The sequence below is a fragment of the Mesorhizobium sp. B2-7-1 genome (assembly GCF_006440735.1).
Taxonomy (GTDB): Bacteria; Pseudomonadota; Alphaproteobacteria; order Rhizobiales; family Rhizobiaceae; genus Mesorhizobium.
On record NZ_VFUA01000027.1, the window covers coordinates 1 to 57,671 of the forward strand.

The window sequence follows — 57,671 nt, forward strand, 5'->3', positions numbered from 1 at the left end:
TCTCGGTGCCGGTCTTCTTGTTCCAGTCGGCGACCTCGGGCATGTCCTCGGTGATCAGGTACATATGCTCCATCGCGAGCACCGGCAGCTCCAGCCCGACCATGCGGCCGACCTCGCGCGCCCACAGGCCACCGGCATTGACGACATGCTCGGTCACCACTTCGCCCTTGTTGGTGATGACGCGCCACAGCCCGTCGGGCCGGCGCACGATGTCCTCGACCTTGGTGAAGCGCTCGACTTCGGCGCCCAGTTTGCGCGCCGCCTTGGCATAGGCATGCGTCACGCCAGATGGATCGAGGTGGCCGTCCTCCTTGTTGCGCACCGCGCCGACGAACTGGCTGGGATCGATGAGCGGCATCAATTCCGCCGCTTCCTTGGCCGAGATCACTTCGAGATCGATGCCGAGATAGCGCCCCTTCGACACCACGCCGCGCAGCCAGTCGAGCCGCGCCTCGGTCGCCGCCAGCAGCACGCCGCCGGTGAGATGCACGCCGGTCGCCTGTCCCGAGAGTTCCTCGATCTCCTTGTAGAGCGAGATCGTGTATTTCTGCAGCTTGGCGACGTTGGGATCGCCATTGATCGTGTGCATGCCGCCGGCCGCATGCCAGGTCGAGCCCGACGTCAGCTCGTCGCGCTCCAGCAGCACGACATCGGTCCAGCCATGGCGAGCAAGATGGAACAGCACCGAGCATCCGACGACACCGCCGCCGATGACCACGACCTTTGCATGCGACTTCATGGGTTTTCTCGTTGGTTCAGTGAGTTGAGAGGTTGAAATGAATCAATATGGGAAGCTGGTCCCTCACGGCTCGCCTTGCCCGATCGTTTCCTTGCGGCGGGCCATATAGGCTTCGAGCGCCTCGCGCACGGCAGGCTCCATGGCCGGCTGGACATACTCCTCCAGCGCTTTCTTCCAGAGCCGCGTCGCGCGCGCCGTCGTGTCGAGCGCCCCCGCCTCCTGCCAGGCCTCGTAATTCTGCCAGTTGGACAGCATCGGCTGATAGAAGGCGGTGGCATAGCGCTCCAGCGTGTGCGGCTCGCCGAAGAAATGGCCGCCGGTCGGCACAGCGCCCAGCGCCTCGACCGCGAGCTCCGGCTCGTCGACCACGATCGGCCGCAGGAATTCCATCATGTGCTGGATCATCTCGACATCGATGATGAGCTTTTCGAACGAGGCCGTCAGCCCGCCCTCCTGCCAGCCGGCGGCATGATAGACGAGATTGCCGTGGCCCAGCACCGCGCCCCACAAAGCCATCAGCGTCTCATAGGCGCCCTGCGCATCGGCTGCATTGGAGGCCGAGCCCGGCGTGGTGCGGTACGGCAAGTTGTAGCGCCGCGCCAGCTGTCCGGAAGCGATATTGGCCTTGGTGTTCTCCGGCGTGCCGAAGGCTGGCGCGCCCGACTTCATGTCGACATTGGAGGTGAAGGCGCCATACATCACCGGCGCTCCGGGGCGCACCAGTTGCGTCAGCACGATGCCGAACAGCGCTTCGGCGTTCTGCTGCGCCAGCGCGCCGGCCAGCGTCACCGGGCTCATCGCGCCCATCAGCGTGAACGGCGTCACCGCCACCGACTGGCCGTATTCGGCCATGGTCATCAGCCCTTCGGCCATCATCTCGTCGAAGCGGCGCGGCGAGTTGACCGAAATGATGGTGGTGATGCCGGGGTCCTGCGCCAACTGCTCCAGCGTCAGCTCTCGCGCGATCGCCATCATCTCGATGCCGTCCAGCGCCCTGCCCCGGCCGATCGCCGAGACATGGAAGCATTTGTCGGTCAGCGTCAGATTGGCGAAATAGGTGTCCATATGCCTAGTGTTCGCCGGCAGCTCGATCGGCGCGCAAACCTGGTTGCCGAGCATGTGGATGCAGTTGAAATGCTGCGCCAGCCGGACGAGATCCGAGTAGTCGGCGAGATTGCCGGCGCGGCGGCCGCGCTCCATGTCATGCACGTTGGGCGGGCCGGCGACGAGCGTGAAGTTGATGGTGCTGCCGCCGATATGGATGGCGTGCGCCGGATTGCGTGGAGTAAGCGTGTAATTGCTGCGCGTCGACTTCAGCGCCGCCTCGACCATGCCGCGATCGACGCGCACATTCATCGAGCCGCGATCGACCTTGGCGCCGGCGCGCTCGAACAGCGACAGCGCCCGCGGGCTCATCACCTCGATGCCGAAATTCTCCAGTATATGCATCGATGCCTGGTGGATGGCCTCGATCTGGTCGGCCGACAGCAACGCCATCGGCGGATAGGGATTCTCCACCCGCCGCCGCGGCAGTTGTGGAATGGCCGCGGGGCCACGGTTGCTGGTGCGCTCGGCGCCGCGCTTGCGTCTTGGTTCGCTCATGCACGCATCAGAGCGCCGGCATCACATGCGAGCTGTCAGGAATTCGCCATTTGCCGGCGTGATTTTAGCCAAGGCGGCATTTTTCAAAATCGGCGAAAAGAATAACGACACAGGCAGTCGCGATATCGATACCCGGCTTTTTTGCGCCCCCGCGCCGGCGTTAAGGAACCGCGCAAGACTCCTTTTATGATTTCGGCCTATTCGTCTTCCAATGCGTAGGTCGAGTTTTAGTAAAATTGTAGCTGTTTCCGTGCTGCTGGCGCTTTCGGCCTGCGCGACGGCGCCCAGCCACATCAACAATGTCTGCGCCGTCTTCGACCAGAATGACGGCTGGTTCGACAACTGGCAGTCGGCCGCCGAGCGGACCGAGCAGAAATACGGCATTCCCGTTCCCGTGCTGATGGCGACGGTGCGCAAGGAATCCGGCTTCAAGAGCAATGCCCGCCCGCCGCGCACCAAGCTGCTCGGCTTCATCCCGTGGAAGCATGTCTCGAGCGCCACCGGCTACTCGCAGGCGCTCGACGGCACCTGGTCGCAATATCAGCGGGAGACCGGCAACTGGGCGGCACGCCGGACGCGCTTTACCGACGCCGTCGATTTTGTCGGCTGGTATCATTCCAAGACGGCGGACACGTTCGGCGTCGCCCGCAACGACACCTACAATCTTTACCTCGCCTATTACCTCGGCTGGACCGCCTATGGCCGCGGCAATCGCGGCGACGCCGGCGTTCAAAGCTACGCGCGCGCCACCGATCAGATGGCGCGCGATTATCAGGCGCAGCTACGGCAATGCGGAAACTAGCTGCTTCCGGGACTAGTGCCGCCTCGTCCTGTCTTTTGGCCCTTTGACACCGGTTTCGGAAGTCTCGTCGCGCACTTTGTTGCGACGACCTCGCATTCCGGCCTGGTCCTGCTCCACGGCGTCGCCGATCTCGTCCGCTTCCGCGGTCGAGGATTTGCCACGCGGTCTGTTGGGCGCCGCGCCTGTCGACCCCGGCCCGGTGCCGTGCGCATCTTCCGGCACGCCTTCATGCGCGGCATGTTCCTTGTCGAACTTGATGACCGGCTCCATCTTGGTCAGCACGTCGTCCGAAAGCCAGCACAGGCTCGTATGGCCGCCGCCGAGATCCTTCACCGGCGGCACCTTCGTCTCGCACAGATTGTCCGGCACCAGCTTCTTGTAGCCGCAGCGCGTCTGGAACGGGCAGCCGGTCGGCGGGTTCATCGCCGACGGGATGTCGCCTTCGAGCACGATGTGCTTCTTGACCACGCTGGTGTCGGCGATCGGGATCGCCGAGAGCAACGCCTCGGTGTAGGGATGGTAAGGCGGCGAGAAGATCTGGTCCGTCGTCCCCTGCTCGACGATATAGCCCAGATACATGACGACGACGCGGTCGGCGATGTAGCGCACCACCGACAGGTCGTGGCTGATGAACAGCATCGTCGTCTTGTTCTTGCGCTGGATATCCATCAAGAGCTCGGTCACCGCCGCCTGCACCGAGACATCGAGCGCCGAGACCGGCTCGTCGGCCACCACCACCTTGGCATCGCCGGCAAAGGCGCGCGCGACGCCGATGCGCTGCTTCTGGCCGCCCGACAGCTGGCGCGGCTTGCGGGTCTCGAAGGCGCGCGGCAGCTTCACCAGGTCGAGCAGCTCCAGCATGCGCTGGCGCCGCTCGGCGACATTCTTGCCGACATTGAACTTTTCCAGTGTGCGGATGATCTGCGATCCGACGCTGTGGCTGGGGTTCAGCGTATCGAACGGGTTCTGGAACACCATCTGGATCGACGAGACGGTATCGACGCCGCGGTTCTCGATGCCCGTCGACTGGATCTCCTTGTTGGCCAGGGTCACCGTGCCGGAGCTGGCGGTCTCCAGGCCGAGCAGCACCTTGGCCAGCGTCGACTTTCCGCAGCCGGACTCGCCGACGATAGCCACCGTCTCGGATTCGCGCGCGGTGAACGAGATCGTCTCGTTGGCCTTGACGACCCGGCCTTCGCTGGAGCCGAACACCTCGCTGCCGCCGACCCTGTAGTATTTCTTGAGGTCCTGGATCTTCAGCACCGGCGCGCCGGGCTCGACCTTTTCGCTGACCTTCTTGGCGCCAGGCGGCAGCGCCTCCCAGTCGATCTCGTTGAAGCGCACGCAGCGCGAGAAATGCCCCTCATGGCCCTCGACCGGGATCATCGGGATTTCCGCGGCGTTGCAGACGCCCTCGACGAAATGGTGGCAGCGCGGACCGAAATTGCAGCCCTTCGGCCGCTCATGCGGCAGCGGCAACTGTCCAGGAATGGAGATCAGCGGCCGTGAATTCTTGTCGGCGCCGGGCAGCGGGATCGAACGGAACAGCCCTTGCGTATAGGGATGGCGCATCCGGTCGAACACGTCCTCGATCTTGCCGGTCTCGACCGCCTCGCCGGAATACATCACCGTGATCTTGTTGCAGGTCTCGAGGATGAGGCCCAGATTGTGCGACACGAAGATCATTGAGGTGCCGAACTTCTCGCCGAGCCCCTTGACCAGCTCGACGATGCCGGCCTCGACGGTGACGTCGAGCGCGGTGGTCGGCTCGTCGAGCAGAAGCAGCGCCGGCTTGGACAACAGCGCCATGGCGATGACGATGCGCTGCTGCTGGCCGCCGGAAAGCTGGTGCGGATAGGAACGCATCATGCGCTCCGGATCGGGCAGCTTCACCGCCCGCACCATCTCCAGCGCTCTGGTGTAGGCCTCCTCCTTCGACACCTTGTCGTGGATCAGCGGCACTTCCATCAATTGCTGGCCGATCTTCATCGCCGGATTGAGGCTCGCCATCGGCTCCTGGTAGATCATGGCGATCTTGTTGCCGCGGATGGCGCGCAGCTCCTCCTCGGAGAGCTCGCCCATATCCTTGCCCTGGAACTTGATCTTGCCGCCGACGATCTTCCCGATGTTGGAGAGGTCGCGCATGATGCCGAGCGACACAGTCGACTTGCCACAGCCGGACTCGCCGACGATGCCCATCGCCTCGCCGGGCATCACCGTGCAGGAAAAATCCATCACGGCCGGGATCTCGCCCTTGCGGGTGAAGAAGGAGATCGAGAGATTCTCGATCTCGATGATCGGCTGACCGGTCGCCTTGGCTGGATCTCGAACTGCCTCGTTCATGGGTCGCTCCAATCCTTGGTTCTTGGCAAGTAGGGCCTAAGACCCCGCCATCAATCCTTCATCGACTGTTCGCGCAGTGAGTCCGCCAAAAGGTTCAGCCCCAGCACGAACGACATCAGGGCGATCGTCGGCGGCAGCGCCGGGTGTATGAAGGAACGCAGCAGCCGGCTGGCGTCCTTGATCGCGGTGCCCCAGTCGGGGCTTTCCGGCGCCAGGCCCAGGCCGAAATAGCCGAGCGTTCCGAGCAGGATCGTCGTGTAGCCGATGCGCAGGCAGGCATCGACGATCAGCGGACCGCGCGCATTGGGCAGGATCTCCCACAGCATGATGTACCAGGGCGATTCACCGCGCGTCTGCGCCGCCGCCACATAGTCGCGCGTCTTGATGTCCATGGTCAGCCCGCGCACGATGCGGAACACGCCGGGGCTGGAGGCGAACACCACCGCCACGAAGATGTTGAGCTGGTTGGGATCGATGTGGACGATCTTGAGCGGATCCTTGTCGAAGACCAGGCCGGTATAGATCCAGCCGCCGACGACCAGCGTTATGCCGAGCAGGATATAGAGCCGGTCCGGCCGGTTCTTGTAGCGGGTCCAGAACAGCACGCAGAAGAAGATGATCGGGAACAGGAAGAACAGTCCCGCCATCGCATAGGGGATCGGCGTGTCCATGATGCCCGGCGTCACCAGCAGGTAGAACAAGAGGATAACCGGGAAGGCCAGCACCAGGTTGGCAAGGAACGACAGCAGCGTGTCGATCTTGCCGCCATAGTAACCGGCCGGCAGGCCGAGCGTGATGCCGACCATCAGCGCGAAACCGGTGGCGGCCGGCGCGATGATCAGCACGATCTGGCTGCCATAGACCATGCGCGAGAACACGTCGCGGGCAAGCTTGTCGCCGCCGAAATAATAGACGAGCTTCGACGCCGGCTCGATCGCGCCGGGCAGCGTGTCCTTCATCACCGAGACCTGCGCCAGCGGATCGAAGGGCGAGATGGTCGAGGCGAAGATCGCCGTGAACAGCCAGAACAGGCAGATGAAGACGCCGGCAATGCCGACGCCGCTGTCGAAGAGCTGGCCGTAGAGTCCCAGCCGCTTCTTGTAGGTAAAGCTGGCGCCCATCACCAGGATGAGGGCGACCCACACCGGCCAGAACCGCCAGAGCACGCCGAGAACCACGTCGAAGGCGCTGATATATTCGGTTTGCATCGGCCCTGCCCTCTACTGAACCCGGATACGCGGATTGAGAAACGCGTAGCCGACATCGGAAATGAGCTGCGTGATCAGCACGATGAACACCGAGACCAGCGAGCAGCCGAGCAGCAGGTCGATGTCGTTGTTGCCGGCGGCTTCGACCAGCGTGTAGCCGAAACCCTGGTAGCGGAACATCACCTCGACGATGACAACGCCGGTGAGCAGCCACGGGAACTGCAGCATGATGACGGTGAATGGCGCGATCAGCGCGTTGCGCAAGGCGTGCTTGATCACCACGCTGCTGAAGGACAGGCCCTTCAGCCGGGCGGTGCGGATATATTGCTGCGTCATCACCTCGACCATCGAGGCGCGTGTCATGCGCGCGATGTAACCGATGCCGTAGATCGCCAGCGTGATCACCGGCAGGGTGAAATTGTAGAAGGTGATGCCCTGGCTGGCGGACGCGGCCGAGCCGTTCAGCCAGCCGAGCCAGGATGCGAAGATGACGGTAAAGATGACGCCGGACACATATTCGGGCGTCGCCGTCGAAGCGATCGAGGCGACGGACAATGTCCGGTCCGTGCGTGAGCCTTCGCGCATGCCGGCAAGAATGCCGATGAGCAGCGAGATCGGCACCATCACCGCCAGCACCCAGAACATCAGCAATCCGGTAGCGCCGAGGGCCGGGAAGAGTTTCGCGGCGACGGTCGTCTTGAATTTGGTCGAGCAGCCGAAGTCACCCTGCAGCACACCGGAGAATTTCGGCTCCGTCGGATCGTTGCAGAAGGAGAAGCGCTGCGTCGTCTTGCCGGTCGCCGGATCGGTGATCGGGTGCTTTGGCACGACGCCAAGCCACTGGCCGTAACGCACGAAGAAGTTCTGCCGGTAGCCATGATTGACCAGCCAGCTTTCAAGCTGGTCGGCGGGCGTGTGCATCTCGGTCTGGCTGATCGCCAGCTTCTTCAGATTGGGCTCGAGATTGACGAGGAAGAAGACGACCAGCGTCAGGCACAGCATCGTAAGCAGTATCGTTCCGATGCGTCTGGCGATGAATGAGAACATGCGCACCCCCTGCCGGCCGGGTTGGGGTCAGATACGTTCAACCCTGTTTCGTAATGCGGATGACGCCCCGCCACCGCTGCAGGATATGCAACGGCGACGAAGCTGCAAATACGAGGGGCGGCTGCCCCTCGTATTCATCGCGCCATGGATCACGCCTGGTCGAGCCAGACCTTGCCGAAGTCGTGCTCGTAGGTGGGGTGCATCGAGTGGTTCTTCACCTCGGGCTTGATGTTGATGTAGAGCTTGCGCCAGTAAGGCTGGATGATGATGCCGGAATCCTGCAGGGTCTGCTCGATATCCTTCATCACAACCTTGCGCTTCTCCGCATCGGCGATGCCGAGCGCCTCGTTCACCTTCTTGTCGAAGTCCGGATTGGCATAGGCCGTCTCGTTCCACGCTTCACCGGTGCGGTAAGCGATGGCGATCACCTGGATGCCCAGCGGGCGCATGTTCCAGTTGGTCTCCGAGAAGGGATACTTGGTCCAGTCGTTCCAGAAGGTCGAGCTCGGCAGCACCGTGCGCTTCACCTTGATGCCGGCTTCGCGCAGCTGGGCCGCGATCGCGTCCGTGGTGTTCTTGTGGTAGTCCTCGTCGTTGCTGATCAGCTCGTGCTCGAAATCGATCGCGCCGGCTTCCGTCAGCATCTGCTTGGCCTTGGCGATGTCGCGCTTGACCTCGGGCAGCTTGACATATTCCGGATGGATCGGCGCGACATGGTGGTTTTCGGCCGGCGTGCCGGCATTGCCGTAGCCGAGCTGCAGCACGGTGGCGTTGTCGACGGCGAGCAGCATCGCCTGACGAACCTTCTGGTCGTCATAGGGCTTTTTGCCGACGTTGAAGCGCGACACAACCGTGGCGGCCGTCACGACTTCCGAAACCGGCGCGCCGACATCCGCGATGATCTTGATGTAGTCGGCGGTGGTTTCGTGGTTGGTCTGGACTTCGCCCGACTCGAAAGCCGAGACGGTCGCCGCCGGATCGGTGCCGTAGTCGATGAACTCGACGCCGTCGAGGAAGGCCTCGCCCTGCCACCACTTGCCGGTCGTGCGGCGCTTGTAGACCACTTTCTGACCGACGTCGTAGGAGACCAGCTCGAACGGACCGGTGCCGATCGGGCAGTTCTTGAAGTTGGCGCCCTTCTCGTCGAAGGTCTTGTGCACGACCAGCGCCGGGTAGTCGCACAGGTTCGGGATGATGGCGATGTCGGGCTTGGTCAGCTTGAGCTTGACCGTCATGTCGTCGACCTTGACGACGGAGCCCTCGCGCAGCTTCTTGGACGTCTCGTCGACCAGGCTGCCGAGGCGGCCAGGCATCGAGTTGCCTTCCGCGCCCTTGTCGGCCCAACGGGTGAAATTGTAGATCACGTCGTCGGCGGTGAACTTGTCGCCATTGTTCCATTCGACGCCCGGTCGCACATGCAGCGTGTATTCGGTGGCGTCGTCATTGATGTCCCAGCTTGCCAGCAGGTACGGCGCGAAGGTGTATTCCTTGGTGTATTTCACCAGCGGCTCGAGCGCCTGGCGCTCGGCATTGGAGATTTCGGACCAGTCGGCGGTGCGCGGATCCTTCGGGTCCTTGATGGACATCGCGACCTTGATCACGCCGCCCTTCTTGCCCTGCACATCCTCGGCCCTGGCCGGGGTCGGATCGGCGAGGCCGAGCATGCCATAGGCCATTGCCGTCGATGCGCCGAAGACGCTGGCCAATGCCAGGAATTCTCGACGGTCCACATTGCTGCCCGTCTTGGCTTCTTCGGCCATTTTCAGGATGTGATCCGGAACACGATCACCGTTGCTCTTATAGATTGCCATGACTTACTCCCATTGTTGGCTTTCCGCCTTTTAACATTCCGCATCCAGACCGCGTTGTCAAAAGACGGTGTGGAGCAGGAACATGCTAGGGAATGTGCATCTTTGGTGGCAACCCGGTTCGCGCGATAGCGACAGTCTTGACGCAAATTTGTTATCGCGACGCGGATTTCCCAAAAAATCGCCGCGACCGATTAAATCAATACATTTTATGCGGATAAAGGCCCCGCGCCCGTGGCGCGCAGGCAGGGAAACGGCGGCGCGGCCTCAATATTCGCGTTCGTAGAAGACGCCGCCCTTTGCTTCGCCGGCATCATTGGCCTCGCCGCGCAGCTTCACGCCGCGACCGACATTGAGGTCGATCGTGGCCTTGCCGGAGCCCGGCTTGTCGCCCTTCTGTATGGTCACATAGGTGCGGTCGTTGAGGTACTTGCCGGCCGAAACCGCGGTGCCGCCCTTCTCGTCCGTCGTCACGTCGAGATCGTCGACGCCGATGGCGCTTTGCAAATTCTCGAGCAACGAGGTCGAGCCGCCGACGCCGGCCAGCTGCGCGGCCGCGCTTGCAAGTTGCGCGATCTGCAGCGGCGACAGTTTGGACATGGATTGACCGAAGATGAGCTGCGCAAGCACCTCGTCCTGGGGCAGCGCCGGCACGGAGGAGAAGGTGAATTTCGGATTGGTCGCCTCGCCCGACACGAGGATCGTGACCGTGGCGCTGCTCGTCGTGGTGGTCGCCGTCATGTTGAGATAGGGCACCAGCGAACCCTGGAACCCGATCGTGCCCTCGGTGAAGGTCAGCCGCTTGGAGAGGATGATCAGCCGTCCGCGCTGCAGGGTGAAAGTGCCGACCGCCTGCGGCGCCGAAGCCGGCCCTGTCAGCTTCAGCGAGCCCCCGAGCTCGGCGTCGACGCCCCTGCCCTGGATGAAGATCTGGTTCGGCGCGTTGACCGTCACATCGAGCGTCAGGCCGCTGCCGCTGTTGCTGCTGCCGCTGGACGTCGCCGGACGCAGCGCCTTGTCCTGCGCCCGCACCGAAGCCGGCGCATTCTTGTGCTTGACGTCCAGCGCCGACAGCGAGCCCGGCAGCTTCTCGGGAACGGTGATGACCGTCCTCGCCAGGTTGACGGTACCCGCGATCACCGGCGCCGAGACGAGCGGCCCCTTGACGGTCAGGTCGCCGCCGAGATTGGCGGTCACCACCCGGCCGTCGGTGTAGCGGCCGTCGGTGAGCTTGATCGACAGGTCGGCCGGGAAGCCTTGCGCCGGCGTGATGCCGACCGTGCCGCTGGCCGAAAGATTGCCTTTTGTCGAAAGCGTGCCGGTGAGCCGATTGATCCTGGCCACGCCGCTCCCGATTGAAACGTCGGCGGCGATGTCGTTCACCGCCAGGCCGGAGCGGGCATCGACCAGGCGGGCGCCGGAGGTGCTCACCGTTCCGCCGATCACCGGCGACGACGCCGGACCACGCACCTGCACGTTGACATTGGCGATTCCGGTCAGCCCCAGCCCTTGCGCGGCGAGCTTCGAGGCAAGGAAGGAGAACGGCACCTTGCCGTTGAAGTCGAGAACCAGGGCCGGCGTGCCCGCCGTCGTCACCGAGCCGCCGCCCTTGAGGCCGAGGCCGGCGCCATCGCTGATATTGGCGTCGAAGGCGAGCTTGTTGCCGGCAAAGGTTCCCGACGACGACACATTCATGCCGCCGAGCCCGGCGCCGCGCGTCTGCGAGGTCTGCACGCCGGAAGCGTCGATGTTGAAGGCGACCGAGGGGGCCGCCGGCACGCCGGTGACCTTGACCGTGCCCGAGATCGAGCCGGCCGCTTCGAGGCCCGGCGAAAAACTGTTGGCGAGCGAGATCGGCACCCTGGCCAGATTGGCGTTGATGTCCAGCGCCTGCGCGACCTTGCCCGTCACCGTCGCCGTGCCGCCGCCAAGGTTGAGCACCAGCCGGTCGAGCGTCGTCACGCCGTTGGCGATGGTGACCGTCGAGGTCTGCGCGATCGCGGCCTTGATGCCCTGCACCGTCGCCTGCCCCGATGCGAGCTCGATGGTCGTCGTGCCGTTGGCGACCTTCACCCGGCCGGCCGCCTTCGCCGGGATGTTCTTGACGGTGGCCCCGCCCGAGAAGCCGGTCCAGTCGCCGTCGCGCTTGAGATCGACATCGATGCCGGTGATGGCGGTGCCGCCGGACGTCACGCTCTCGGCGCGCACAGTGCCCGCGATGACGGGTGCTGCCATATAGTTCGCGATCTGCGCGTCGATGGCGACATTCCTGGCCGAGAGGTCGCCGCGCTTGATCTCCGAGGTGTTCGCCTTGATCGCGACATTCGGCCCGTTGGCCGCCTTGGTGAAGGCGATCGTGCCGCGCACATTGCCCTCGGCCTTTTCCAGCGCCAGCGCCGCGAGCGGCCCGATATCGGGCAGGTCGAGCGACACTGTGCCGACCGGCACGAAGGCGTCGTCAAGGGCGAGATCGCCGGAAATCTTGTTCGGACCGAGCGACAACAGAAGCCCGTTGATCGCGCGGCTGCCATCGGTCGTGGCGAGCACCGCGGTGCCTTGCAGGTTCTGGCCGGCGACATTGCCGGTGAGCTGCACATTGGCCGCCGGATTGGCGGCATCGGCCTTGCCGCTGGCCGTCAGCTTCAGCCCGGTGATCTCGCGCGCCGCCACCGAAAGGCGGTCGCTGCTCACCGTCATCGACAGGTCCGGCGCGGTGACCGGGCCTTGCGCATTCAAGGCAAAGGCAATGGCGCCCTTGGCGTCCTTCGACAGCCCCGAAACATCGCTCAACGCACCTCTGATCCCAGCCGCCAGCTTGCCGTCGGCAAGGCCTGCCTGCCCGTCGGCGCTGAGCGCGCCCGAATTCAGCTTCAGCCCGTCGACATTGACATTGCCTTTGGCATCGCGCTTCAGCGCGGCGCTCAACTGCGCGGTCTCGCCAAGCATGCCGCGCACCGCAGCCGGCAAGGCGGAAGAAGCGACGTCGGCCTTCATATTGAGGTCGACCACGCCGTCGCCCAGCGATATACGGCCCGCGACCTGGCTGTTGAGCGCATCGCTCGTCAAGGACCCGCTGTTGACGGCGACGGAATCGGTTGCCAGGCGGCCGTTGACCTTGGCCGTGACCTTGCCGGCGATGAGCGGCGCGATCAACTGATTGTCGAGGCCGATCCTGTCCACCGACACCATGCCGGAAACTTGGCCTGCCCGTCCCCTGAGGTCGAAAGCGTCCGAATGCAGCGCGAGCGTCAGGCCGTCCACCTTGGTCTGGCTGGCCACGATGGACGGCAGGATTGCGGACACATCGAGCCGCGCTTGCGTGCTCTCGCCCACCATCTTCGCCGACAAGGACTGGACCGCGATTTTGACCGGGCTCTCGGCGCTGCCGACCGTCAGCGGCAGGCTGGGTCCGGACGACGTAAGGTCGAGGGAGAAATCGCTGGCGCCGTTGGGGTTGAGGGTACCGGTGGCCTTGCCCGAAATCCCCTGGCCCGAAAGCGTGGCGTGATCCAGGGCCACGCCGTCCGCCAGCGTGTAGCTGCCGGCAGCGTCCAGATCCAGCGGCCCGAGCCCCGCCTGCCGGGTCTGGCTGGTCTGCGCGCCCGCCACCTTCGCGTTGAACTGCACGTCGGGGTTGGACGATGGGCCGGTGACATGTGCCGTGCCTTCCACCGTTCCAGCCCCATCGAGGCCGGGCACGAAATCATTGGCGAGCGCCACCGGGAGGTTGGCAAGATTGGCCGTCAGGTCGAGGGTCTGACCGGCGCTGCCGGAAACCGTCGCCGAGCCGCCGCCGAGATTGAGCGCGAGCTTCTCGATCGTAGCCACGCCATTGGCGATGGAAAGGCTGGACGGCTCGGCTATGGCCGCCTTGATGCCGCGCACCGTCGCCTCGCCGGAAGCGATTTCCACGCTCGTCGTGCCGTTGGCGATCTTCACCCGCCCGGTGGCGGTGGCCGGAATGCCGGACGCCGTGGCGCCGCCGGTGAAGTTGGTCCAGTCGCCGTCGCGCTTCAAATCGATGCCGATGCCGCTGATGACCGTGCTGCCGGACGTCACGCTGTCAGCCTTGATCGTGCCCGAGATCGCAGGCCCCTTGAGATAGTTGGCGATCAACGCGTTGACGGTGATCGTCTTTGCCGCCAGATCGCCGCGCGCGATCGACGTGGCGGCGGCATTGATGGTGACGGTCGGCGCCTCGCCCTCCTTGGCGAAGGCGATCGTGCCATTGATATCGCCGGTCGCGGTCTGATTGGCGAGCGCCGCGAGCGGCCCGATGTCGGGCACGGCAAGCGTCAGCGTGCCGAGCGGCAGGAACTTGTCGTCGAGCGCGAGATCGCCCGAGACCTTGTTGTCGCCGAGCGCAAGGCTGAGCCCCTTGATCGAGCGCTTGCCGTCGGCGGTCACCAGCGACGCCTCGATATCGAGCGCCTGCCCCTCGGCGTTGCCGGTCAGCGAGACGTTGGCGGTCGGATTGGCGATGTCGGCCTTGCCCTTGGCCGAGAGCTTGATGTCCTTCACCGTGCGGCCGGCCGCCGTCAGGCTAGCGCTGTCGGCGGACACCGTGAAATCCGGCGCCAGGCGCGGACCGGTTGCGCTCAGCGCGAAATTGACCCCGCCGGCAAGCGGCGTGCCGGCGAGCGACGACAGCGACGAGACGTCGCCCAGCGTGCCTTTCACATCGGCCTGGATGTCCGAGCCTTGCGCGCTGGCGGTGCCGCTGGCGCTGAGCGAACCCGAGGTGAGCTCCAGCGAATTGGCGGCGAACGCGCCCTGCGGATCGCGGGTCGCGGTCGCCGAAAACTTCACGCGCTCGCCGAGCAGCGAGCTGATCTGCGGCGGCAATGCCTTCGAGACGGCGTCGGCATTCATCTTCAGCGTCATCGACAGGTCGGCGAGCGAGATGCCTGCCGTCAGCGCGGCATTGAGCGCATCGCTGCGCAAGGTGCCCTTGTCGATGGTCACGGTCTCGCGGCTGATCGTGCCGGAAAGATCGGCGGCAAGCTTGCCGGTCACCAGCGGCGCCAGTGTCGCCACGTCCGTCTTCAGTCCGGCGGCGGCGAGATTGATGCTGACCGGGCCGCTGAGGGTGACGATGTCGAAGCCGTCGGAATGGATCTGGCCCGTAATGTTGTTGAGCTGCGTGCCGCCGACGGCCACCGAGGTAAGCGACGTGCCGATATCGACCATCGGCGCCTTGCCGTCGCCGAAGGCGCGCACGGTCGCCTTCTCGACCGCGACCAGGATGGGAACCGCGCTGTTGCCGACATCGATGGTGACCGGCTTGCCCTTGGCGGAGAGCTCGACCGCGAGGTCGCTGGCGCCCTTCGGATCGACATTGCCGGTCGCGGCGCCGTGCACCGCATCGCTCTCGATGGTCGCGCGCTCGATATCGACCCCGCCCGACGTGGTCGCCGTTCCGGCAAGGTCGAAGCTCGTCTTGCCGGCAAACAGCGCCTTTATCTTTTCCGGCAGGAAGCCTTCGAACTCGCCGTCGCCCTTGGCTTCGATACGATGGCCCTTGTCGGTCAGCTGGTGCCGGCCGGTCAGCTGGCTGACGATCCGGCCATCGACCATGAAGGTGCCGACGCCGCTCCAGTTGGCCAAAGGCCCGCTGCCGGAAACGACGATGTTGACGGGCGGCGCATCCGGCAGCTTGAGCAGATTGGCGATGATGCCGCCGGCCGGCTCCGACGCCTTGAGATCGAGGTCGAGCTTGTTGTCGGCCGGCGCAAAGTGGATCTTGGCGTCGACATTGCCCTGCTTGCCGTCATGGCGGGAGACGTTGAGCACACTCTCGATCGCCAGCGGCGACGGATCGGCCTTGAGCGAGCCCTTGGCGGCCAACTCGGCAATGCCGGAGCCAGCCAGTTCCTGTCCCAGAGCGATCTCCGGCAGGTCGATCTGCTTGACGTCGATCGAAACCGGCAGGCTCGTCGAGCCGCCGCCCTGCGACGGCTGCTGGCTCGGCTGCGGCAGCCGCGCCACCTCTATGCGCTCGGCGGCGAAGCGGTCGGCAGTGAAATTCCGGGAGAGCAGCGCCGTCGGCGACCAGTCGAGCGCTACCTTACGCGCCACCATCCAAGGGCCGGCGCGGTCTTCCAGCACGACGTGGTCCACCCTCAGCGCACCCGTCCAGATGCCTTCTATGCCGGCGACCGTGACCTTGCGGTCCTCGTTCGAAGCCATCTTCGAAATCAGGCTGGCGAGATTCTGGCGGCCGCCCTCGGTGCCGGTAAGCACGACCAGCGCGCCGATCGCCACCACCAGCAAGACGAGCAGCGCGTAGAGGCATATGCGGAGAATGCGCCAGAAAATCTTCATCGTCAGAACGCCTGACCGATGCCGGCATAGATGCCGAAATGCGGATCGCCCGGATCGCGGTTGAGCGGCACGGCGGCGTCGATGCGCAGCGGACCGAACGGCGTGATATAGCGCAGGCCGACGCCGGCGCCGACCTTCACATCCGAGAAATCGGGGAAGGATTTGATCGAGACCGTGCCGGCGTCGACGAACGGCACGATGCCGATCGTGTCGGTGACGCCGATGCGCATCTCGACCGAGGTTTCGAAGAAGGAGAGACCGCCGATCGGTTGGCCGTCAATGTCCTTCGGGCCGATGCCCTGGTAGGAATAGCCGCGCACCGAGCCGCCGCCGCCGGAATAGAAGCGCCGGTCGGCGGGCACGTTCTGCAGCCCGGTGCCGACGATCGAGCCCAGCGTCGCGCGTTCGGCGAGCACGAACCGGCTTGCCGTGTCCAGCGACTGGTAGGTGTAGCCCTCGCCCTTCAGCTTCAGGAAGGTCGCGCCATTCAAGATGTCGTAGCTCGGCTCGGCATAGGCGAGGAAGCGGAACCCCCTGGTCGGATTCAGCTTGTTGTCGCGGTTGTCATAGACATATTGCAGCGGCACGCTGGCGATCAGATAGGTATGCTTGCCGAAGGCGTCGGTGATCCGCGAATAATCGAGGTCGAATTCGGCCGAGACGCGCTGCTTCTTGTCGAGGTCGTAGGAAACGCCCACGTCGCCCTTGACCGAGAAATGGTCATAGGCATCGGGATGTTCGAACACCGTCTTGACGCCAGTGAAGAATTTCGACGTCGGCCCGAGCACGCCCGGCTTCTCGAACATCACGCCGGCATTGTAGTTGAGCGCCGAAAGGCTGTTGCTGCCGATGCCGCTGATCGAGCCGTCGATGCGCAGCTTCTCGGCCTGGCCGAACAGGTTGCGGTGTCCCCAATAGCCTTCGAGCCCGAGCCCTTCCGTGTTCGAGAAGGTGCCGCCGATGCCGAAATAGCGCGGCTTGCGCTCGCTCACCTGGACATCGATCGGGATGTTGCCGTTGGCGTCGAGGCTGTCGGCTTCCTTGATCGTCACGCTGTTGAAGACTTCGAGCCCGAGCAGTCGGTCGCGGGCATCGTCGATTTCCTGCGGCGAATATTGCTGGCCCCGCTTCAGCCCGGTCATGTATTCGGTGAAGTCGCGATCGACCTTTTCCGTGCCCTCGACCGTCGTATCGCCATAGCTGGCGACCGGGCCGGCCGCCACCGTCAGCGTGACGTCCAGCGTCGAGCTGGCATGCTCGGCGACGATTTCGCGGTCCGTCACCTTGGCCAGCGGCCTGCCCTCTTCCTTCAGCGCCCGCACGATCAGCGCTTCGGCCTTGAGCACGGCGCCGGAGCCGGCGTCGCCACCGGCGATCAGCCCGAAATCGGCGCTCGCCAGCCCGGCGGCATCGCCCTTCAGCCGGATGTTGCCCAGCGTGAATTTCGCCCCCGGGACGACGCTGACGACGACCGGAATGGGCTGCGGCCCCTTGAATTCGGCGTCCGGCGGCAATTCGTCGATCGATTTGCCGTCGATCGTGATGGTGACCACGCCCTCGTAGCGGGCATCGGCATAGAGCGCGGCGACGAGCTGTTCGCGGTCGCCGCGCGCCTTGGCCATCAGGCCGAGCGATCCGGACACCGGATGGTCCTCGTCGTTTTTCAGCGCCGAGGCGTTTTCGAGCTTCTTGACCAGATCCTTGTCCGCATCCGGGGCGTCGATCGTCACCGAATAGCGCAGCGGATCGACGATCTCGGCATCCTCGTCCTTGGACGAACCCCAAAGCTTGATGCCGAAAATCTCGAAAGCCGCCGCCTGCCGCACCTCCGTGGCCAGCACGGTCGAGCAGACGAGCGCGAAAAACAGGGCGCGCGAAAGCCCGCGCCCTGGCGCGAACCCTCCTGACATCTGCGTTTCATGCGCCGGCATTAAGACAACCTAGTCGACAAAACTAAAATTGGAATGAAGTTCCGCAACGTTCGTAAAGGAGCCACAATCCAATTGTCTGAAATAGAGCGGGCTTGGAATTCACACCTTTTGCGATTCCGCAAGAAAGTGTGATCCGTCTCACAGAGGTTCTGTCGAAATACCGGCCTTTGGCCGGCATGGAAACCGTTTGCGGGTGATAAACCTGCGGCGCTCCGGCGTTGACAAGCCTGCACGAAGCTTGATCATACCTGGACGCTGGCGATGTCTGGAGGGTGGTATGGCAATGCGCGCGGCTCGTGGTCTCTCTTTCCTTCTTCTCATCTTTTTCGCCCTGGGCGGGGCGGCCTTTGCGGCCGAAGCCCGGCGAATCGTGACGACCGACAATTCCGACTATTTCGGTTTCGACCTTCGGTCGGAGCAGAATGTCAGCCTCGACCAGTGCAAGACCACATGCCTCGGCGACTCGGCCTGCCGTGCCTTCACCTACAACACCAAGGCCAAATGGTGTTTTCTCAAATCCGACTATAACCAGCTGAAATCCTTCACCGGCGCCGTTGCCGGCAAGGTCGCGAACGTCGATGGCGACCCCGATATCGGCGCTCCGCCGGCGCTGGCCTTTTTCCCGAACTGGATGGCCGACCAGGCCCAGCAGTTTCGCAACAAGCTGACCGATCCGGCCTATGACAAGCCGACCGAGGGCCTTTCCGCCCTGCAGGCCGCCGCCGAGCAGGCATCGCTTACCGGCGACCATCGCCTTGCCATGCAGAAATACCAGTCCGCGATCTCGGTCCTGCCCGATGACGGCGCGCTGTGGCTGGCGCTGGCGCACGAGATACTCGCCGTGGAGCCGGCGTCGAACACCACCGAACCCGCGACTTTCCCGATGAATGCCACCTCGGCGGCCTTCAACGCCTACAAGCTGGTGCGCACGGCAAAGACCCGCGCCGAGGCGTTGGCGCTGCTCGGCGCCGGCCTCGACAAGCGCGACCTCTACCGGCCTTCGCTGCAGGCCTATGAAGCGAGCCTTGCGCTGGTGAGCTCGCCGGCGGTCCAGGCCGACTACGCCGACCTCAAGGCGCGCAAGGGTTTCCGCGTCGTCGAGCACACCGTCGATGCCGATTCCTCCTCGCCGCGCATCTGCGCCCAGTTTTCCGAGGAACTGGTCAAGACCGGCGTCGACTATTCGCAGTTCGTGACCGTCGACAACGCCGCGCCCAAGGCCGTCGAGGCCAAGGACAAGCAGATCTGCGTCGAGGGTCTGGAACACGGCCAGCATTATGACGTGACCTTCCGCGCCGGCCTGCCGGCGGCGATCGGCGAGACGATCGCAGCGCCCGTCGTGCTGTCGATCTACGTCCAGGACCGTGCCCCGTCCGCCCGCTTCACCGGCGACAGCTTCGTACTGCCGGCAGGCGCCCGCCGCGGCATTCCGGTCGTCACCGTCAACATGAACGCCGCCAAGATGACGCTTTACCGCATCGGCGACCGTTCGCTGGCGCAGCTCCTGTCCGGCTATCAGTTCCTGCATCAGCTCGATGGCTATGACATCTCCACCATTTCCGACCAGATGGGCTCTCCCGTCTGGTCGGGCACGCTCGATATCGCCAATGATCTCAACAAGGAGGTTACCACTTCGTTCCCGGTGGATGAGGCGATCCCGCAGCGCAAGCCCGGCGTCTATGTGCTGACCGCGCAGCCGGTCGATGACAAGAGCGACGACTATGGTTCGCGCGCCACGCAATGGTTCGTGGTCTCCGATATCGGCCTTTCCACCTATACCGGCCAGGACGGCCTCAACGTCTTTGCCCGTTCGCTGGGCTCGGCCAAGCCGATTTCCGGCGCCGAACTGACGCTGCTGGCCAAGAACAACGAGATCCTGGGCACGGCGACCACCGATGTCGAGGGCCACGCCGTCTTCAATCCCGGCCTCACCCGCGGCGAAAACGGCATGGTGCCGGCCGTGCTGATGGCCAAGCAGGGCGACAACGACTTCGTCTTCCTCGACATGGGCAAGGCCGGCTTCGATCTGTCGGATCGCGGCGTCGAGGGACGCGCCTCGCCGGGCGCTCTCGACGTCTATGCCTGGACCGAGCGCGGCATCTACCGTGCCGGCGAGGACGTGCATGTCGCGGCCCTCGCCCGCGATGGCGCGGCGAAGGCGGTCGAGAACTTGCCGCTGACCTTCATCTTCACCCGTCCCGACGGCGTCGAGAACCGCCGCGTCGTGAGCAATGGCGAGTCCGCGGGCGGCCACGCCGTCGACCTGCCGCTCGAGGCCAACGCCATGCGCGGCACCTGGACGGTGTCGATCTACACCGATCCCAAGCAGGCGCCGGTCGCCAGCCAGATGTTCCTGGTGGAAGACTTCGTGCCGGATCGCATCGAGTTCGACCTGACCGCCGACAAGAAGGAGATCGCCCAGGGCGAGACCGCCAACGCCACCGTCGACGGCCGCTTCCTCTACGGCGCGCCGGCCGCGGGCCTGGCGCTTGAAGGCGAGATGACACTGTCGACCACGAGCAGCTGGGACAGCTTCAAGAATTTCACCTTTGGTCTGGCCGACGAGCAGTCGAGCGAGCCTACCGTGACGCCTCTCGCCAACCTTCCCGTCGTCGGCGACGACGGCAAGGCGACCTTCCCGGTCACCGTCGACCAGTTGCCGTCGACCACCAAGCTGGTCAACGCCAAGGTCACCGTGCGCATGCGCGAGGCCGGCGGCCGCGCCGTCGAGCGCTCTCTCGACATCGGCGTTCGCCCGCAGCGCGACGTCATCGGCGTTCGCCCCGATTTCGCCGATGATGAGGTGCCGCAAGGCGGCACCGCCAAGTTCAGCATCATCGCCGTCGACCCGAACGGCAAGCGCGAGGACTTGAAAGGCGCCCAGTGGTCGCTGGTCAAGGTCGAGCGCAATTATCAATGGTACCGTTCCAACAATTCCTGGAGCTACGAAGCGGTGAACCTCACCAAGGCCGTCGCCAATGGCGCGGTCGACCTGAAGGCCGATGGCGAGGCGACGGTGTCGCTGCCCGTCGACTGGGGCCGTTACCGGCTCGAGGTCGAGACGGCCGATCCGGACGGTCCGGCGACCAGCTATGAGTTCGATGCCGGCTGGTATGTCGCTTCCACCACCACCGAGACGCCCGACGGCCTGGAGATCGCGCTGGACAAGGACAGTTACGCCGCCGGCGAGGTCGCCAAGCTGAAGGTCTCGCCGCATTTTGCCGGCGAACTTCTGGTCACCATCGGCGCCGAGAAGCTGTTGAAGACGGTCACCGCTTCGGTGCCGGCCGGCGGCAGCACCGTCGACATCCCGGTCGGCGACGATTGGGGCGCCGGCGCCTATATCACGGCGACCTTGTTCCGGCCCGGCGACGCGCAGGAATCGCGCATGCCGGCCCGCGCCATTGGCATCCAATGGCTGTCGGTCGATCCGGGCTCGAAGAAGCTGGCGGTCAGCCTGACACCGCCGGAAAAGACCGTGCCGCGCCAGCAGCTGTCGATCCCCGTTGCGGTGAACGGCGCTCAAGCCGGCAGCAATGCCTATGTGATGGTGGCTGCCGTCGATGTCGGCATCCTCAACCTCACCAACTACAAGGCGCCCGATCCCGAGGACTGGTTCTTCGGCCAGCGCATGCTGGGGCTGGAGATCCGCGACCTCTACGGACGCCTGATCGACGGCTCGCTCGGCACCATGGGTAAGATACGGACAGGCGGCGATGGCGCGAACATGCAGGCGCAAGGCAGCCCGCCGACCGAAAAGCTGGTCGCCTTCTTCTCCGGCCCGGTCGAGCTCGACGCCAACGGCAAGGCGCGGGTCGATTTCGACATCCCGCAGTTCAACGGCACCGTGCGCGTCATGGCCGTCGCCTGGACCAAGGATGCGGTCGGCCATGCCCAGACCGACGTCATCGTGCGCGATCCGGTGGTGATCACCGCCGGCCTGCCGCGCTTCCTGGCGCCCGGCGATGCGGCGACCATGCGCCTCGACATCGCCGACACCGATGGCCCGGCCGGGGACTACGCCTTGTCGGTCACCACGACCGGAGACCTTACGACCGGCGACAAACCCCTGCCCGAGAAGCTGACGCTCGCCGAGGGCAAGCGCCAGTCGCTCACCTTCCCGCTGGTCGCGAAGACCGCGGGCGACGCCTCGATTACCGTCAAGCTGGCCCACGCCGACGGCACGCAAGCCGAGCAAACGCTCTATCTGCCGGTGCGTCCGGCGCAGCTTCCGGTCACCAACCGCATGGTTGTCGACCTGAAGCCCAATGGCGGCTCGCTGCGCGTCGACAAGGAACTGCTTGCCGCAAGCGTGCTCGACGGCGCCTCGGTCAGCGTCGGCGTTTCGCAGTCCTCCGCGCTCGACGTGCCGTCGCTTCTGATGTCGCTCGACCGCTACCCCTATGGCTGCGCCGAGCAGACCACCAGCCGTGCCATGCCGCTGCTCTATGTCAACGACATGGCCAAGAGCATCGGCATGGAGAACGACCCGGACCTGCATCAGCGCATCCAGGACGCCATCTACAAGGTGCTCTCCTATCAGTCGTCGAGCGGCAGCTTCGGCCTCTGGGGGCCGGGTTCCGGCGATCTGTGGCTCGACGCCTATGTCAGCGAATTCCTGACCCGGGCGCGCGAGGAGAAATATGACGTGCCGGCGCTCGCCATGAACCAGGCGCTGAACAACCTGCAGAACTCGCTCGGCTACGACCAGGACGTCCAGGACAAGGGCAGCGAGATCGCCTATGCGCTCTACGTGCTCGCCCGCAACAAGAAGGCCTCGATCGGCGATCTGCGCTACTACGCCGACACGCAGCTCGAAGCTTTCTCCAGCCCGATGGCCGTCGCCCAACTGGCGGCAAGCCTGGCGCTCTACGGCGACACGCAGCGTTCGGAATCGACCTTCCAGACGGCGCTCAGGCTGGCGCAGTCGGAAACCGACTACGATTGGTACCGCTCCGACTACGGCTCGCGGCTGCGCGATGGCGCGGCGATGCTGGCGCTGGCGGCGGAATCGAAGCCGGTGCCGAGCATCATGCCGCAACTGATCAAGCTGGTGGGCGTGGCGCGCGCCGATGCCCGCTGGACGAGCACGCAGGACGAATCCTGGATGCTGCTGGCCGCGCGGGCATTGAAGGAAGGCAATGATTCCATCACGCTTTCCGTCAACGGAGCGCCGCATTCGGGCGGCTATTCCGACCAAGTCGCCGGCAGCGAGCTTGTCGACAGCCCGCTCACCATCGCCAACACCGGCGCGACGCCGCTGCAGGCGGTGGTCACGGCGGTTGCCGCGCCGGTCGATCCGCTGCCGGCCGGCGGCGACGGCTTCACCATCGATCGCACCTACTACAAGCTCGACGGCACCGCGGCCAATGTCACCGAAGCCAAGCAGAACGAGCGCTACGTGGTCGTGCTCAAGGTCTATGAGCAGAACAAATGGCCGTCGCGGCTCCTGATCACCGACCTGTTGCCGGCCGGCTTCGAGATCGACAATCCGAGCCTGGTTTCCAGCGCGCAATTGTCGAACTTCTCCTGGTTGGCGCAGACCGACGCCGCGCATCTGGAGTTCCGCGACGACCGCTTCGTCGCCGCCTTCAATCCGAACGAAGGCGACGGTGACCGCAACATCACGCTGGCCTATGTCGTGCGCGCCGTGACGCCGGGCACCTACGCCCATCCTGCGGCGACGGTGGAGGACATGTACCGTCCGCAATATTCGGCCCGCACCGCCACCGGCGTGATGGAGGTCAAGGCGGAATAGCAAGGTTGCCCGTTTAGCCTTCTCCCTGTCACGATACAGGGAGAAGGTGCCGGCAGGCGGATGAGGGGCAGCGACATGCTCTCCAAGAAACTCTTCAGACGAACCGCAATCGCAGGCCTCTGCATCGCCGGCTTCGCAGCGCTTTCGATCGCCGCGCTCTGGGAGCTCGACCGCGCCTTCCCGCCGCCATTGCCGGCGAAGCTGACGGTCTCGACGGAGGTCCAGGACCGTGACGGACAGCTGTTGCGCGCCTTCGCGACGCCGGACGGCTACTGGCGGCTCGAAACCCGCCTCGATCAGGTCGACAAGCAATTCGTCGACATGCTGGTCACCTATGAAGACAAGCGCTTCTGGGATCACCGCGGCGTCGACCTGCTGGCGCTGTGCCGGGCCGCCGGCCAGCTCGTCACAAGCGGCCATATCGTGTCCGGCGGCTCGACCTTGTCGATGCAGCTTGCCCGGCTGATCGAGCCGCGCGACAGCCGCAGCCTCGGCTCCAAGCTCAAGCAGATGCTGCGTGCCATCCAGATCGAACGGCGGCTCAGCAAGCAGGAAATCCTCGAACGCTACCTGACGCTGGCGCCCTACGGCGGCAATCTCGAAGGCGTGCGCGCCGCGTCGCTCGCCTATTTCGGCAAGGAGCCGAAGCGGCTCACCGTGTCGGAAGCCGCCCTGCTCGTGGCGCTGCCGCAATTGCCGGAAAAACGCCGGCCCGACCGCAACCTGGACACCGCCCACGCCGCGCGCGACCGCGTGCTGACCCGCATGGTCTCGGCAGGTCTGCTCGGCGAGCGCGAAGCCGTGCGCGCCGCGCTCGATGATGTTGCCGGCCTGCGCCGCAAGCTGCCGGCGCTGGCCGCGCATGCCTCCTATGCCATGCTGCCCAAGGCCGTGCCCGGCAAGCCGTTGCAGCTCACCATCCGCAAGAGCGTGCAGCAAGGGCTGGAACAGGTGGCAAGGGATGCCGCCTGGAAGCTCGGACCAAAACTTTCCGTCGCCATGGTCATGGCCGATGCGCGCACCGGCGACATCCTCGGCGAAGTCGGCTCCGCCAATTTCTTCGACGCCAGCCGCTCCGGCTGGATCGACATGACCAAAGTGGTGCGCTCGCCCGGCTCGACGCTCAAACCTTTCATCTACGGACTTGCCTTCGAGCAGGGCCTGGTGGCTCAGGAGATGATCATCGAGGACAGCCCAGCCGATTTCGGCGGCTACCGTCCAAAGAATTTCGACATGGGTTACCAGGGCGATGTCTCGATCCGCCAAGCGCTGCAATTGTCGCTCAACGTGCCGGCGATCCGGGTGCTCGACGCCGTCGGTCCGGCGCGGCTGACGGCGCGCTTCCGCCAGGCCGGCGTCAACCCGATCCTGCCGGTCAACGAGGCGCCAGGCCTGGCGATCGGGCTCGGCGGCGTCGGCGTGACGTTGCGCGACCTGGTGCAGCTCTATACGGGGCTCGCCAATGGCGGCAAGATGCACACGCTGCATGACGGCACCGAGCCGGCCAATGCCGAGCGCACCACCGCCACCATCCTCGACGACCAGGCGGCCTGGCAGATCAACGATATCCTATCCGGCGTGAAGCCGCCGGAAGGCGCCATGCAGCGCGGCATCGCCTACAAGACCGGCACCTCCTACGGCTATCGCGATGCCTGGTCGGTCGGTTTCGACGGCCGCTACGTGCTGGGTGTGTGGGTCGGCCGCGCCGATGCGAGCCCCGTCCCCGGCCTGTCCGGCTATGTCTCGGCGGCACCCATCCTGTTCGAAGGCTTCGTCCGTTCCGGCCTTGCCAGCGTGCCGCTGCCCAGCCGGCCGCCGGGCGTCTTCAACCCCAAACGCGATGAACTGCCGGTAACGCTTGCCCGCTTCGGCGCCGGCGCCGACGGTCTGGTGCAGGCCACCGTCACCGAGCCGGCGCCGACCATCATCTTCCCGCCCAATGGCGCGCGCGTCGACCTCGGCACGAATTCAGCCGATGCCACGCCGCTGGTGTTGAAACTGCAAGGCGGCCGCGCGCCGTTCCGCTGGCTCGCCAACGGCAAGCCGCTAGCCGGCATCGACCGCCGCCGCACCGCGACCTGGCAGCCCGACGGCACCGGCTATTCGACGCTGACGGTGATCGATGCGGCCGGACGCGCGGCGAGCGTGAAGGTGTTCGTTGAGTAGAACGCGGCAAGCGATTCAGCGGGTTGCGCTTGCTGGCCTGAGGTCCGGCGCGAGGCCCCCCTCTCTGGCCTGCCGGCCATCTCCCCCGCAAAGGGGGAGATTATTCGCTTCGAGGCCCTCGCGAATCTTCAACCTTGTAAAGGCGGAGGCGGCGCCGAAACTTCCAATCTCCCCCCTTGCGGGGGAGATGCCCGGCAGGGCAGAGAGGGGGGCCTCGCGCCAACCTTTGTTGGGAACGTTCTTCGCGGCGCTTGCGCTGGCAATCGCGAGCCCTCTCTCGGCCCACGCCGATCCCCTGCCCGCCGGCTTCGTCAGGCTTGCCGATGTCGACCCGACCATCCGCCAGGACATCCGCTACGCCGGCCTCGACAACTTCCTGCACCGCAAGGCCGATGGCTATGACGCGCCGGTCTGCATCCTGACCGCGCAGGCGGCGAAGGCGCTGTCCGTCGTCCAGAAGGCAATGGCCGCCAGGGGCCTGACGCTGGTCGTCTTCGACTGCTACCGCCCGGCCCGCGCCGTTGCCGACATGGGCAAATGGACCAGGGAAGGCGGCCCGCCGGATCCGCAATGGTATCCGACCGTCCAGCGCGGCGACCTTATCGCCAAGGGCTATGTCGGGGAGTTGTCCAGCCATTCGCGCGGCTCGACGGTCGACCTCGCCATCGCCGGGGCCGGCAAGAAAAGCGCCGTTCATCCGGCCTGCGGCGCGCTCGACGGCGGCACGCTCGACTTCGGCACCGGTTTCGACTGCTTCGATCCGACGAGCGAGACGGCGCACCGCCCTCTTTCCGCCGAAGCGGCAGCGAACCGCAGGATGCTGCTTGCCGCCATGCGTGCCGCCGGCTTCCGCAACTATGCGCGCGAATGGTGGCACTTCACCCTGGTCAAAGAGCCTTTCCCGAAACAGCGCTTCGATTTTCCGGTCACCGCCGATTGAGCCACCAGGCTTGCCCTGGCCTCGACCGTTTCTAATTAGCCCGGCTGACGGGACGCATGCGGTCAAAGCTGAGGAAGTTATTTCCTCTACCAGCCCAATCACGGCGAAAAATTGCTTCGAGGAGGCGAAAAAGGCAACATTCAATGCATCTAAATTCTATAAACTCGGTAGAGTTCGCAGCAGTTCAACGGAGGTGGGAATGACCAAACCTCATTTCAGGAAACTGCTCGGCGCGCTGGTCGCCACATCTGTCCAGTTCGGCACGCTCGGTTTCGCGTTCGCCGACACGACCATTTTGAATGTGTCCTACGACCCGACACGTGAACTTTACAAAGCCTATGACGAGGCGTTTGCCGCGCACTGGAAGGCAGAGACCGGCGAAACCGTGACCATCCAGCAGTCGCATGGCGGATCCGGCGCGCAGGCCCGGGCGGTGATCGACGGCCTCGACGCCGATGTCGTGACGCTGGCGCTGGAGGGCGACATCAACGCCATCGTCTCGAAGACGAAGAAGATCAACCCGGACTGGCGCACGAAGTTCGAGAACAACTCGGCACCTTACACCTCGACCATCATCTTCCTGGTGCGCAAGGGCAATCCCAAGGGCATCCACGACTGGAGCGATCTGGTGAAGGACGGCGTCCAGGTGATCACGCCGAACCCGAAGACTTCCGGCGGCGCGCGCTGGAACTATCTTGCCGCCTGGGCCTATGCAAACGCCAATGACGGCAACGACGAAGCCAAGACCAAGGAGTTCGTCGGCAAGCTTTATGCGAACGTCCCGGTCCTCGACACCGGCGCGCGTGGCTCGACGGTGACCTTCGCGCAGAAGGGCCTGGGCGACGTGCTGATCGCCTGGGAGAATGAAGCCTATCTCGCGCTCGACGAATTCGGCGCCGACAATTTCGACATCATCTACCCGCCGACCTCGATCCTGGCGGAGCCGCCGGTCGCGGTCGTCGACGCCAATGTCGATGCCAAGGGCACGCGCAAGGTCGCGGAGGCCTATCTGGGCTGGCTCTATTCCAAGGAAGCCCAGACCATCATCGCCAAGAACCACTATCGCCCGGCCAAGCCCGACCTGGTGCCGGCCGAGGACCTTGCCAAGCTCCCGGCAATCAAGCTGGTCACCATCGACGACCCGCAATTCGGCGGCTGGAAGAAAGCGCAGCCTTACCATTTCGGCGACGGTGGTATATTCGACCAGATCTACAAGCCGGCGCAGTGAGGCCGGGCGGCCGGTAAGGCTCCCGGGCATACCGGCCGGATGCGACCGCGCAAAGCCATTCTGGTTTGAATAGAAGGGACGATCCAGAACAGCATGACCACAGCACCCGCCAAGGCGGGGTGGCGGTTCAGACAGCCGAGTGTCATTCCGGGCTTCGGATTGACGCTCGGCTTCTCGCTTGCCTACCTCACGCTCATCATCCTCATCCCGCTTTCGGGGCTGGTCTGGCGTTCGGCCGCGCTCGGCTGGACCGATTTCTGGGCGATCGCCGTTGACCGACGCACCCTCAACGCGCTGAAGATAAGCTTCGGCACCGCCTTCCTGGCGGCTGTCGTCAACGTCGTGTTCGGCACCCTCGTCGCCTGGGTTCTGGTCCGCTACCGTTTCCCCGGCCGCCGCATCGTCGACGCGATGGTCGACCTCCCCTTCGCCCTGCCCACGGCCGTCGCCGGCATCGCGCTCACCACGCTCTATGCGCCGAACGGCTGGATCGGCCATCTCCTGATGCCGCTCGGCATCAAGGTCGCCTATACGCCGCTCGGCATCGTCATCGCGCTGGTGTTCATCGGCCTGCCCTTCGTCGTGCGCACCGTCCAGCCGATCATGGAAGAACTCGACAAGGAGGTCGAGGAAGCGGCCGCCACGCTCGGCGCCAGCCGTTTCCAGATCATCACCCGCGTGCTTTTCCCGGGCCTGGCGCCGGCGATCGTCACCGGCTTCTCGCTCGCCTTCGCGCGCGGCGTCGGCGAATACGGCTCGGTCATCTTCATCGCAGGCAACCTGCCTTTCAAGTCCGAGATCGCGCCGCTTCTGATCGTGATCCGGCTCGAGGAGTACAATTACGAGGCGGCGACCGCGATCGCCGCGATCATGCTGGCGCTTTCTTTCCTGATGCTTCTGGTCGTCAATCTCGTCCAGACATGGAGCCGCAAGCGCTATGGCTGATCCCGAGATCAAATCCTACGAGCCGCATCACGAGAGCCAATCGGCAGCGGTGACCGAAAGCCGGCCCGTCAAGGCCGTGCTGATGGCAATCGCCCTTGCCTTCCTTGCCGTCTTCCTGCTTTTGCCGCTGATCGTCGTCTTCCATGAGGCGCTGGCCAAAGGCATCGGCGCCTACATGGAGGCCCTTTCCGGCCCCGACACGCGCTCCGCCATCCGCCTGACATTGCTTGTGGCGGCGATCTCGGTGCCGCTCAACGTCGTCTTCGGCATCTCGGCCGCCTGGGCGATCGCCAAGTTCGAATTCAAGGGCAAGGCCTTCCTGACCACCCTCATCGACCTGCCCTTCTCGGTGTCGCCGGTCATCTCGGGCCTTGTCTATGTGCTGCTCTTCGGCGCGCAAGGTCTGCTCGGCGCCTGGCTGAAGGCGCATGGCATCGTCATCCTCTTCGCCGTGCCCGGCATCGTGCTGGCCACCATCTTCGTCACCTTCCCCTTCGTCGCGCGCGAGCTCATCCCGCTGATGCAGGAACAAGGCAATGGCGACGAGGAGGCGGCGCTTTCGCTGGGCGCCAGCGGCTGGCAGGCCTTCTGGTACGTGACGCTGCCCAACGTCAAATGGGGGCTGCTCTACGGCGTGCTTTTGTGCAACGCGCGCGCCATGGGCGAGTTCGGCGCGGTCTCGGTCGTGTCGGGCCACATACGCGGCCTCACCAACACCATGCCGCTGCATGTCGAGATCCTCTACAACGAATACAACGCCGTCGGCGCCTTTGCCGTCGCTTCGCTGCTCGCCGGCCTGGCGCTGGTGACGCTGGTCTTGAAAACGCTTCTCGAGATGCGCTACGGCGCCGAGCTCGCCGCCACGCGCGGGCACTGACAAAGGTCTTTTTTATGGAAGTTCGCGTTGCCAACGTGCGCAAGGAGTTCGAGCGGTTTCCGGCGCTCCATGACGTCTCGCTCGATATCAAATCGGGTGAACTGATCGCCTTGCTGGGCCCGTCCGGCTCCGGCAAGACGACGCTGCTCAGGCTGATAGCCGGGCTGGAGCGGCCGACACGGGGAAAAATCTTCTTCGGCGACGAGGACGCCTCGCAGAAGTCGATCCAGGAGCGCAATGTCGGCTTCGTCTTCCAGCATTACGCGCTGTTCCGACACATGACGGTTGCCGACAATATCGGCTTCGGCCTGAAGGTAAGGCACGGTGCAGCAAGGCCGTCGGGGCAGGAAATCCGCCGCCGGGCGCTCGAACTGCTCGACCTCGTCCAGCTGTCGGGCCTGGAAAAACGCTATCCGGCACAGCTTTCCGGCGGTCAGCGCCAGCGCGTGGCTTTGGCCCGCGCCATGGCGATCGAGCCCAAGGTGCTTTTGCTCGACGAACCGTTCGGCGCGCTCGACGCGCAGGTCCGCCGCGAGCTGCGCCGCTGGCTGCGCGAGATCCATGACCGCACCGGCCATACGACCGTCTTTGTCACGCATGACCAGGAAGAAGCGCTGGAGCTCGCCGACCGCGTCGTGGTCATGAGCCAGGGCCGCATCGAGCAGGTCGGCACCGCCGACGATATCTACGACACGCCGAACTCGCCCTTCGTCTACTCCTTCATCGGCGAGTCGAGCTCGCTGCCGGTCAAGGTCGAGAACGGCGAGGTCTGGATCGCCGACCGGCCGATCGGCTTGCAGGCGCCGCATGCGCCCCCCGGCGAGGCGGTTCTCCACTTCCGCCCGCATGACGTCGACCTGCTCGACGGCTGCAGCGGCTGCATCGCCGGAACGGTTGCCGCCAGCCGCCGCGTTGCCGGCACCAGGCGGGTCGAGCTCGAGGTCGGCGGCGAGCGCCGGCGCGTCGAGATCGAGCTGCCGGTCGACCATCCGGCCGCGCAGAAGAGCCGCGTCGCCTTCAGGCCGCGGCGCTGGAAGCTTTTTCCCGCATCCTGAACCGTTTTCCACTCCGGCGCCCCGGCTTGACGCCATCCATGAATCCGCCTGGAAGAAAATCCTAGCAAAGAGCTGTTTTGGCGAGATTTTTTCCAGTGCTTTGCCCACCGCTCGGAGCGCGTGCCTCGTCGCACCAGGCTTTCCCGACTATGGTCTCGCCATAGCTTGATGCATTTCCAAGGAGCCTGTTTTCATGAAGCGTCTATTGTTCGGCATCGCAGCTGTTGCCGGCCTCGTCCTCGCGTCCTCCCAAGCCTGGTCGGCCGACAAGCTTTTGAATGCATCCTATGACGTCGGCCGCGAGCTGTTCGTCGCCGTCAACAAGGCCTTCATCGCCAAGCACCCGGGCGTCACCGTCGATCAGTCGCATGCCGGCACCTCGGCGCAGGCGCGCGCGATCGCCGAAGGTCTTGGCGCCGATGTCGTCACCTTCAACCAGGTCACCGACGTCGATTTCCTGGTCAAGAAGGGTCTTGTCTCACCCGGCTGGCAAAAGGATTTCCCGGACAACGCCTCGCCCTTCTACTCGCTGCCGTCCTTCCTGGTCCGCGCCGGCAATCCCAAGCACATCAAGGACTGGAACGATCTGGTGCGTGACGACGTGCAGGTGATCTTCCCGAACCCGAAGACGTCCGGCAATGCGCGCTACACCTACCTCGCCGCCACCGCCTACGCCAAGGAAGCCTTCAAGGGCGACGACGCCAAGGCGAAGGAGTTCATCACCAAGCTCTTCAACAACGTGCCGATCTTCGACACCGGCGGCCGCGCCGCCACCACCACCTTCGTCCAGCGTGAGATCGGCGACGTGCTGATCACCTTCGAGTCGGAGACGCGCGGTATCCGCAAGGAATACGGCGACGACAAGTTCGAACAGGTCACGCCTTCGGTCAGCCTGCTGGCCGAGTTCCCCGTGGCGGTCGTCGACAAGGTCGCCGACGAGCACGGCAGCCGCGACCTCGCCAAGTCCTATCTCGACTTCCTCTACACGGCCGACGGCCAGGAGATTGCCGCCGAGAACGGTCTGCGGGTTCGCGACGCGACGGTCGCCGCCAGGCACAAGGCCGACTTCCCGGATGTCCGGCTGCTGACTGTCGAGGAAGTCTTCGGCGGCTGGGACAAAGTACAGAAGGAGCATTTCGCCGCCGGCGGACTGCTCGATCAGGCCTATGGCAGCCGCTGAACCGCTATACAATCAGGAAGCGCAGGAAAGCCGGCTTTAGCCGGCTTCCTCATTTAAGCCGGCCGGCATTTCGCGGGGGAAATCTGGCGTCCAACGTGAAAAACGTTACGAAGAATCAACGCGTTTGTGCCTAAGCTGCCGGGCAAATTGTTGGGCCAGGCGGTCAACTGTCATGATTTGCACACAAACAACCGCCAGATGCAGGCGCATTGGGGTTTGATGGACTGAATCGGGCATGCTGACCAAAAAAGGCAAATACGGCCTCAAGGCCCTCGTGCATCTTTCCAGCCTGCCGGCTGGCCAGCTTGCATTCGTCAACGACATCGCTGTCGCCAACAACATCCCGAAGAAATTCCTGGATGCGATTCTGGGCGAGTTGCGCAATGCCGGTTTCGTCCAGAGCCGCAAAGGCAAGGAAGGCGGCTACCGCCTCGCCCGGCCTGCTTCCGAGATCAAGATCGGCCATGTCGTGCGCGTGCTCGACGGCCCGCTGGCGCCGATCCCCTGCGCCAGCCGCACGCAATACCAGCGCTGCGAGGATTGCGACGAGGCCACCTGCCAGGTCCGCCACATGATGCTGGAAGTGCGCCAGGCGATCGCCGAGGTGCTCGACAACCGCAGCCTCGCCGCCATGCGCGACGCCGACAACGACGATTTTCCAGCGGAGCTCACCTCTCAGATTTGAGGCAATTCGAGCAAGCGGTAGCGGCCGGGTTCCGCCCTTCGCCTCAGCCTTCCGTCCGCAATTGCGCCCAGCGACAAGTCGCCCGCCGGCCTTGTCGCCCTCGGTTGCCAGTCTACGGCGGACGCAGTAAAGCGGCTGGGAGGATGAAACAGGGCTCTGACGCATGAGGCTGCCTTGGCTTGGCAATTCCCGCAGGGCCAGCCGGCAACCGACGTCGAACGACCTCTATCACACCGAGATTACTGCCGACGTTCCGGTGCCGGAGCGCAACGAGTCGGTTCGTTTCTTCAGCCGCAAGGTTATCCGCCCCGGAAAACTGCGCCGCTTCACCAATCGGGATCTGCGCGAGAGCCTGCTTTCCTGTTTCTATCTCGGCGTAGCGGCGATGCTGCCGGTGTCCTGGTGGGGACCCATCTGCGGCTGGGTGTCCGGGCTCAGGCGCAAGCGCCACTTTCGCAAGGAATTTGCCCGCTACGACATCGCGGTGAAGGCCGTGCTCGGCAATGCCGCCGACACGAAAAGCATGTTCGAGGCGCAACTCACCGCCGTTCACCGCAGGCGGCTGACGCTTGCGGCGCATCTCGTCGCCTGCTGGCGCTGGTCGCCGGCGATCCGGCTGGAAGGCCTCGAAGCGCTGCAACAAGCCTTGCGCAACGGGCGCGGCGCGATCGTATGGTGCGACCAGTTCACGGCGCAGACGATCATGGGCAAGCGCGCCCTGCATGAGGCGGGCGTCGATGCCCATCAGGTGAGCGCGCAGTATCACGGCTTCTCGCCGAGCCAATTCGGCTACCGCGTGATCAACCCGCCATTGGTCAAGGTCGAGAACCGCTTCCTGAAAAGCCGGATCGTCTTTGAGCGCACCGACGCCTATCAGGTGACCACGCGCATCCAGAAAACCCTGAAGGCAAACGGCGTTGTGCTGATGACCAACACCGCCTATGCCGGCTCCGCCTTCACCGAGGCCGCCATGGGCGAGCGCGGCTGGACCCACCTCGCCTCGGCGCCGGCAAACTTCGCCGCGCGCGCGGGTGCCGCGCTGTTCCACATGGCGACCATCGAGACGGTGCCTTTTCGCCAGTATCGGTCGATCGTCAGCGAGCTGAGCGCGGGTCCGCAGGCGTCGGCTTCGCCGGCAAGAGACACGGCGGCGAAGAACCTCGCTGTCCAGGCGCGATACATCCTGTCGAAGCGCGACCATATGCTCGAAACGCTCGGACTCTGTCCGGAGCAGATGATGGCCTGGTCGAGCGCCGTGCGGCTGACCGAGCGGCCAACCGAGGCCGCGATCGGCAACGACGGCGCATGAATACCAACTGACCTAGCTGACGACCGCTTTTAGGATCCCGGCAACACTTCGCGTTCCGTCGACCGTCACGGCCCGTTCGTCGACCGCAGGCTCTTCTAGCGTGGCGAACTGGCTGTCGACCAGGCTTGCCGGCATGAAATGGGCCTTGCGGTTGGCGACCCGGCGCCAGGCGGTCTCGCGATCGATCTTCAGATAGAGGAAGACCGTGCCGGGGCAGAAGCGGCTCAGCCGGTCTCGGTAGGCGCGCTTCAGCGCCGAGCACGCCGCCACCGCCTTTCGTCCATCGGCAACGGAGGTCGCGATACGCTCGCCTATGGCGTCGAGCCAGCCCGCGCGCAACGTATCCGTCAGCGGCTCGCCGCGCGCCATGCGCGCGACATTCCCCGGCGGATGCAACCGGTCTCCTTCGATGAAGTCGGCGCCCAACGCCTTGGCGAGCGCCTCGCCGACGGCCGTCTTGCCGCAACCGGCAACACCCATCACGACGATGGCCGGCGCCGTCCGAAGATCGTTCATGCGAAGCTCCGGGATCTGCGGTCTTGCCCTCGCCTCATCCACGGTCAGCGGCTTGCCGGCGCGCGCCCGTAGAGCAGAAGCATGGCGACGATGACGACACCATAGATGATCTGCCGCCCCGCTTCCGGCATCTGCATGACCGAGAGGATGGATTGCAACAGCGTGATCAGGATCACGCCGGCCACGGTGCCCAGATAGGAGCCACGCCCGCCCAGGATCGACGTGCCGCCCAGCACGACGGCGGCGATCGACGGCAGGAGATAGGCATCGCCCATCGACTGCGCCGCCTTGGATGCATAGCCGGCCAGAAGCACGCCGCCAAAGGCCGACAGCCCGCCGGAGACGGCGAAGGCGATCAGCACGATACGGCGCGTGTCGATGCCGGAAAGGTAGGCGGCGCGCTCGCGATTGCCGATACCGTAGACGGCGCGGCCGAAGCTGGTGCGGGTCAGCACGAAGACCATCGCAGCGCCGATCAGCGCCCAGATGATGACGGCGTTGGGAACGCCCGGAATGGTGAAGCCGGTGGCGAGATAGCGCATCGCCGCCGTCGCCGAATCCTGCGGCGAGAAGCCGCCAGTGTAGACCACCATCAGCCCTTGCGCGACGGCGTTGGTGGCCAAAGTGATGATCATCGAGGGGATGCGCAGATAGGCGACACCGATGCCGTTGACGACGCCGATCGCCACGCCGCACAGGACGCCGAATGGGATGGCGAGAGCAACGCCGACCGGCCCGTAGGCGGCGGCCGCGCAGGCCATCATGGCGCCGGCGGCCACGGCCCATGGCACGGAGAGGTCGATCTGGCCAAGCAGGATGACCAGCATCATGCCGGTGGCGATGACGCCGAGGAAGGACGCGACCTTCAACTGCTGCAGCAGATATTCCGGCGACAGGAAGCTGCGCGAATAGAGGCTGCCGAGCAGGAGCAGGATCACGATGCAGGCAAAGGCCGTGAGCACCGCCGGATCGGCGCGGCGGATGAATTTCGGCATGCGGCCGGCGATGCCGCCAAGCGTCGTTTCGCTCACAGGAACCACTCCAACCGGTTGCGCACCCGAAACAGCGCGAAAGCGCCGAGGCTGACCGCGATCAACAGGATAACGCCCTGGAACAACGGCTGCCAGAGCGGATCGAAGTCGAAGACGAACAACAGGTCGCCGATGGTGCGGAAGGCAAGCGCGCCGAAGATCGCGCCGATGGCGCTGCCCTTGCCGCCGAACAGCGACACCCCGCCAAGCACGACGGCCGCGATCGAGAACAGCGTGTAGGCGTTGCCGCTCGCATAGGCCGCCTCGCCCGTATAGGTGAAAAAGGTCAGGAACAGGCCGCCGACCGAGGCCAGCAGGCCTGCCAGCGCATAGGCGATGAACTTGCCGCGCCGGATCGGCACGCCGGACATATAGGCTGCCGTTTCCGACGAGCCCGCGGCGTAAGCCGCGCGGCCGAACTCCGAGCGGCTGAACGGCACCCAGACGACCAGCACGACGATCAAGAGCGCGACCAGCGAGGTCGGGATCACGTCGAACAGCTTTCCCGTCAGCGCGTCGGCCAGGTCCTCATTGACCGATCCGCCCGGAAACGGCCGCAGCAAAAGACCAATGCCGTAATAGACGGCACCCGTGGCAATGGTGGCGACGATCGGCTGCAGGCGTCCATAGATGACGATGGCGCCGTTGATCGCCCCGCAGACCAGCCCCGCCGCCAGGACCGCGATCACGCCGAGCGTGGTCTCCAGCGGCGTGCCGACCACCAGCCAGGACGCCAGGCAGTTGGTGAGGAGCAGGATCATGCCGACCGACAGGTCGATGCCGGCGGTGATCACCACCAGCGTCTGCGCCATGGCGACGAAGGCCAGAAGCACGCCCTTGTTGGCTGCTGTCTGCACGACATTGGCGGTGAACCCCGCGGGATGGTTCGTCGTGTAGATGATGAACATGACGATGAAGATGCCGAGCGCCAGCAGCGCCCCGCGCTGCTCGGCCAGTAAGTAGCGCCAATCCTTCACGCGCCCGCTCCCTGCTTCATGTCGGCGCCATCGCCGTGGATGTTGAGCGCGCTGGCGATCAGCGCGTGCTCGGTGATGTCGGCGCCGACGAGCTCGCGCTTGACGCTGCCATCATAGAGCACGAGCACGCGGTCGCAGCAGCCGATCAGTTCGTCATAATCGGTCGAATAGAACAGGATGGCGGCGCCGGCATCCGCCAGCTTGCGCATCAATTGGTAGATCTCCTGCTTGGTGCCGACATCGATGCCGCGCGTCGGATCGTTGAGAAGGATGATGCGCGGTTGCCGCATCAGCCATTTGGCGATGACGACTTTCTGCTGGTTACCGCCCGAGAGCGCGCCGACGGGAATGTCGAGCCCCGCCGTTTTGATCGCCAGCAGTCCGACCATGTCGTCGATCAGGCGCTGCTCGGCGGCGCGATCGATGATGCCGCCCTTGGCCAGCCGGTCGAGGGCCGCGAAGGAGAGGTTTTCGCGCACCGTCATCGGCAGCATCAACCCCTCGGTCTTGCGATCCTCGGGGATCAGCGCCATGCCGACGCGCTCGTCGCTGGCGGCGCGCGGGCTGGAGATGGAAGCCGGCTTGCCGTCGATCAGCACCTCGCCGCGCAAGCCGCGCAGCACGCCGAAAAAGGCAAGCAGCAATTCGCGCTGCCCCTGCCCGTCGAGACCGCCCAGGCCGACGACCTCGCCGGCCTTGACGCTCAGCGAAATATTGTCCAGCCGGTCGGCCCAGGAGAGATTGCGCGCTTCGAGCACCGGCGTGGCGGCCGGAGCGGCGACGGGTTTCGGCGGGAAGATGTGGCTGTATTCGCGGCCGATCATCAGCTCGACCACTTCATTGTCGCTCTTCGATCCGGCCGGGTAGCTCGCGACGTTGCGGCCGTTGCGGAACACCGTGCAATGGTCGGCGAGCTCGGCGATCTCGTTCATGCGGTGCGAGATGTAGAGCAGCGCCAGTCCTTCCGCGCGCAGCCGCTTCAGCACCTCGAAGACCTTGGCGACATCCGCCGCCGTCAGCGCCGAGGTCGCTTCGTCGAGGATCAGGATGCGCGGCTTGCGGGCCAGCGCCTTGGCGATCTCCACCATCTGCCGGCGCGACAGCGGCAGGTCCTTGACCAGGGCGCGCGGATGGATGTCGGAAGCGCCGGCGCGTGCCAGCGCTTCTTCAGCGATCTGCCGCTGCGCCTTGCGGTCGATCATGCCGAAGCGCTTCGGCGGATCGGAAATGACGATGTTGTCGGCGACGCTCAATTCCGGGACGAGCGAAAGTTCCTGGAAGATGCAGACGATGCCGGCCTGGTTGGCGGCGGCCGGCGAGGCGAAACTCACCTCGCGCCCGTCCAGCGTCATGCGGCCTTCGTCGGGCGCCACGACGCCCGCCATGGTCTTGATCAGCGTCGACTTGCCGGCGCCGTTCTCACCGAGAATGGCGTGGATGCTGCCGGCGGTAACTTCAAGATCGGCCTTTTCCAAGGCCCTTACGCCGCCATAGCGCTTGGATATGCCTTCCATGCGGAAGAGCGGGACCGCACCGTCCATTGAGCCTCCAGGTGATATCTGCATGAGGCGGCGCCGCGGCTGATCCGCGGCGCCAGGTCATCGATTTGGAAGCTTACTGGTCCGCCTTGGTCTGGCCCATGATTTCCTGCGCGCTGAAATTGATGCCGCAGGTCGGGAAGGAGTTGCCGACGAAGAAATTGTCGGATTCCTTCGGGAAATAATCGGTGCCTTCCTTCATGCTCGGATCCGAGGCGATCGCCAGCGGCAGCTTGATTTCCTGCGGCACGACCTCGCCTTCAAGCGCCGCGATCGCGGTCTTGATGGCGACGGCAACCTGTGCCGGGCCGGAGCCGGCGGAGGTGCACTTCAGGCCGTCGGCCGAATGTGCCGCGCAGAATTTGCGGAAGCCGTTCTCGGTTTCGCCGCCGAATGGCACGAAGGGATGCTTGGCATCCATCATCGCCTGGACGATGCCGGTGTCGCCGCCCTGGCCGGTGATGCCGTCGAACGGACCGTTGGTGGCAATTGCGTCGGCGGTCACCTTCTGCGCCACGCCGTCATCCCACTTGCCGGCGACCTCGGTGACGTCCCACTTCTTGCCGGAAGCATCCAGCACCTCATGGATGCCGTTGTGGCGGTCGGTATCGACCGAGGTGCCGGCGACGCCGCGCACTTCGAGGATCTTGCCGCCGTTCGGCACCTTGTCGACCAGCCACTTGGCCCACAACTCGCCAAGGCCCTTCTGGTCCACGTTGACGTTGATGGCGTCCTTGGTGTCGAGGATGTTGTCGAAGGCGACCAGCACGATGCCGGCTTCCTTGGCGCGCTTGATGACCGGACCGAAAGCGGTCGGGTTCTGCGCGTCGGTGACGATCGCGTCATAGCCGGAATCGATGAAGTTGTTGATCGCCGAGATCTGCGCCGGAACGTCCTCGCCGGTCGAGACGACCTTGAATTCCTTGATCTTGGCCTTCACGTCCGGCTGCGCCGCATAAGCCTTTGCCGTCTGCACCATCTGGATGCGCCATGTGTTGGCGATATAGCCGTTGGAGAAGGCGATCCGGAACGGGCCCTCCTTCTTGGGGAACTTGAAGAACTTAGTGTCCGCCGACCATGGCGCGAAGCAGTCCGGCTGCGCGGCGGGGCCGGAGACGACTTCCGGTCCGGCGGCCATGGCGGCCGAATGGAGCATGACGAACGCAGTGGCGGCAACGACGCCGCCAACGAGTGACTTGATCATCGGTATTCCTCCCAATTTGCAGATCTGCTGAATGAAGTCCTGACACGCTCGGCGGCACCCTCCTGCCGAACCGAGATGCTTGCCGGGCGACGTGGATCGCCCTGCCTTCTCCTCTTCCCTCACCCTCCGGGACGGTGAGAAAACTATCATATTATACATAATAAACAAGCTTGAGCTGTTGCTTATGTATAATAAACAGGTCTGAACCATGCCGAATGTTGATTTTACAGACAAATGGTAGCGCTACCATGCAGAGCTGTAAAGCGCCGCTTTCGTCATTTTTCCGTGTTCTTAAAGAGCGCCTCCCGAACAGTGCGCAGCGATTGGCCCGGCGTTTCCGCCGCGGCCCTAGAGCATGATTCCGAAAAGTGGGATCCGGTTTTCGACAAGGTCATGCTCCAACAAAGAGTTAGAGCGTTATGGCGATTCAACGAAATTACGCCCTAACGCGCGGTGCTCTCGCGCCGCATGAGCTCGAAACCGAGATCGACGATCCGCTGTTCCGGCCGGTTTCCGGCGATCGCCGCCAGCGCCATGGCGACGGCGCGGGTGCCGATTTCATAGCGGTGCGTCCGCACGCTGGTGATCGAGGGAAACGACACCTGCATCATGTCGAGATCGTTGAAGCCGGCAATGCCGATCTGCTTGGGCACATCGATGGAAGCGCGATGGCATTCGAACAGAACCCCGAGCGCGATATCGTCATTGTTGCAGAACACGCCGTCGAGCGTCGGCATCTTGGCCAGCGCGTCGCGGAACAATTCGCGCCCGAGCGTCACGCTTGACGGCACCGGCGTGGTGGTGATCAGCCGCGGATCGAACAGGCCGGCGGCCTCCATGGCGGCGCGGTAGCCGGCAAGGCGTCGCTGCGAGCGCGGGTCCATCCGCGCGCCGATAAAGCCGATCTTGCGATATCCGGCTTGCAGGAGGTGCTCGGCGGCCGTCCTGCCGCCGTCGAGATGCGAGAAGCCGACCATCATGTCGACCGGGTCCGGCCCGGTCTCCATCACCTGCACCACCGGGCACCCGGCATTCTCCAGCAGCCGTCGTGCGCCGGGCGTCTGGTCGATGCCGGCCACGATCAGCGCCGCGGGGCGTTGCGATCCGAAGACTTGCAGCAGCCGCTCTTCCTCGAGCCCCGAATAATGTGTGTTGCCGATCTGGATGCGGAACGGACTGTCGGAAAGGCTGTCATAGATGCCGCGCACCACTTCGGCGAAGACGTTGTTGGTCAGCGAAGGCACCAGTACGCCGAACACCTCGGCGCGCGCCGAGGCAAGCGCGCGGGCATTCGGGTCGGGCACGTAGCCGAGCTCGTCGACCGCGGCCTGTATCTGCCGTCGCAGATCCTCCGACACCCGCCCGGGCTCACGCAGCGCCCGCGATACTGTGATCGCGCCGACACCGGCCTTGCGCGCCACGTCGGCAATGGTCGGACGGCCGCCGCCACGGCGGGAGCGCGGCTTGGTCAAAGCCCTGTTCCCCCATCGTCGATGCGCAGCCGCAACATCGGGATCGGCATCCGTGTCATCGCGCCACCAAGCCAACTTTGCCCGTTGGCGTCGCGCATGCCTCAACCGTTGTCAAGCAAGCCGACGTCGGCGCCCTAGGCGCGTCAGGCGATCGCTGCTGTGCTGCGGTTGGCTTTCCACATCAAAAGCACGATGGCTCCGAGATTGACGAGGTTCCAGCCGATCCCGTTCAGGAAGGCGGCGGCGTAGGATCCGGTGAGGTCGTAGATCCAGCCCGACATCCAGCCGCCCACCGCCATGCCGAAGATCGTCGCCATCAGGACGATGCCGACGCGCTGGCCGGCTTCCTTTGCCGGCATATAGTCGCGCACGATGATGGCGTAGCAGGGCACGATCCCGCCTTGCGACAGGCCGAACACCAGCGAAACGACATAGAGCGAGGCAAGCCCGTCGAAGGGGATGTAGAAGAGCAGCGACAGGCACTGCAGCGCCGAGCCGATCAGCAACGTCTTCACCGCGCCGATGCGATCGGCGAGGAAGCCTGAGCCGATGCGGCTGATCACCCCGGCCGCCAGCATGATCGACAGCATGTCGGCGCCATGCGCGACGCCGTAGCCGAGATCCATGCAATAGGCGACGATATGCACCTGCGGCATCGACATCGCCATGCAGCAGCCGAAGCCGGCGATCACCAGCAGGACCTGCAGTTGCGAAGGCGACAGCGAGATCGGCTGCACCGGCCGTCCGCGCGGCGCGCCGGAGGCACCTTCATGCGGCGCGCGCCGGCGCAACATCAGGACCAGCGGCACCATGGTGACGAGGCAAACGACCCCGATCGCCGCGTAGGTGAAGCGCCAGCCATGGCCTTGCATCGTATAAGGCATGATCGTCGGCCAGATCGCCCCGGCAATATAATTGCCTGACGCCGCCACCGTCACCGCGACGCCCCGGCGGCGGTTGAACCAGTGCGAGACGTCGGCGATCAGCGGCCCGAAGATCGCCGAACAGCCGACACCGATCAGCAGTCCTTGGGCAAGCGTGACGCCGAGGATCGAACTGGCGAGCGACGCCGACAGAAACCCCGCGCCAAGCGCGAGCGAAGCGGCGAGTGCCGGCAACCAGTATCCGAAGCGGTCGATGGCGCGCCCGATGACCGCATTGCCGGCGGCAAATCCCACCATCGTCGCGGTATAGGGCATCGACGCGGCGGCGCGGTCGACGCCGAATTCGGCCTGCACCGCGGGCAGGACCACGACCACCGCCCAGGTGCCGACCCCGCCGATCGTGGCCAGCAGCAGGGAAATGCCAAGCCGCGTCCATGCATAGAAGCTGTCGATACCGGCGTTGTTTGCCGCGTTTGCTGGAACTGTCGTCACGGCGTCTCCTGTCCGCGATTTCTTCAAAATCGCGTGTTTGAGCGCACTATCGGCGCATTTGCCGAGCCGAGCAGCGCCACGGCTGGCAAATCCGTGGCTCCAGAAACCGGAACCCGCCTCCCCTCATGGCGTTTTTGCCTGAAGGAAGGAGTTCGCCATGACCGCCAGGAAAAAATGGTCGGCCGACGTGACAGAACACAGCGATGCGATGGATCTCGAGGATCATGTCTTCGAATCCGACGACGCCAGGAAGATCGCCGCTTCGCTGAAGCGCTCGGCCGAGCACAGCGACCGCCGCAAGGCCGAGCCGTTCCAATCCGCTATGTCGATGTTGAATTTCTACATCAACCGCGCCGGCAGCAACCTGCCCGAAGAGCGCAAGAAAGTGCTGGAAAAGGCGAAGGACGAGCTGCGCGTCGCCTTCGGCCGCGAAAAGCAGGATTGAGGGTTGCTGAGAGCGGCTGGCACTAGGTCCTCAACACAGGGATCTGGAAAGATCGCAGGCCTGTCGGGCAAGGCTATCAACGTCCGTTAGGGTAGTCAGCGCAAACGGTGGCGATAAGCTGAAGGCTCCTGAACCTCGTCATTCCTGGGTCTGCGCGCGTCGCTTCGCTCCTTGCTCCGCCCGTGGATGACGACCTCGACAGGCGTCTTGGCCAATCGCCAAGCCATGGGATCTGCCAATGCACGCATGGGCAGCGGGCAAAGTTTTTGTGCTGGAGAACTGGCCCGGTACAAGGCCTTAGCGCGAGTGGATCACTTCGTCGGTGTTGGCGAGCAGCTTGCGGACAGCGTTGCGCGCCGCATCCGGCCGCTTCAGGCGGATGTTCCGCTCGATCGCCTCATGCAGCTTCTGGGCGTGCTGCAGATCGTCCAGTTCGCGCGTCGTGTAGGTGAAGAGATGGTCGAAGGCGGATTCGATCAGCACGCCGAGCGGCACCAAAAGGTCGTTGCCGGAGGCCCTGAGGATGGCGAGATGGAAGCGCGTGTCGGCGCGGGTGCGCTCCTGCAGGCTGGTCGCCTCGCCCATCTCGCGGCAGGCCTGGCTGATCTCGGCCATCTGCTCGTCGGTGCGCCGCAGCGCCGCGAAGGCGGTGGCTTCCGGCTCGATGATATGGCGGAATTCCTGCACCGTCCTCAGGAAAACCACGCGATCCGGCGATGTCGCGTACCAGGACAGCACATCGCGGTCGAGCAGGTTCCAGCGTTCTTTCGGTTCGACCCAGCTGCCGATCTTCGGCCGCGACGCCAGCAGGCTCTTTGCCATCAGCATCTTGATCGCCTCGCGCACCGCCGAGCGGCTGACGTCGAAGGTCTCCGACCATTTCGCTTCGTTGGGCAGGATGGTGCCTGGCGGATAGTCGCCGCGCACGATCCTCAGCCCGATCTCGCCGGCCAAGGACGTGTGCACGCTGGCGCCCGGAATACGCGGCGCATTGGCCCGGCGAACGCCGGCCGGACGCTCCGTGGCTGCCGCCTTCGTCGGCTTTTTTTCGTTGTTCGGCTTCGCGTCCCGCATATGATCCAGAAAATCCGCTTTTGAGAGGCTGTCAAGCAACGTGCATGGATGTGCACAGCTCAACCGGCATTTGGCGCCGCCTCACGCTGTTTTGACATATTTGCGCCAGCTGTGCTCGGGCCGGAAGCCGAGCACGTCGCGCGCCTTGCGGTTCGAAAGCAGGGTCTCATATTCGCCGAGCTCGGCCTTGACCGGCACGCCCGGATAGAACCGCTTCAACAGCTCCGCCGTCGGCAGGTCCGACGAGGTATCATCATTGGCGGCGTTGAACACCTGGAAGCCCAGGCCATCTTTCTCGATGGCGCGCAAGGTGATCTGGCCAAGATCGCGCGCGTCGATGTAGCTCCAGGCGATGCGCTTGCGGAAGCCGGGATCGGCGAACCATTTCGGGAACAGCGAATATTCATGCGGCTCGATGACGTTGCCGATGCGCAGCGCATAGATGTCGGCGCCGCTGCGCAGCGAGAAGGCCCTTGCCGTCTTCTCGTTGACGATCTTGGACAGCGCGTAAGAGTCCATCGGGTCGACGTCATATGCCTCGTCGAGCGGGAAATGCGTGGGATTGCGCGGCTCGTTGGCGAAGACCAGGCCGTAGGTCGTCTCCGAAGAGGCGATGACGACCTTGCGGATGCCGAGCTTAACCGCCGCTTCAATGACATTATAGGTGCCCATCGCGTTGATGCGGAACACCTCGTTGTCCGGCGTGATCATGATGCGCGGGATGGCGGCGAAATGCACCACGGCGTCGACCGGCTGGGCTCTCAGCGACGGGTCGAACTCGTGCAGGCCCATATAGCTCGACAGCGCGTTGAAAACCTGGCCGCTGTCGGCGATGTCGGTGATCAGCGTGCGCACCTTCGGATTGTCGAGCGGCTTGGTGTCGATGTTGAGCACCTGGCAGCCATGTTCGACCAGATACTGAACGACATGCCGGCCTGCCTTGCCGCTGCCGCCGGTGAACATGATCCGCTTCGTCATTTTGCTCTCCACAACGCTCGGAAATTATGTGTATTGTCAGACAATATGGCAATCCGCAACCGCCCGCTACCGCGATCCGCGGAAACCTCCTCGACAATCGCCCGCCGCGCGGGCTCATCACCACGAAAGACAGGGAAGAGACGACATGAGCACCACCGCTGCCCGCGAAAACATCGGTTTCATCGGCCTTGGCCTGATGGGGCACGGCATCGCCAAGAACATCGTCGACAAGGGCTATCCGCTGACCTTCCTCGGCCGCAAGAACCGCAAGCCCGCCGAAGACCTGGCTGGCCGCGGCGCCAGGGAACTTGCTACATCTAGGGAAGTAGCTGCTGCCTCCGACATCGTCTTCATCTGCGTCACCGGCTCGCGCGAGGTGGAGGCGATCGTCCGCGGCCCCGGCGGACTGAAGGAAGGCCTGAAGCAAGGCTCCGTCGTCGTCGATTGCTCGACCTCCGATCCGGTCTCGACCGTGGCCCTGGCCGCCGAGCTCAAGGCGCTCGGCGTCGACTATGTCGATGCGCCGCTCAGCCGCACGCCCAAGGAGGCCTGGGAAGGCACGCTCGACGCCATGGTCGGGGCGCCGGACGCGGTGTTCGCCAGGCTGAAGCCGGTGATCGAGACCTGGGCCGGCCGCATTGTCCATATCGGCGACACCGGCGACGGCCACCGCATGAAGCTGCTCAACAACTTCGTCTCGCTGGGCTATGCCGCGATCTATTCGGAAGCGCTGGCGCTGGCGCAGAAGGTCGGCATCTCGCCGTCGCGCTTCGACAGCGTCATCCGCAACGGCCGCATGGATTGCGGCTTCTATCAGACCTTCATGCGCTGGACGCTGGAGGGAGACCGCGACGCGCACAAGTTCAGCATCGCCAATGCCTTCAAGGACCTGACCTATCTGGAATCGATGGCGGGCGCGGCCAGCATCGCCAACCCGCTGGGCAACGCCATCAAGAACTCCTTTGCGACCGCCTTCGCAGCCGGTCCCGCCGAGCAGTATGTGCCGATGCTCGCCACCCATATCGGCAAGCTCAACGGCGTCGACCTGATGCCCTCGAAGGACGGCGTGAAGCAGAAAATCTGAAAGCGCCCTGCCCTGGCCGACCGCGAAAGCGGGCGCCGGAAAAATCAGGGACGCCTTGCGGGCGCCCCTTTTTTGACGGTTGGCTTTGGATGCAGCCTGCGCCTACCTCTGGATGCAGGTGTCGGCCGTTTCCTTGGTGCATTCGTCGAGGCCGGTGAAGACCGGATCGTCGACTTTCTTGTTGCCGATGAGGTCGAGCATCACCGAAGGCGCCTTGTAGCCCATTTCGAACGGCCGCTGGCCGACCAGCGCGGTAACCAGGCCTTCCTTGGCGATCGCCACCTCGTCGCCGATCGTGTCGGCGGCGCCGATGACGAACTCGTTCTTGGCGATCTTGTCGGCCATCGGCTTGAACAGGTCGCGATAAGGCTGCGGGGCGCCGAACAGCGGCCAGCCGCCCATGATGCCGAAGGCATCGAGCTTCGGATTGGCGGCGAGGATGTCGGTCATCGCCTGCACGCCCTTGGCGCCGTCGTCATTGGTGAACACCGGGCAGCCGGCCACTTCGGTCCAGCCGCCTTCGCCGGCAAGGGCTGCAAGGCCTTCCTTGCCCGACAGCGCATCGCGCATGCCTTGCGCGCGGCGCAGGATGTTGTCGGCCGCCGGATTGCCCTCGATGGTGCAGATCGTGCCGCCATTCGGCTTGGCCTTCTTGATGTACTCGCCGATCTTCTTGCCCATCAGGTAGTTGTCGGTGCCGAGATAGGTCTTGCGAAGGGCTGCGTCTTCCTTGGCAAGGTCGGCGTCGACCGTCATGATCGGGATCGACGGATTGGCGCTCTTGATCGTCTGCGCGATCAGCGGTGCGTTCGACGGCGAGATCGCCATCGCCGCCGTGTCTGGCTTGCTCAGCATGTCCTGCACGATCTGCGCTTCGCCAGCTTCGTCCGAGGTCGATGCCGGGCCGGTGTAGAAGCATTCATATTCCGAGCTGGCGTTTTCCTTGTTCCACTTCTCGCAGCCCTGATGGATGGCTTCGAAGAACGGATTGTCGAGACCTTTTACCACGATGACGAGCTGTTTCTTGGCCAAAGCCGGCCCGGCGCCCAACGCCATGGCGGCGACGGCGGCAAGCAAAAGTGTTTTCCTCATATCAGTCCTCCCTTGAAACAGACGGACACCGCGTGCCCGCCACACTGATCAGCCCGGATACACAAGACCCATGACGAGCATCTCATGATGTTCGCGTCCTGCGCCGGGCTGATAAGCATTTGCCGATCCGTTTGCCCGAATGCTGGCGCAGCCGGATCCTTGACCTTCAAACCATTTGCCCGCCTTCCGCCGGACAGGCGGACGAGGAGCAAAGTCTTCCTCCGAGGCTTAGCTAATATCGGCTTTTCGCCAGCGTCAATTCCTATTTGTCCTACAAAACCGATTTTTCGTCGAGTCTCGAAATTAATCGTCTGACAATTGATTGACGCCCTTGTCCGCTTTTGCCTAAATGCGTGAACGCGCCGTTCGGGAGGAAATGGACGGAGCAACGACGCAAGCGGCGCCGGCCAGGCCGGCGGCAGCTGCGCGATAAATGGGGAGGCTTAAGGCTGGTGCCGGTTCTCGAACTCGCCAACATCTCGAAGCATTTCGGCGCCATCCAGGCGGTCAACGACGTCTCGTTCTCGCTGGAGGCTGGCGAGGTCGTCGGCCTGATGGGCGACAACGGCGCCGGCAAGTCGACGCTGGTCAAGATGATCGCCGGCAACTTCCATCCGAGCCATGGCACGATGCGCCTGGACGGCAAAGACCTTGTCCTGCACAAGCCCGCCGATGCGCGTCAGCACGGCATAGAGATCGTCCACCAGGACCTGGCGCTCTGCAACAACCTGACGGCCGCGGCCAACGTCTATCTCGGCCGTGAGCTGCGCCGCGGCATCGGCCCGTTCCGTATCCTCGACTATGGTGCGATGTACAAGCGCGCCGGCCAGCTCTTTGCCGAGCTGAAATCCGAAACGCGGCCACGCGACCTCGTCAAGCAGATGTCGGGCGGCCAGCGGCAGGCGGTGGCGATTGCCCGCACCATGCTGTCGCAGGCTAAGATCGTGCTGATGGACGAGCCGACGGCGGCGATCTCGGTCAGGCAGGTCGCCGAAGTGCTGAACCTGATCCGCCACCTGCGCGACCAGGGCATCGCCGTGGTGCTGATCAGCCATCGCATGCCGGACGTGTTCGACGTCGCCGACCGCGTCATCGTCATGCGGCGCGGCCGCAAGGTCGCCGACAAGAAGATCGCGTCGAGTTCGCCCGAGGAAGTCACCGGCTTGATCACCGGCGCCATCGAACAGGTTGCGTGATCGCGCTGATCCTCGCGCCCCACCTCTCAGGAAAGGTCGATAATGGCAGTCACCCTTGACCAGACGATCGCGCAGAAGCAGCACACTTTCCTGTCGCGGCTATTCTCCAACCAGACCTTCTGGGTGGTGATCGCGGTCATTCTCGCCTGCCTGTTCCTATCCTTTGCCACCGATTCCTTCGCCACCTCGAAGAACCTCTTCAACATCACCCGAAACGTCACCTTCGTCGCCATCGTGGCGCTCGGCATGACCTTCGTCATCATCACCGGCGGCATCGACCTTTCGGTCGGCTCGGTGCTTTGCCTGTCTTCGATGGTGCTCGCCGTCACCATGCATGCCGGCTATTCGATCGAGATCGGCATCCTGGCGTCGATCGCCACCGCGCTTGCGGTAGGCGCCTTCAACGGCGTGCTTATCGCCTATCTCGGCTTCCCGCCCTTCGTCGTGACGCTCGGCATGCTTTCGGTGGCGCGCAGCCTTGCCATGGTCGCCTCCAACAACACGGTGGTCTTCCAGTTTGGGCCGGATCATCAGAAGCTGCTCGCATTGGGCGGTGGCGCATGGGTGTTCGGCATCGCCAACCCCGTGCTCTACATGATCATCCTGGGGCTGATCACCGGTTTCACCCTGCGTTGGACCAAGTTCGGCCGCCACATCTTCGCTATCGGCGGCAACGAGCATGCGGCAACGCTGACCGGCGTTCCCGTCAAGCAGATCAAGGTCGCCGTCTACATGATCTCGGCGCTTTCGGCTGGGCTCGCCGGCATCATCCAGACCGGGTGGCTCGGCGCCGTCACCACCAATCTCGGCAACGGCATGGAGCTGCAGGTGATCGCCGCGACCGTCATCGGCGGCGCGGACCTCGCCGGCGGCGTCGGCACCGCCTTCGGCGCCATCGTCGGCGCAGCCCTGATCGAAGTGATCCGCAACAGCCTCGGCCTGCTTGGCATCAATGCCTTCTGGCAAGGCACTTTCATCGGCGGCGCGATCATCCTGGCCGTGCTCTTCGACCGCATCCGCAATTTCCGCCGCAGCGATTAGCTCCCCCTTCCCCCCTTCTAGGGGAAGGTGGCCGCGAAGCGGTCGGATGAGGGGTGCTCCAGGGAAGGCCAGCGTCTCACTCCGCTGGAACACCCCTCATCCGTCGCCTTCGGCGACACCTTCTTCCACAGGGGGGAGAAGGGAATGCCGCCCCTATCGCTCAGTCTGAAAATCCATCCAGGTGGTTTGAACGCAAAGTCCGCCGCCCCCGCCTGCCTTGACGCGGCCGCACCCCGGCAGCACTATCCCCCGGCAGGCGAAGGGAGGCCAGTCGCCTGCGGGAGGAACGATACCCATGACGGACGCGATCAGGCTCTATTGGGGCCGGTTCGGACATGTTTCCGTGCTGAATGTCGCCAACGACTTCGTCACCCATGCCCATGGCGAGGCGCATCTCATCATCTGGCTGGAAGGCACGGCAGGCGAAATGACCATTGGCCGCGAGACGGTGCGGCTCGGACCGGGCACCGCGGCCGGCATCAACTCGTTCCAGCCGCACAGCCACGCCCTTTCCCGCGACGGCAGGCCCGGCCTGTTCCTCGCCTTCTACATCGATCCCGACTGGGCGCGCCAGCGCCGCGACCTCCCCTCCTCGGCGCCGCTGTTCACGCAAGCCGCGATCACACTGGAGCCCTGGCTGCACCAGGCGGCGGCGAACCTGCTCGATCACCTGACCGACAATGAGAGCATCGACGACGTCGCCAATTACGAGATCGAGCGTTTCATCGACTCAGTGCTCGACGCGGCCGATGCCTCGTCGCCGCAGGCCGCACGCGCGCGCATCAACACGATGCTCGATTTCCGCGTCCGCAAGGCGATCCAGTTGATGAAGGCCAATGTCTGCGAGCGCATCTCCTTCGACGACGTCGCCCGCTCGGTCGGGCTGTCCCGGCCGCATTTCTTCGCGCTGTTCAAGGAACAGACCAACCTGACGCCGAACGTCTACTGGAACACGCTGCGCATGGAGGAAGCCGTGCGCCAGCTGCAGTGGTCGCAGGAGCCGTTGATCTCGGTCGCCTGCAATCTCGGCTTCACCACCCAGGGCAATTTCTCGCGCTTCTTCCGCGACCATGTCGGCGTGCCGCCGACGCTCTACAGGGAAGCCGCTCGGGCGACAGCCTGAGGCGCGTTTTTCCGACTGGTTGATACGCGCTCAAGACGCATTGATAAGCGCCGGCCCATCGCCCGCCCTAGCCTGCTCCCGATCTTTGTAAGGGAACCAGTCTATGGCGAAAGTCACCATTTCCAGCGTCATCGACGCGCCGGTCGAGCAGGTCTGGGCGCGCATCCGCGACTTCAACGGCCTGCCGGGCTGGCATCCGCGCATGGTGGAGAGCGAGATCGAGGACGGCAAGGCCGCCACCACGATCGGCTGCGTGCGCAACTTCAAACTGGTCAGCGGCGCAAGGCTGCGCGAGAAGCTGCTGGACTTCTCCGACGAGAACTTCCTGGTCAGCTATTCGATCCTCGAGACACCGCAGCCGCTCACCAACCACAAGGCGACACTGCAATTGCGGCGCGTCACCGACGGCAACCGCACCTATGCCGAATGGACGGCAAGCTTCGACGCGGCACCGGAGGAGGCCGACAAGCTGGCCGAGGGCATGGGCGCCAATGTCTTCCAGGGCGGCTTCAACGCCCTGAAGACCCATTTCGCCGGCCAGAGCTGACGGGAGCCCGCCATGTCGCTTGCGCTGCGGACTTTTTCGAGCATGAAAGACGCCAACGCCGCGCTGCAGGTGTCGGGCACCCGCTATCTTGGCGGCGGTACGCTTGTCGTTCGCGCGGCCAATGAAGGCGACGTTGCCGTCTCCAGCCTTGTCCGCGTCGACGATCCCGGCCTTTCGCAGATCGCGGTTTCCGGCGGCAAGGTCCGGCTCGGCGCTTCCGTCACCATGGCGGCGGTTGCCCGCCACCCCGAGCTTGCCGCGCTTGCACCGGCCGCGCGCGCTGTCGGCGGGCCGGCGATCCGCAACATGGCGACCGTCGGCGGCAATCTGTTCGCGCCGGCCCCCTATGGCGATTTCGCGGTGGCGCTGCTGGCGTTGGACGCAACGGTCGTCACCGAAGGCGGCGAAATGCCGATCGAGACTTTCCTGGCCGGCCGCGACACCAGCCGCGTCATCGTCACCGCCGTCGGCTTTTCATTGCCGAGGGCTGAGAGCTTCCGTTTCCTGAAAGTGTCGCGCGTCAAGCCGAAGGGGGTGTCGGTGCTGAGCATCGCCGCGCTTCTGGAACTCGCGCCGGACGGCACGGTGACCTCGGCGCGGATTGCATTGGGCTGCATGGCCGATCGGCCGATACGCGCCAAGGCGGCGGAGAAGGCGCTGCTCGGCTGCAAGCTCACGCAGCAGGAAATCGCGCCGGCGCTAGCCGCCGCGGGCGAAGGCATAGCACCGATCACCGACCCGGTCGCCAGCGCCTGGTATCGCGCCGAGGTCCTGCCGGTCCATCTCGGGCGGTTGCTGCTGAACTGAAATCCATCGGGGACGTGCGTCTGTCCGGCAGATCCGGCAGGCGCGCAAGGGAGGAAGAATGGCGAAGGTCCCGGTTCAATTCACGCTCAACGGCTCGGAGAAAGCCGAGTTCGTCGAAAGTGGCACGACGCTGCTCGCCGCGCTGCGCGACAAGATCGGCGACACCTCGCCGAAAGGCGGCTGCCACCAAGGCACCTGCGGCGCTTGCTCGGTCATCATCGATGGCGAACTGAGGCTTTCCTGCCTGACGCTGGCCGAAACCTGCGGCGGCGCCGACATCAAGACGACCGCCGGCCTTGCCGAAGGCGGCGTGCTGCACCCGCTGCAGCGCGCCTTCCTCGATGCCTTCGCCACGCAATGCGGCTTCTGCACGCCGGGCATGATCATGGCGGCAAAAGTGCTGCTCGACCGCACGCCGAACCCGAGCCGCGAGGATGTCGTCGAAGCGCTGTCCGGCAACATCTGCCGCTGCACCGGCTACGAGCCGATCATCCAGGCGGTGCTGCTTGCGGCGCGCGCCAATTCGCAGAACGCCGCCTGAGGGAACGAGCCATGGAACTGCGCAAGGACTATTTCGCCGATGTCCGCAAGGACGGCCTGCACGAGATCGGCCAGGCCCGCCCGCGGCTTGACTCGCCTGGACATGTCACCGGCAAGACCGCCTATTTCGCCGACCGCAACTTCCCCGGCATGCTGCATCTGAAGATGGTGCGCAGCCCGCACCATCATGCCCGCATCCGCTCGATCGACACGTCCGAGGCGGAAAGGCATCCGGGCGTCGTGAAGGTGCTGACCGCCAAGGACGTGCCGCACAACGTCTACACCATCCTGATCCTGATCCAGGTCGGGCCGGAGGACGAAACCGTGCTTGCCGACGGCAAGGTGCGCTGGAAAGGCGAGGCCGTGGTCGCGGTGCTGGCCGAGAGCGAGCGCGCGGCGCAGGAGGCGGCCGCCAAGGTCAAGGTCGACTACGAGGTGCTGCCAGCCGTCTTCGACATGGAGGAAGCGCTGAAGCCCGGCGCGCCTTTGGTCAACGAATATCACGGCCAGAACTACTACCTCTATGACAGCGGCGAGTGCCGCAAGGTGCGCTTCGGCGATGTCGAGGCAGGCTTTGCCGGGGCCGACCACATCCTCGAACAGTCCTATCAGTCCTCGCCGATCGAGCATGCGCCGACCGAGACCACCGGCTGCGTGGTGGCGCCCGAGGGCAATGACCGCTTCACCTGCTACACCAATACGCAGGCGATGTTCTTCACCCTCGACAACACATCGATCATCCTGCAGATGCCAGGCTCGAAGCTGCATTTCGTCGGCGGTACGGTCGGCGGCGGCTTCGGCGGCAAGGTCGACGTCATCGTCGAGCCGATCGCCATCCTCGGCGCCAAGCTAACCGGACGCCCGGTCTGTTTTATCTACAGCCGCGAGGAGGAGATGCAGATCTCCTCGCCGCGCGCGGCCGAGAAGGTCGTGATCAAGGACGGCGTCATGAAGGACGGCCGTATCGTCGCCCGCAAGGTGACCGGCTACACCGATGCCGGCGCCTATTCCCGCCACTCGCCCTATGGCGCGCAGAAAGGCGCCGCGCATTATCCCGGGCCCTACACGATCCCGAATGTCTGGATCGACACCTATTGCGTCTACACCAACCGCACCCCTTCGTCGGCCATGCGCGGCTTCGGCGTCACCATCGGCGACTTCGCGCTGGAGGTGCAGATGGACAAGCTGGCGCGGCTGATCGGCATGGACCCGCTCGAGTTCCGCTTCATCAACGCCTATCGCGACGGCGACATGAAGGCGCATCGCCAGCCGACCGAGGGGGCGGCGCTCATCGAATGCATGCAGGAGGCCTCGCGCGCCGCCGACTGGCCGGTGGCCGAAAAATACATGGCAATGTCCTCCTACAGGAAGGGAGCCTGAGATGGCGATCCGGCGTGGACGCGGCGTCGCCGCGATCAACTATCCGACCGGCATGAACCTCGGCGGCGACCCGACCCAGGCGCTGGTCCATTCGACGCCGACCGGCAATTTCATGGTGACGCTCTCCAGCGTCGATCTCGGCCAGGGCATGAAGCAGATCATGGCGCAGATCTGCGCCGAGACCATCGGCGTGCCGACCGACCGCGTCATCATCGACACGGCCGACACCGATACCGGTCCGCACTGCATGGGCACCTTCGCCTCGCGCGGCACGCACCGCGCCGGCAATGCCGTCATCCAGGCGGCCAAGGAAGCCCGCCAGGTGATGCTGGAAGTGGCCGCCGAGGAATTGGAGGTCAACGCCTCCGACCTCGAGACCGACGGCCAGGGCAACATCCAGGTGAAGGGCGCGCCGCAGAAATCGATCTCGATCTTCGATGTCGCGCTGTCGGCGCATTTCAAGCGCGGCCGCTCGATTTCGGGCCGCGGCATGTTCCTGATCCCGCGATCCTACCCGGAGAAGGAGACCGGCGCGATGAAGCCCTCCACGTGCTACGCCCATGCCTGCACGGTGGCCGAGGTCGAAGTCGACGACGAGACCGGCGAGGTGACGGTGCTCACCGTCAAGAACGTCTTCGAGATCGGCCGCGCGCTCAACCCGAAGATGGTCGAGCAGCAGCTGGTCGGCGGCTCCTGGATGGGCATCAGCCACGCGCTCTACGAGACGACCGAGCCCTATTATCCGAACCGCGACCATGGCGGCACCGACTTCAACCAGTATCTGATGCCGGGCCCAGGCGACCTCGCCGAGACCGAAATCATCGTGCTGGAGCGCCCGTCCGCCGACGGTCCGTTCGGCGCCAAGGGACCGGGCGAGATGTGCGCCAACCCGCAGATTCCGGCCGTCGCCAATGCCGTGTTCGACGCGGTCGGCGTCCGCATCGACACGCTGCCGATCACGCCCGAGCGCATCCTGCGCGCGCTGAAGGCGCAGGCGGCGGGCTGAGGGCAAGATGACCAGCGCCGACGCCGTTGAAGTCGCGGCTTCGCCGGAGGCGATAGCCGAGCGCCTTGCCGCTTCGCGCTATCTGGCCGACGACAGCCTGGCCACCGCGATCTTCCTCGCGATCCGCCTGGGCAAGCCGCTGCTGCTCGAAGGCGCGCCGGGCGTCGGCAAGACCGAGGCCGCGAAGGCAGTCGCCGAACTGCTCGGCCGCGAGCTGGTGCGCCTGCAATGCTATGAAGGCATCGATACCGGGCACGCGCTCTACGAGTGGAACTACCAGCGCCAATTGCTCGCCATCCGTCATGCCGGCGAGCACGAGATCGACATCTATGACGACCGCTTCCTGATCGCGCGGCCGCTGCTGCAGGTCTTGCGGGCGCCCGAGCAACGCGTGCTGCTGGTCGACGAGATCGACCGCTCCGACCATGAATTCGAAGCGCTGCTGCTGGAATTCCTCTCCGATTTCCAGATCAGCATCCCCGAACGCGGCACGATCCGCGCGGCAAAGCAGCCGATCGTCATCCTGACCTCGAACCGCACCCGCGAGTTGGCCGAGGCGCTACGCCGGCGCTGCGTCTATCACTGGATCGGCTACCCCGATGCAGAGCGCGAGGCCGAGATCATCATGTTGCGCTCCGGTGATGTCGCCGAGGCGACGGCGCGCGCGGTGGCGAATGCGGTGCAGGAGATCCGCGCGCGGTCCCTGGCCAAACCGCCGGGTATCGCCGAAGCGGTCGAATGGGCCAACGCCGCAACCATTCTCGAAAAAGGCGGCAGCCCGTGGCCGCAAGCCTTCCGCCGCGCCATCGGCGTGCTGATCAAGGACGAGGAGGATTTGTCGGCGATCGCACCGGAGTTGGGGAGGATTGTCGAGGAGGCGTTGGGGTGACGAGCAATCGTAACGAGCTCGCGCGATACCCCAAGGCTAATGCGCAACGCTGGCGGGACAGCACCCCCCTCTGTCCTGCTGGACATCTCCCCCGCAAGGGGGGAGATCAGACGTCACGCGGGCTTTCGCCAATCTTCAACGTCGCAGGATCGAGCGAGGCGTCGAAACTGCCAATCTCCCCCCTTGCGGGGGAGATGTCCGGCAGGACAGAGAGGGGTGCGAAGGAATGAGACCTGGCGAAAGCTTGCCTCATCCCGCCGCGCCCTTCCTAGGCTTCGCCCGCCTGCTGCGCCATCACGCCTTCGCCATTGCCCCCGAACAGGTGACCAGCTTCATGCAAGCGATCACCCTGCTCGGCCCGCGCTCCATGAACGACATCCGCGAAGCGGCCCTTGCAACCCTGGCGCCCTCGCCCGATCGTCGCGGCGAATTCGAAGCGCATTTCCGAGCCTATTTCTACGGCGACGCCAAGCCCGCGATCGAGGGCGAAGAGGACGACGAGACCCGCGTCAAGGACGATCGCGGCACGCGCGAGGAAGAAAAACAGACCATCCGCCAGGAGAAAGGCGGCGAGCTGTCCTCGGCGCTCGAGCAACTGAGCAGCCGCGATTTCCAGCGCGACGCCAATGGCCTCGGCCAGTTCCGCCGAAAACTCTCTGCCGCCCTGCCCGCGCGCCGTTCCTTCCGCACCGCGCGCACCCGCTCGCGCGGCACGCTCGACCTTCGCCGATCGCTCAGCGAAATCGTCAGCGCCGATGGCGACATCCCCTCGCCGCTGCTGCGCCGCCGCCAGGCCGTGCCGCGCAAGCTGCTCTTGCTGATCGACGTTTCCGGCTCGATGAAGCTGCACACCGCCGATTACCTCAAGCTGGCGCACGCGGCCGTGCAAGGTGCCGATAGCGCCGAAGTCTTTACCTTCAGCACGCGCCTCACCCGCGTCACCTCGGCGCTGCGCATCCGCGACCGCGGGCAGGCGCTCGCCCGCGCCGCGGCGCTCGTCGACGATTGGGACGGCGGCACCCGGATGGGGCCGACCCTGCTCGCCTTCCTGTCGGTGCCACGCTTTTCCGCCTTCGCGCGCGGCGCCTGCGTCGTGATCCTGTCCGATGGCCTGGAGCGTGGCGACCATTCCGACCTGGAAACCGCCATGCGGCGGTTCAGCGCCCGCGCTTTCCGGCTGTCGCTGGCGACGCCGCTGGCCGGCGATCCGCGCTTCCAGCCGGCGACGGCGGCGCTGCGCGCCATCCTGCCGCTGCTCGACGACCTGGTCGACGGCTCGTCGGTCGGAAGCCTGACCGATTTCATCCTCTCGCTCGCCCGCCCCGCCCCGGCGGCCGAGACCATCTGGAAAAGGGTATCGTGATGCAGAAGGCCATCGACGCGCATTTCCACATCTGGCGCCAGAAGGACCAGCCCTGGCTGGTCGGACCGATGGTGCCGCGCATCTTCGGCCCCTACGAGCCGATCCGCCGCGACTATCCGATCACCGAGTTCCTCGAGGACCAGAAGGGCTCGGGTGTCGAGAAAGCCGTCTATGTCCAGACCAACTGGGCCAAGGAGGATTTCGAGAAAGAGGTCGCCTTCCTGCAGAAAACGGCCGACGAAACCGGCTGGCCGCACGCCATTGTCGGCTATGCCGACATGACCGTCGACGACGTCCGGCCGCAGATCGACAGGCTGATGAAATACAAGCTGCTGCGCGGTGTGCGCATGCAGCTCCACTGGCACGAGACGCCCGCCTTCCGCTTCGCCACATCGGCCGACCAGGTGATCGATCCCAAGGTCCGCGTCAATGTCGCCCGGCTGAAGGATTACGGCCTCACCTTCGACCTGCAGCTTTTCCCGACGCAGATGAAGGACGGGCTGACGCTGGTCGGCGAAAACCCTGAGACGAATTTCATCCTCACCCATGCCGGCATGCTGACCGGCATGGAGCCGGAAACCACCGAAGCGTGGAAGGCGGGGCTCCGCACGCTTTCGGCAGCGCCCAATTTCTACGCCAAGCTCTCGGGGCTCGGCACTTTCGTGCACGGCAACGACCCCGAACTCATCGCCTACATCGTCGACAACGCCATCGAGATCCTCGGCAGCGACCGGCTGATGTTCGGCTCGAACTTCCCGATCGAGAAGCTGTGGACCAGCCACGCCGAGCTGATCAAGGCACACCGCGCCGCGGTCGCCAGGTACGGCGCCAAAGCAGAGGCAAACATCTTCTGGAACACGGCCGACAAGGTTTACCGGCCAGTGTAAGTGCTTCGGAAAGCCGCCGCGCCGGGCAGGCGCGACGACTTCCGGAGCAAGCCTTTACTGCGTCGGCAGCATGCCTTCGACGTCGCTCGCGGCGTCGGCGAGTGCTTCCTTCGGCGTCGCCGACTGGTCGACGATGCGCGACAGGTTGTCGACGATGG

General features: G+C 64.8%; 43 protein-coding genes (1 of these 43 running past the window's edge). 24 read left to right on the plus strand and 19 right to left on the minus strand.

The features are described from left to right. Together FJ471_RS12980 and FJ471_RS12985 are read right to left on the minus strand one after the other, a co-directional pair. Positions 1 to 739, minus strand: a 739-nt coding sequence (locus FJ471_RS12980; protein WP_140803560.1) for an FAD-binding oxidoreductase, incomplete at its 3' end; no start/stop codon positions are given. A 63-nt stretch (positions 740 to 802) separates the two neighbouring features. After that, the gene (locus FJ471_RS12985) at positions 803 to 2,341 is read right to left on the minus strand and encodes a trimethylamine methyltransferase family protein (RefSeq protein ID WP_140803562.1); all 1,539 of its coding nucleotides are present in this window, start codon (positions 2,339 to 2,341) and stop codon (positions 803 to 805) included. A gap of 211 nt (positions 2,342 to 2,552) precedes the next feature. On the opposite strand from FJ471_RS12985, the gene FJ471_RS12990 reads away from it, so the two are divergent. Further along, positions 2,553 to 3,143: a transglycosylase SLT domain-containing protein gene (locus tag FJ471_RS12990; RefSeq protein ID WP_140803564.1), complete on the plus strand. Its 591-nt coding sequence runs from the start codon at positions 2,553 to 2,555 to the stop codon at positions 3,141 to 3,143. Between the two features lie 12 nt (positions 3,144 to 3,155). Here the strand turns inward: FJ471_RS12990 and FJ471_RS12995 are convergent, their stop codons facing one another. From FJ471_RS12995 to FJ471_RS13020, 6 genes are all read right to left on the minus strand, one after another. After that, complete coding sequence (locus tag FJ471_RS12995) at positions 3,156 to 5,486, minus strand: ABC transporter ATP-binding protein (protein WP_140803566.1); 2,331 nt, start codon at positions 5,484 to 5,486, stop codon at positions 3,156 to 3,158. A 50-nt stretch (positions 5,487 to 5,536) separates the two neighbouring features. After that, a complete protein-coding gene (locus tag FJ471_RS13000; RefSeq protein ID WP_140803568.1) occupies positions 5,537 to 6,694 on the minus strand; it encodes an ABC transporter permease in 1,158 nt (385 codons plus the stop codon). Positions 6,695 to 6,706: 12 nt separating this feature from the next. After that, the gene (locus tag FJ471_RS13005; RefSeq protein WP_140803570.1) at positions 6,707 to 7,741 is read right to left on the minus strand and encodes an ABC transporter permease; all 1,035 of its coding nucleotides are present in this window, start codon (positions 7,739 to 7,741) and stop codon (positions 6,707 to 6,709) included. Between the two features lie 149 nt (positions 7,742 to 7,890). Further along, a complete protein-coding gene (locus tag FJ471_RS13010; protein ID WP_140803572.1) occupies positions 7,891 to 9,552 on the minus strand; it encodes an ABC transporter substrate-binding protein in 1,662 nt (553 codons plus the stop codon). 264 nt (positions 9,553 to 9,816) lie between these two features. Beyond that, entirely contained in the window at positions 9,817 to 15,873 is a 6,057-nt protein-coding gene (locus FJ471_RS13015; RefSeq protein WP_140803574.1) for a translocation/assembly module TamB domain-containing protein, read from the minus strand. Between the two features lie 2 nt (positions 15,874 to 15,875). Next, on the minus strand, positions 15,876 to 17,804 hold the full coding sequence (locus FJ471_RS13020; RefSeq protein ID WP_140803576.1) for an autotransporter assembly complex family protein: 1,929 nt from the start codon (positions 17,802 to 17,804) through the stop codon (positions 15,876 to 15,878). A gap of 277 nt (positions 17,805 to 18,081) precedes the next feature. Here FJ471_RS13020 and FJ471_RS13025 point away from each other — a divergent pair, with 277 nt between their 5' ends. The 10 genes from FJ471_RS13025 to FJ471_RS13070 all read left to right on the plus strand — a co-directional run bounded on the left by FJ471_RS13025 (position 18,082) and on the right by FJ471_RS13070 (position 33,947). Then, positions 18,082 to 23,562, plus strand: a complete 5,481-nt coding sequence (locus FJ471_RS13025) for an alpha-2-macroglobulin family protein (protein WP_140803578.1) — start codon at positions 18,082 to 18,084, stop codon at positions 23,560 to 23,562. A 75-nt stretch (positions 23,563 to 23,637) separates the two neighbouring features. Continuing rightward, complete coding sequence (gene pbpC, locus FJ471_RS13030) at positions 23,638 to 25,728, plus strand: penicillin-binding protein 1C (RefSeq protein WP_246684711.1); 2,091 nt, start codon at positions 23,638 to 23,640, stop codon at positions 25,726 to 25,728. 187 nt (positions 25,729 to 25,915) lie between these two features. Further along, on the plus strand, positions 25,916 to 26,668 hold the full coding sequence (locus tag FJ471_RS13035; protein ID WP_140803580.1) for a M15 family metallopeptidase: 753 nt from the start codon (positions 25,916 to 25,918) through the stop codon (positions 26,666 to 26,668). A gap of 199 nt (positions 26,669 to 26,867) precedes the next feature. Beyond that, positions 26,868 to 27,896 carry a sulfate ABC transporter substrate-binding protein gene (locus FJ471_RS13040; RefSeq protein WP_140803582.1) on the plus strand — a complete coding sequence of 343 codons (1,029 nt, stop codon included), beginning with the start codon at positions 26,868 to 26,870 and terminating at the stop codon, positions 27,894 to 27,896. 93 nt (positions 27,897 to 27,989) lie between these two features. Further along, the gene (gene cysT, locus FJ471_RS13045) at positions 27,990 to 28,841 is read left to right on the plus strand and encodes a sulfate ABC transporter permease subunit CysT (protein WP_140803584.1); all 852 of its coding nucleotides are present in this window, start codon (positions 27,990 to 27,992) and stop codon (positions 28,839 to 28,841) included. Next, complete coding sequence (gene cysW / locus FJ471_RS13050) at positions 28,834 to 29,718, plus strand: sulfate ABC transporter permease subunit CysW (protein ID WP_140803586.1); 885 nt, start codon at positions 28,834 to 28,836, stop codon at positions 29,716 to 29,718. Before cysT ends, cysW begins: the two co-directional genes overlap by 8 nt. Before the next feature lie 14 nt (positions 29,719 to 29,732). Next, a complete protein-coding gene (locus FJ471_RS13055) occupies positions 29,733 to 30,773 on the plus strand; it encodes a sulfate/molybdate ABC transporter ATP-binding protein (protein WP_140803588.1) in 1,041 nt (346 codons plus the stop codon). A gap of 193 nt (positions 30,774 to 30,966) precedes the next feature. After that, positions 30,967 to 31,953 carry a sulfate ABC transporter substrate-binding protein gene (locus FJ471_RS13060; protein WP_140803590.1) on the plus strand — a complete coding sequence of 329 codons (987 nt, stop codon included), beginning with the start codon at positions 30,967 to 30,969 and terminating at the stop codon, positions 31,951 to 31,953. Positions 31,954 to 32,188: 235 nt separating this feature from the next. Next, on the plus strand, positions 32,189 to 32,638 hold the full coding sequence (locus tag FJ471_RS13065; protein WP_027167615.1) for an Rrf2 family transcriptional regulator: 450 nt from the start codon (positions 32,189 to 32,191) through the stop codon (positions 32,636 to 32,638). Between the two features lie 163 nt (positions 32,639 to 32,801). After that, positions 32,802 to 33,947 carry a hypothetical protein gene (locus tag FJ471_RS13070; RefSeq protein ID WP_140803592.1) on the plus strand — a complete coding sequence of 382 codons (1,146 nt, stop codon included), beginning with the start codon at positions 32,802 to 32,804 and terminating at the stop codon, positions 33,945 to 33,947. Between the two features lie 12 nt (positions 33,948 to 33,959). Here FJ471_RS13070 and FJ471_RS13075 read toward each other — a convergent pair whose 3' ends face one another. The 7 genes from FJ471_RS13075 to FJ471_RS13105 all read right to left on the minus strand — a co-directional run bounded on the left by FJ471_RS13075 (position 33,960) and on the right by FJ471_RS13105 (position 42,061). Further along, entirely contained in the window at positions 33,960 to 34,463 is a 504-nt protein-coding gene (locus FJ471_RS13075; RefSeq protein WP_246684712.1) for a gluconokinase, read from the minus strand. A gap of 44 nt (positions 34,464 to 34,507) precedes the next feature. Continuing rightward, positions 34,508 to 35,494: an ABC transporter permease gene (locus FJ471_RS13080; RefSeq protein WP_140803594.1), complete on the minus strand. Its 987-nt coding sequence runs from the start codon at positions 35,492 to 35,494 to the stop codon at positions 34,508 to 34,510. Further along, positions 35,491 to 36,471, minus strand: a complete 981-nt coding sequence (locus FJ471_RS13085; RefSeq protein WP_140803596.1) for an ABC transporter permease — start codon at positions 36,469 to 36,471, stop codon at positions 35,491 to 35,493. Before FJ471_RS13085 ends, FJ471_RS13080 begins: the two co-directional genes overlap by 4 nt. Further along, positions 36,468 to 38,012 (minus strand): sugar ABC transporter ATP-binding protein, encoded by a 1,545-nt coding sequence (locus tag FJ471_RS13090; RefSeq protein ID WP_140803598.1) that lies wholly within the window; start codon positions 38,010 to 38,012, stop codon positions 36,468 to 36,470. Before FJ471_RS13090 ends, FJ471_RS13085 begins: the two co-directional genes overlap by 4 nt. A gap of 73 nt (positions 38,013 to 38,085) precedes the next feature. Beyond that, positions 38,086 to 39,213: a sugar ABC transporter substrate-binding protein gene (locus tag FJ471_RS13095; RefSeq protein ID WP_140803600.1), complete on the minus strand. Its 1,128-nt coding sequence runs from the start codon at positions 39,211 to 39,213 to the stop codon at positions 38,086 to 38,088. A gap of 443 nt (positions 39,214 to 39,656) precedes the next feature. After that, positions 39,657 to 40,685: a LacI family DNA-binding transcriptional regulator gene (locus FJ471_RS13100; RefSeq protein WP_140803602.1), complete on the minus strand. Its 1,029-nt coding sequence runs from the start codon at positions 40,683 to 40,685 to the stop codon at positions 39,657 to 39,659. Between the two features lie 143 nt (positions 40,686 to 40,828). Then, the gene (locus FJ471_RS13105; RefSeq protein WP_140803604.1) at positions 40,829 to 42,061 is read right to left on the minus strand and encodes an MFS transporter; all 1,233 of its coding nucleotides are present in this window, start codon (positions 42,059 to 42,061) and stop codon (positions 40,829 to 40,831) included. 157 nt (positions 42,062 to 42,218) lie between these two features. On the opposite strand from FJ471_RS13105, the gene FJ471_RS13110 reads away from it, so the two are divergent. Beyond that, positions 42,219 to 42,506, plus strand: coding sequence for a DUF3175 domain-containing protein (locus FJ471_RS13110; protein ID WP_140803606.1), 288 nt, complete (start codon positions 42,219 to 42,221; stop codon positions 42,504 to 42,506). 297 nt (positions 42,507 to 42,803) lie between these two features. Here the strand turns inward: FJ471_RS13110 and FJ471_RS13115 are convergent, their stop codons facing one another. Both FJ471_RS13115 and FJ471_RS13120 read right to left on the minus strand, forming a co-directional pair. Continuing rightward, the gene (locus FJ471_RS13115; RefSeq protein ID WP_140803608.1) at positions 42,804 to 43,580 is read right to left on the minus strand and encodes a FadR/GntR family transcriptional regulator; all 777 of its coding nucleotides are present in this window, start codon (positions 43,578 to 43,580) and stop codon (positions 42,804 to 42,806) included. An 81-nt stretch (positions 43,581 to 43,661) separates the two neighbouring features. After that, positions 43,662 to 44,558 (minus strand): NAD(P)-dependent oxidoreductase, encoded by an 897-nt coding sequence (locus FJ471_RS13120; protein ID WP_140803610.1) that lies wholly within the window; start codon positions 44,556 to 44,558, stop codon positions 43,662 to 43,664. Here FJ471_RS13120 and FJ471_RS13125 point away from each other — a divergent pair. Beyond that, a complete protein-coding gene (locus FJ471_RS13125; RefSeq protein WP_281408528.1) occupies positions 44,542 to 45,642 on the plus strand; it encodes an NAD(P)-dependent oxidoreductase in 1,101 nt (366 codons plus the stop codon). The genes FJ471_RS13120 and FJ471_RS13125 overlap by 17 nt on opposite strands. 102 nt (positions 45,643 to 45,744) lie before the next feature. On the opposite strand, the gene FJ471_RS13130 is transcribed toward FJ471_RS13125, so the two are convergent. Next, positions 45,745 to 46,734 (minus strand): sugar-binding protein, encoded by a 990-nt coding sequence (locus FJ471_RS13130; RefSeq protein ID WP_073985322.1) that lies wholly within the window; start codon positions 46,732 to 46,734, stop codon positions 45,745 to 45,747. 452 nt (positions 46,735 to 47,186) lie between these two features. Here FJ471_RS13130 and FJ471_RS13135 point away from each other — a divergent pair, with 452 nt between their 5' ends. The 11 genes from FJ471_RS13135 to FJ471_RS13190 all read left to right on the plus strand — a co-directional run bounded on the left by FJ471_RS13135 (position 47,187) and on the right by FJ471_RS13190 (position 57,513). Beyond that, positions 47,187 to 47,930 (plus strand): ATP-binding cassette domain-containing protein, encoded by a 744-nt coding sequence (locus tag FJ471_RS13135; RefSeq protein ID WP_140803614.1) that lies wholly within the window; start codon positions 47,187 to 47,189, stop codon positions 47,928 to 47,930. A 42-nt stretch (positions 47,931 to 47,972) separates the two neighbouring features. Then, a complete protein-coding gene (locus FJ471_RS13140) occupies positions 47,973 to 48,971 on the plus strand; it encodes an ABC transporter permease (RefSeq protein WP_140803616.1) in 999 nt (332 codons plus the stop codon). 295 nt (positions 48,972 to 49,266) lie between these two features. Continuing rightward, positions 49,267 to 50,094, plus strand: coding sequence for an AraC family transcriptional regulator (locus tag FJ471_RS13145; protein WP_140803618.1), 828 nt, complete (start codon positions 49,267 to 49,269; stop codon positions 50,092 to 50,094). A gap of 103 nt (positions 50,095 to 50,197) precedes the next feature. Next, on the plus strand, positions 50,198 to 50,641 hold the full coding sequence (locus tag FJ471_RS13150; protein ID WP_140803620.1) for an SRPBCC family protein: 444 nt from the start codon (positions 50,198 to 50,200) through the stop codon (positions 50,639 to 50,641). A 12-nt stretch (positions 50,642 to 50,653) separates the two neighbouring features. After that, a complete protein-coding gene (locus tag FJ471_RS13155) occupies positions 50,654 to 51,448 on the plus strand; it encodes an FAD binding domain-containing protein (RefSeq protein WP_140803622.1) in 795 nt (264 codons plus the stop codon). A 58-nt stretch (positions 51,449 to 51,506) separates the two neighbouring features. Continuing rightward, positions 51,507 to 51,989 (plus strand): (2Fe-2S)-binding protein, encoded by a 483-nt coding sequence (locus FJ471_RS13160; RefSeq protein ID WP_140803624.1) that lies wholly within the window; start codon positions 51,507 to 51,509, stop codon positions 51,987 to 51,989. A gap of 11 nt (positions 51,990 to 52,000) precedes the next feature. Then, positions 52,001 to 53,368, plus strand: a complete 1,368-nt coding sequence (locus tag FJ471_RS35565) for a xanthine dehydrogenase family protein molybdopterin-binding subunit (RefSeq protein ID WP_140803626.1) — start codon at positions 52,001 to 52,003, stop codon at positions 53,366 to 53,368. Between the two features lies 1 nt (position 53,369). Further along, positions 53,370 to 54,374: a molybdopterin cofactor-binding domain-containing protein gene (locus FJ471_RS35570; protein ID WP_073985327.1), complete on the plus strand. Its 1,005-nt coding sequence runs from the start codon at positions 53,370 to 53,372 to the stop codon at positions 54,372 to 54,374. Between the two features lie 7 nt (positions 54,375 to 54,381). Next, positions 54,382 to 55,263 carry a MoxR family ATPase gene (locus FJ471_RS13175; protein WP_140803628.1) on the plus strand — a complete coding sequence of 294 codons (882 nt, stop codon included), beginning with the start codon at positions 54,382 to 54,384 and terminating at the stop codon, positions 55,261 to 55,263. A 226-nt stretch (positions 55,264 to 55,489) separates the two neighbouring features. Next, the gene (locus FJ471_RS13185; RefSeq protein ID WP_140803630.1) at positions 55,490 to 56,626 is read left to right on the plus strand and encodes a VWA domain-containing protein; all 1,137 of its coding nucleotides are present in this window, start codon (positions 55,490 to 55,492) and stop codon (positions 56,624 to 56,626) included. Beyond that, a complete protein-coding gene (locus FJ471_RS13190; RefSeq protein ID WP_181179366.1) occupies positions 56,626 to 57,513 on the plus strand; it encodes an amidohydrolase in 888 nt (295 codons plus the stop codon). The genes FJ471_RS13185 and FJ471_RS13190 overlap by 1 nt, the downstream gene beginning before the upstream one ends. A 54-nt stretch (positions 57,514 to 57,567) precedes the next feature. Here FJ471_RS13190 and FJ471_RS13195 read toward each other — a convergent pair whose 3' ends face one another. Continuing rightward, positions 57,568 to 57,671, minus strand: partial view of an ABC transporter substrate-binding protein gene (locus FJ471_RS13195; protein WP_140803634.1) — the final stretch only. The gene runs 1,162 nt beyond the window's last position; only the last 104 of its 1,266 coding nucleotides appear in the window; its start codon lies off the right edge, out of view; it ends in the stop codon at positions 57,568 to 57,570.

Coding starts and splice junctions, on each gene's coding strand:
- FJ471_RS35565 (WP_140803626.1), top strand. CDS start 52,001: ATGGAACTGCGCAAGGACTATTTCGCCGATGTCCGCAAGGACGGCCTG.
- cysW (WP_140803586.1), top strand. CDS start 28,834: ATGGCTGATCCCGAGATCAAATCCTACGAGCCGCATCACGAGAGCCAA.
- FJ471_RS12990 (WP_140803564.1), top strand. CDS start 2,553: ATGCGTAGGTCGAGTTTTAGTAAAATTGTAGCTGTTTCCGTGCTGCTG.
- FJ471_RS13075 (WP_246684712.1), bottom strand. CDS start 34,463: ATGAACGATCTTCGGACGGCGCCGGCCATCGTCGTGATGGGTGTTGCC.
- FJ471_RS13155 (WP_140803622.1), top strand. CDS start 50,654: ATGTCGCTTGCGCTGCGGACTTTTTCGAGCATGAAAGACGCCAACGCC.
- FJ471_RS13090 (WP_140803598.1), bottom strand. CDS start 38,012: ATGGACGGTGCGGTCCCGCTCTTCCGCATGGAAGGCATATCCAAGCGC.
- FJ471_RS13125 (WP_281408528.1), top strand. CDS start 44,542: ATGATCCGCTTCGTCATTTTGCTCTCCACAACGCTCGGAAATTATGTG.
- FJ471_RS13040 (WP_140803582.1), top strand. CDS start 26,868: ATGACCAAACCTCATTTCAGGAAACTGCTCGGCGCGCTGGTCGCCACA.
- FJ471_RS13120 (WP_140803610.1), bottom strand. CDS start 44,558: ATGACGAAGCGGATCATGTTCACCGGCGGCAGCGGCAAGGCAGGCCGG.
- FJ471_RS13010 (WP_140803572.1), bottom strand. CDS start 9,552: ATGGCAATCTATAAGAGCAACGGTGATCGTGTTCCGGATCACATCCTG.
- FJ471_RS12995 (WP_140803566.1), bottom strand. CDS start 5,486: ATGAACGAGGCAGTTCGAGATCCAGCCAAGGCGACCGGTCAGCCGATC.
- FJ471_RS13035 (WP_140803580.1), top strand. CDS start 25,916: ATGCCCGGCAGGGCAGAGAGGGGGGCCTCGCGCCAACCTTTGTTGGGA.
- FJ471_RS13025 (WP_140803578.1), top strand. CDS start 18,082: ATGGCAATGCGCGCGGCTCGTGGTCTCTCTTTCCTTCTTCTCATCTTT.
- FJ471_RS13070 (WP_140803592.1), top strand. CDS start 32,802: ATGAGGCTGCCTTGGCTTGGCAATTCCCGCAGGGCCAGCCGGCAACCG.
- FJ471_RS13110 (WP_140803606.1), top strand. CDS start 42,219: ATGACCGCCAGGAAAAAATGGTCGGCCGACGTGACAGAACACAGCGAT.
- FJ471_RS13130 (WP_073985322.1), bottom strand. CDS start 46,734: ATGAGGAAAACACTTTTGCTTGCCGCCGTCGCCGCCATGGCGTTGGGC.
- FJ471_RS13005 (WP_140803570.1), bottom strand. CDS start 7,741: ATGTTCTCATTCATCGCCAGACGCATCGGAACGATACTGCTTACGATG.
- FJ471_RS13055 (WP_140803588.1), top strand. CDS start 29,733: ATGGAAGTTCGCGTTGCCAACGTGCGCAAGGAGTTCGAGCGGTTTCCG.
- FJ471_RS13095 (WP_140803600.1), bottom strand. CDS start 39,213: ATGATCAAGTCACTCGTTGGCGGCGTCGTTGCCGCCACTGCGTTCGTC.
- FJ471_RS13115 (WP_140803608.1), bottom strand. CDS start 43,580: ATGCGGGACGCGAAGCCGAACAACGAAAAAAAGCCGACGAAGGCGGCA.
- FJ471_RS13060 (WP_140803590.1), top strand. CDS start 30,967: ATGAAGCGTCTATTGTTCGGCATCGCAGCTGTTGCCGGCCTCGTCCTC.
- FJ471_RS13160 (WP_140803624.1), top strand. CDS start 51,507: ATGGCGAAGGTCCCGGTTCAATTCACGCTCAACGGCTCGGAGAAAGCC.
- FJ471_RS12985 (WP_140803562.1), bottom strand. CDS start 2,341: ATGAGCGAACCAAGACGCAAGCGCGGCGCCGAGCGCACCAGCAACCGT.
- pbpC (WP_246684711.1), top strand. CDS start 23,638: ATGCTCTCCAAGAAACTCTTCAGACGAACCGCAATCGCAGGCCTCTGC.
- FJ471_RS13020 (WP_140803576.1), bottom strand. CDS start 17,804: ATGCCGGCGCATGAAACGCAGATGTCAGGAGGGTTCGCGCCAGGGCGC.
- FJ471_RS13065 (WP_027167615.1), top strand. CDS start 32,189: ATGCTGACCAAAAAAGGCAAATACGGCCTCAAGGCCCTCGTGCATCTT.
- FJ471_RS13175 (WP_140803628.1), top strand. CDS start 54,382: ATGACCAGCGCCGACGCCGTTGAAGTCGCGGCTTCGCCGGAGGCGATA.
- FJ471_RS13150 (WP_140803620.1), top strand. CDS start 50,198: ATGGCGAAAGTCACCATTTCCAGCGTCATCGACGCGCCGGTCGAGCAG.
- FJ471_RS35570 (WP_073985327.1), top strand. CDS start 53,370: ATGGCGATCCGGCGTGGACGCGGCGTCGCCGCGATCAACTATCCGACC.
- FJ471_RS13145 (WP_140803618.1), top strand. CDS start 49,267: ATGACGGACGCGATCAGGCTCTATTGGGGCCGGTTCGGACATGTTTCC.
- FJ471_RS13190 (WP_181179366.1), top strand. CDS start 56,626: ATGCAGAAGGCCATCGACGCGCATTTCCACATCTGGCGCCAGAAGGAC.
- FJ471_RS13000 (WP_140803568.1), bottom strand. CDS start 6,694: ATGCAAACCGAATATATCAGCGCCTTCGACGTGGTTCTCGGCGTGCTC.
- FJ471_RS13015 (WP_140803574.1), bottom strand. CDS start 15,873: ATGAAGATTTTCTGGCGCATTCTCCGCATATGCCTCTACGCGCTGCTC.
- FJ471_RS13185 (WP_140803630.1), top strand. CDS start 55,490: ATGAGACCTGGCGAAAGCTTGCCTCATCCCGCCGCGCCCTTCCTAGGC.
- FJ471_RS13140 (WP_140803616.1), top strand. CDS start 47,973: ATGGCAGTCACCCTTGACCAGACGATCGCGCAGAAGCAGCACACTTTC.
- cysT (WP_140803584.1), top strand. CDS start 27,990: ATGACCACAGCACCCGCCAAGGCGGGGTGGCGGTTCAGACAGCCGAGT.